Source organism: Streptomyces sp. NPDC020731 (assembly GCF_044334705.1).
GTDB lineage: Bacteria > Actinomycetota > Actinomycetes > Streptomycetales > Streptomycetaceae > Streptomyces.
Genome location: NZ_JBIRTN010000024.1, coordinates 1 through 57,671, shown reverse-complemented (window position 1 = coordinate 57,671; position 57,671 = coordinate 1). Strand labels below are relative to the sequence as shown.

The window sequence follows — 57,671 nt, the reverse complement described above, 5'->3', positions numbered from 1 at the left end:
GACGCCGGCGTGCGCACCGTGTTCGCCGACTCCTCCCGGCCCAAGCGGCTGGCCGAGGTCCTGCGCACCGAACTGGACGGCCGGGTCGAGGTCGTCGAGCTGTACTCCGAGTCGCTCACCGCCAAGGGCGAGGGCGCCGACACCTACCTGCGGATGATGCGTGCCAACACCACCGCCATGACCGACGGCCTGACCGCCGGCTGAACCCGCGCCGTCGTGCCGGGGCCGGCACGGCCGGCCGACCTCCACCCCACACACCGACGCCGCGCCCGCGCGGCCGGAAAGGAACACACACAGTGAACAAGTCGATACGCAGCAGAGTCGTCACCGGTACGGCCCTCGCCCTGGCGATGTCAGCGGTCCTCACCGCCTGCGGGGGAGGGGACGACGCCTCGTCCGACGCGAAGGCGGTGAAGGAGACGCCGGGCGCCAAGCCCGCCACCGAGGTCGAGGACCCGCTGGTCGCCACCTTCGACGGGGGCCTCTACATCCTGGACGGCGAAAGCCTCGAGCTCTCCGGGACGATCGAGCTGCCCGGCTTCAACCGCGTCAACCCCGCCGGGGACGACGACCACGTCATCGTTTCCACCGACAGCGGCTTCCGCGTCCTCGACGCCGCCGAGCAGAAGCTCACCGACATCACCTACGAGGGAGCCAAGCCCGGACACGTCGTACGGCACGCCGGCAAGACGGTCCTGTTCACCGACGGCACCGGCGAGGTCAATGTCCTCGACCCCGCCGACCTCGTCGGCGGCAAGAAGCCCGGAGGGCGCACCTACACCTCCGCCGAGGCGCACCACGGCGTCGCCATCGAGCTGAGCAACGGCGAACTGCTCAGCACCCTCGGCACCGAGGAGAAGCGCACCGGTGCCCTGGTCCTGGACAAGGACGGCAAGGAGATCAAGCGCAACGAGAAGTGCCCCGGCGTCCACGGCGAAGCCGCGGCCAAGGGCGAGGCCGTCGCCGTCGGCTGCGAGGACGGCGTCCTGATCTACAAGGACGGCGAGTTCACCAAGGTCGACGCACCCGACGACTACGGCCGCATCGGCAACCAGGCGGGAAGCGACGCCTCCCCGGTCCTCCTGGGCGACTACAAGACCGATCCGGACGCCGAACTCGAGCGCCCGACCCGTATCTCCCTCATCGACACCGAGACGGCGAAGCTGCGCCTCGTCGACCTCGGCACCAGCTACTCCTTCCGCTCGCTCGGGCGCGGACCCCACGGCGAGGCACTCGTCCTCGGCACGAACGGCGCCCTGCACGTCATCGATCCCGAGACGGGCAGGACCGAGAAGGAGATCCCCGTCGTCGACGCGTGGCAGGAGCCGCTCGACTGGCAGCAGCCCCGGCCCGCCCTCTTCGTCCGCGACCACACCGCGTACGTCTCCGAACCGGGCGAACGCCGGCTCCACGCCGTCGACATCGAGACCGGTGAGAAGCTCACGTCGGTGACCCTGCCGAAGGGCACGAACGAACTCTCCGGTGTCGCCGCCGGCCACTGACACGGCTCGGCACACCACCGCACACCCGGCCCGCTCCGGCGCGGCCGGGTGCCGCGGCCCATCCGGCAGGACCTCGCCGAGGTCTTCCGGCTCCACGCGGCGGGCCGTACGAAGGCCGTCCGGGAGACCCGCCCGCTCACCGCGGTCGACGACTGCGTCGACGAGGTGCCGGGACCCCGGTGCCGTCCGGGCGCCCGGCCCGACCGGCCTGTCGCCACCGGGCGGTGCGGACAGGCGACCGGGGTGTCCTCACCGCCCGGTTCAGCCGGGCGACACCTGCCCCGCCGAGGGCGGCATGTCACCGTGCGCCCGCCGGCGTGACGGTTCCCACACTGCCGCGCGTGGCACCGGACCCGGGGCGGGGTGGCGCGAAGCCTGGTTACGGAACCGTAGGTACGGGTTCCGGCCCCGGCGACCATCCTTGCGAGGAACCATGAGCACACCCCGGACGACCGAGCTGCCCTGGCTGATCCAAGGTGGAATGGGAGTGGGGGTGTCCGGTTGGTGCCTGGCCCGTGCCGTCGCGCGTACCGGGCAGTTGGGTGTCGTCTCCGGCACCGCCCTGGACACCCTGCTGATCCGGACACTGCAGAGCGGTGACCCCGACGGCCACCTGAGGCGGGCGCTGGCCGCCTTCCCCGTCCCCGAGCTCGCCGATTCCGGACGGGAGCGCTACTTCGTCGAGGGCGGGATCGGCGTCGGTGAGCGGTTCGCGGCCACCCCCCGGCTGACCGCTGACGAGGCGTGCCCGGCCCGAGGACTGACGGTCGTGGCCAACTTCTGCGAGGTGTGGCTCGCCAAGGAGGACCACGACGGACCGATCGGCGTCAACTATCTGGAGAAGGTCCAACTCGCCACGGTTCCCGCCATGTTCGGCGCGATCCTGGCCGGCGTGGACTATGTGCTGGTCGGCGCGGGCATTCCCGCGCAGATCCCGGACATCGCGACCCGGCTCGCCCGACTGCGGCTCGTCACCGCACGGCTGGACGTCGAAGGGGACGACCGGCCCGTGCAACTGCGCTTCGACCCGGACTCGGTGCTGCGCGGGGCGCGGCCGGGGCCCCTGCACCGTCCCGACGTCCTGGCCATCGTGTCACTGCCGGCTCTGGCGTCGTACCTGACCCGTTCCGCGCAGACCACACCGGACGGCTTCGTCGTCGAAGGCCACAGCGCCGGGGGGCACAGTGCGCCGCCGCGCGGACCGATGCGGCTGGACGAGCAGGGCGACCCCGTCTACGGCCCCCGGGACACCCCCGACTTCGCGAAGATGGCCGCCCTCGGCCTGCCCTTCTGGATCGCAGGCGGCCAGTGCGGACCGGAACATCTCCGCCGGGCGAGGGCAGCGGGCGCGGCCGGCGTCCAACTCGGCAGTGTCTTCGCGCTCTGCGAGGAGTCGGGCCTCGATCCGCGGTTGCGGCGGGAGCTGGTCGAACGGGAGCTCCGCTCCGAGCTGACCGTGCGCAACGACCCCGCGGCCTCACCGACCGCCTTCCCCTTCAAGGTCGCCGACCTGCCGGGCACGCTGGCCGAACCGGGCGTGAGCGCGGCGCGCCGCCGGGTCTGCGACCTCGGCTATCTGCGCACCCCGTACCGCACCGAGCACGGTGCCGTCGCCTATCGCTGTCCGGCGGAACCTCGCGCGGCCTACGTCCGCAAGGGCGGCACCGCCGAACAGACGGAGGGACGGCAGTGCCTGTGCAACGGACTGCTGGCAGCCGTCGGGCTCGGCCAGCGCCGCCCGCGCGGCGTGGTGGAACCTCCCGTCGTCACCATCGGCCAGGACCTCGGCTTCCTCCGGCGGATCGCTCCCGAAGGCCGCCCCTACAGCGCGGAGTCCGTGGTGCGGTGGCTCTCCGGCGGCCTGGTGGAAGCGTCCGTGTGAGCACCCTTCGGGTGTGTGACCGGGGCGCGGCCCGGCAGCAGCCGGCCGTCGGATCCGCTCATGCCGTGTGTGCGGGCGCGGGGCCCGTGCCGGGGGTGGGCGACGCGGGATCAGGAGAACAGGCCCGTGCTCGGACACCGTTCGCCGGTGTCGGGCAGGACGACGACGATCGGCGCACCCCGGTGCTCCGGCCGACGCGCGATCGTGGCGGCGGCGTGGAGGGCGGCTCCGCCGGAGACGCCGGCGAGGATCCCCTCGGTGCGGGCCGGGCGACGGGCCGCTTCCCGGGCCTGGGGCGGGGAGACGCGGCAGACGGTGTCGTGGACCGTGGTGTCGAGGACGTCGGGGACGGACCCGGCGCCGAGACCCCGGATGCGGTGCGGGCCGTGACATCACCGAGCTGTCACGCGCAGGGTCTCGATGGTGGGGTCGGCGGAGTCGGGGACGAGCATCCCGGCGGCCACGCCGCTCCTCAGATAGTCGACGACTTCCGCGGTGATGACCTCCCCGGGGGCCACGACGGGCACGCCGGGCGGGTAGGGACTGAGCAACTCGGCAGCGACGCGCCCGACGGCCTTGTCCGCAGGGACGTGCTCGGCTTCCGCGAAGAAGGCGTCACGGGGAAGCACGGCCTGTTCCAGCTCCAGCGCATGCGGTTCGGGAAGCCGGACGGGGGGCCGGCCCTCGATGGCGTCGGCTGTGTCGACGAGGCGGTGCAGGGAGTCGACGAGCAGGGTCTCGGTGCGGTCGTTGTCGGCGTGGGTGATCTGCCCGCTGATCCGGCAGGTGTCGGAGGAGCCGACGTCGACGTGGCAGTGGGCGCGCAGCCATTCGGCGGCCTGCATGCCGCTGATGCCCAGCTCCCGTACGTCGATGGTGATCTTCAGCAGGTCCAGCTCCGCCGTCAGGCCCGCTTCGACGACCTCCGGTCCCATCAGACGCAGTCCGGGCATGCCGGCGACAGCCTTGCGGATGCGGGCGACACGGCGCAGCGCCGCGTCCAGCAGGCCGTGTCCCTGCTCGGCCATCTGACGGCGCCACCCGTCGAGGGTGGCGTAGACCAGGGAGGAGGAACTGGTGGTGCCCAGCAGGTCCTCGCGCTGCTTGAGCACTTCGGGGGATACCCGGTCGCCCTGGAGGTGGAAGACGGAACTCTGCTCGACCGCGCCGCCCATCTTGTGGACGCTGGTGACGACCAGATCGGCGCCGGCGTCCATGCCCCAGGACGGCAGATCGGGGTGGAACGGCAGATGCGCGCCCCACGCCTCGTCGACGATCAGCGGAACGTCCCGTTCGTGACAGGCTTCCGCGGCACCACGTACGTCCGCGCAGGAACCCCAGTCCGTCGGCGTGATCAGCAGCATCCCCTTCGCGTCGGGATGTGCCCGCAGCGCCCGCCGGACGTCGTCCGGCTCCGGTGGGTGCGCCAGATGCCGCTCGGCGTCGAACTTCGGATGCACCCACACGGGCTCCACACCGTTGACGATCACCGCGGCGATCACGGACTTGTGGGCGTTGCGCGAGATCAGCAGCTTCTCGCCCGGCCCGGCCACCGCCAGCATCGCGGTCTTCACCGACAGGGAACTGCCGCACGTGGAGAAGAACGCCCGCTCGGCGCCGACCGCGTCGGCCATCAGCTCCTCCGCCTGCGTCAGCACCCCTTGGGACTCACGGCGGTCGTCGAGCCCGTTCAGGGAGAGCACGTCCGAGGCGAAGACCCCCTCGCCGACGATGTCGACGACCCGGGGATCGGCTCCCAGCCCCTGCTTGTGACCGGGAGGGCCGTACACGACGTCACCACGACGCCGGAACTCCTGCAGCGCCTCCAGCACAGGGACACGGGAGTGATCCATTCTCGACCTCCTGTTGGGTGTCTTCCGGGCGGGGCTCCACCCGGGACGACCGGGCTGCCCTCCGTCACCGCCGAGTGGCCCGGACACCGGGGCCGAAACGGCGGGACGACGACCGGCATCGGCGAGGGCGGGGCGAGCACCGACTCGCCCGTGGCCCGGGCAGGACATTCGTCCCGCTTGCCGGGCCGGCTCCCCCTCGTCGGTCACAGGGCTTGAGCGGATCGCCGCTCGATCACCCGGCTCCCCGCCCCTCACGCCCCACAGCCACCATGGAGCCCGTGACGTCCTGACGAGCCCCGTCCGTCCTGGGGACAGGAAGCCGTCCGGTCCCGGATCTCTCCCTCCCGGTCGTCCGGGCAGGGCGGACCCCCCGACCACCCGGCACAATGCGCCGCGGGGGCGACAGGCAGGGGCGTGTTCTTGTCGCGCTCCGATCTCGGGCGACTGCCCCGCACGCATGGAACGCCTGGCGGGTTGCGTGCAGTCGTCCGAGAACGGGTAGACCCCGCAGTGACCGGGTGCCCGGTACGTGCCGGGCGGGAGGGAAACCGTCATGCCGATCGTCCGCCCCACGCTGCCGGGAGGTCTGCCCGGGTGTGAGGCGCCGCCGGGTCGCATGCGCACGGCCCGGGCCGACGGAGGTGAGGAGAATCCACGCCGGAGGCACAAGCCCTCGTTCGTCCTGGGCCTGCCTGTCCCGGACGGTCGCCCCCAGCCGGGTGTCGGCCGTGGTTGACAGGGGTGTGGCGGCGTTGGCTCTGGTACGGCTGATGCAGACCAGTCACATCGCCACGTTCGAGCAACTGCCGGACCTCATCGCCGAATACGCCGCCGGTACCGGGGCGTACGACACGGCCGTCTTCGTGGTCGACATCCGCGAGAGGGTGCTGCGCAGGCTCACGGGCAAGGGCCCGGACGCCGGGGCCGATGGGCAGGAGTTCACCGTCCAGGGAAGCCTGCCCGGTCAGGCGTACCAGCGTGTGGATCTGCTCGCCGAGTCGGCGACGGACAACGCGCCGGACGGCCGGCGACGGTGGTGGGTCGCCGTCACCGACGGCGTGGAGCGCCTGGGCGTGCTGCGGACCGACACCGACACCGATGACGAGGCGACCCGCCAAGCCGTACGCGATCTGGCGTCGATGACGGCCCTGCTCCTGCTCAGCAAGCGGTCCTTCAGCGATTCCTTCGCGCGCCTGGCGCGCACCGAGCCGATGAACGTGGCGGCGGAGATGCAGTGGAATCTCACCCCTCCGCCCGCGTACGCCGGACACGACGCGACGGTCGGCGCGGTCATGGAACCCGCCTATCAGGTCGGCGGCGACGCCTTCGACTACGCCGTGGCCGGCAGCGTGCTCCACGTGAGTGTCTTCGACGCCATGGGCCACGACACCACTGCCGGGATCACGGCGAACGTCGCTGTGGCAGCCTGCCGCAATGCCCGCCGCCACGGCACGGCACTGACCGAGACCAGCGAGTGGGTCGAACGGACGCTGTTGGATCAGTTCGGCGCCAGCCGCTACGTCACCGGCATCCTGGCCGACCTCGACATGGACACCGGGCGGTTGACCTGGGTCAACCGTGGTCACCATCTTCCGATTCTGATCCGCGGGAACCGGTGGACGACCGAGTTGGCCTGCCCGCCGGCCGGCCCCATGGGCACGGGGCTGGGCCTGCCGGTGACCGAGTGCGCCGAGCAGCTGGAGCCCGGCGACCGCCTGCTGCTGTACACCGACGGTGTGGTCGAGGCCCGCGACACCCGGGGCAGGCAGTTCGGCCGGGACCGGTTCGTCGACTTCGTCCGGCGCCATCACTCCGGTCGGCACACCCTGCACGAAACCCTGCGACGGCTGATGGCGGCCGTCATGGATCACCACGGCGGGAAACTCGACGACGACGCCACCGTCGTGCTCACCGAATGGCGCGGCGGACACCAGGACGAGCTGATCCCCTGAACCGCGGCCCGGCAGGACAGGAGCGTTCCGTGGGCACCGACCACCCCCGCCGCCCACGGCCGGCAGATCCACCCGAACGCGTTGTACCGCGCGGACCGACCGGGTGCGATCGGTGCGGGGCGGGGACCGGCGCTCCGGACGGTGCGGTGGGCGGCGATCGGACAGGTGAGTCCCGAGGAGTCCGGGACAGTGACACCGGGCAGGTCCACGAGCACCGTATGACCGGGGGAACCGACCGGCGTCGGCCAAGTCCCCGCCCCTTGCCCCACACCGGACGCCGCCTCGCACCGGCCGGTCCGCGTCACTGCCTTGGGACGCCCACCTGACGGACACGGGCAGTCGGACGGGTCTTCTCCCCCGGGCGGTGGTGCCGAAGCGGGCACGCGGTGTCGGAGGACGCCGTCGTTGGGGTGCGCGAGGTGGCCACGGCGGCCCGCGGGCCCTCCCACGGTGTCCGGGTCGCGATACCGCGCGGTTCGTGGCGGGCCCGCCGGAGCACCTCGGGGCCGGGGACGGTGTTCCGATCCAGGTACTTCCGGACGTCCAGGTACTCCCGGACGAGTCGGCCGGCCCTTCGCGCTCAGGTGCGCTGTGCGTCGTCGGCGCCGGAGCGCCGAGCGGCACGACGGCGCAGGCGCAGCGGCAGCACGTACCAGCAGAGGCCGAACCACAGCATGACCGCGCCGACGAGTATCTCGGCGAGAACACCGGGAACCACGACACGAAGGATCAGCAGGAGCGTGCAGCCGATGGTCAGCGCGAGGAGGACCATGCCGCACATCATCAAGCGGCCGGCGGCCTCCACCACCTCGTCCTTCATGCGCTGGCCGGACAGGAACCGGTGGATGGAGACGGGGGCTATGAGCGATCCCGTGGCTGCCGCGCCGAGCACCACGGTGATGACGTAGACGACGCGGTCGAACGTCTCCAATTCCCGGAACAGTGGGGTGAAGGCCACACTGAGCAGGAACCCGAAGAGGATCTGCACGCCCGTCTGAGTGACCCGTGTCTCCTGCAGGATCTCGTTCCAGCGGCGGTTGACCCGCTCACGTGCCGTTTCGGGCACTTCGGCACCAGGTCCCGGACCGTGGCTGTCGTGGCGCGCGCAGCAGGCGGTGTCCTCCCCCGCCGTTTCGACCGGCTGCTCCGTCATGGTCATGGCATCCTCCGAATCTCAGACAGACCGGTTGCCCCGTTCGAGCCACTTCCATGCAGGTCATGGGTGGGGGAAGGCCGGTCTGGTTACGGCATGAAGGCGCGAACAGCCGCCGAGCAGATTGCTCGACGGGCGCGCTGTGGCGCACTGCGCGAGGAGGTTCGAGCGGCCCTGGACGCTGCTGCCTGCCCGGTCGTGCTCACGGTCGCGCAGCCCGTGGGGGAGCAAGCGGCGACGTCACCACGCCGACGGCAGCAACGGGGCGGAATCCCCGGCGGCTGCGTGGTGCACGAGTGAGGCCGCGATCTCGCGGAGTTTGACATTGGTGCGCTGGGAGATCCTGACCAGGATCTGGAAAGCGTCGTCCGGAGCGCAGCGGCGCTCGGCCTGAACGATACCGATGGCCTGGTCGATCACTGCGCGCGACGTGAGTGCCTGGCGCAGCTGGCCGACCTCGTCCTCCAGGTGTTCCAGCCGGTCGCGCTCCTCGTCGGCGTGGGCGAGGTAGCGGACGAATCGGCTCTGCGCTTCGGCGTCGTGGGCGGTGGGCGTTTCGGTGCGTTCGTAGGCCCGGCGGATCCGCCGCAGCTCCAAGTGGACGTCGGTCACGTCCTCCACGTGGTGCACGACTCCCACGAGGACGCCCTCGGAGTCGAGGAGCGGGCTGTTGACCGGGCTCCAGAACTTCTCCGTGAAGCCGGTGGAAGAAGTTTTCCACGGTATGTCGTACTTCTGGACGCGCATGGTGTCGGGCGCGCGGTCGTGCATGACGCGCCGCAGCGACGCACCGAGTCTCGCCACGCCGTCCGCATGGGGGTCGTGCGGGTTGTCCGGGAAGGCCTCGAACATGTGCCGGCCTGTCAGCTCGTCCCGTTCCCGCCGTGTGGCGTGCGCGTAGGCGTGATTCACGTGCTGGATCCGCAGGTCGGTGTGCAGGATCACCATGGGGGCGGGCGAGCCGAAGAACGCGGCCTCGAAATCAACGGTGGGGGATACGGGCGTCGGCATGGCCCCGCTTGTACCCGATGTCGAGATATCGACACTTGGTGGAACGGGGCGCACCGGCACGGCGGTCCGCTGTGCTCCGGCGACTGCGTACTCGGAACCATGGACCTGCTCACGTCCGGCCGGAGGCGGCGGGGGAGCGCGCGCGGCGGAAGGGGGCCGCTGTGGCCGATGCCGTCCCGGGCCGGCCCGCCTCCGTGCCGCACCCCGGCTCGGTGGGATTGCCGGTGCCCTCCTTGAAGCTCGGCCCTGGCCTTCGCTCAGGGGCAACCGGCGTCCGGGATGTGGCGACCGCCCCGGCCGCCGGGACCCACCACCGACCTCGGGTGGGCCGGAAAGAGGCAGAGCACGCATGCAACGCGACGCCCGCTGTCCTTCTCATCGGCGCCATGGGCCTCGGCTTCGGCACCGTCGTCATTCCCGACACCGAGACCGAAGCCGCAGCCGGTTCCACCGCGGCGGCCCTCTGCGCGACCTGCTGCGTCATGATCACCCGTGCTCGCGAGCGGGGCTGGCCTGGGTCGGCAGGGCAGCCGGTCGCCGCGCCACCTGGCGGGCCGGCAGGTGACAGAAGCCTGACAGGTCGACCTCGAAGCGGAACTGGCGCTATAGCCCACCGCTGCACCGCCGCCTCTCGCGCCGGATCCAGCTCCGGGCGGCACACGGCGCTACATGTCCGTTCGCCGTAGTCATACGAGAACAGGGCCAGCTACCTCGCGGCCAGACCCGCGAAAATCTGTGTTGGCTGGAGTAGACATTGGGCGATGGGCCGGTTATGGTTTCTCTCGTAGTCGAGATCAGGAGAGGCCCGGCAGGGATGAACTGCCGGGCAGTAGTACGAAGTTGCAGTGCGCAGGACGGTGCGGCGGTGGAGTTCCGAAGCCAGGGTTGTTGCAGGACGGCGACGGGGCTGACGGCCGGACCGGGTGGCCCGCAGTGATCAGGGGCCGCCATGAGCAGGACCGCAGTACCCGCAGTGCAGTTTTCGAGTGGTACCCCGGTAAAGGCGTCTGACTGCGGGCGCGCGTACCGGGAGGTTCGGCAGTGGGGTTCTGAGCCAGAGCAGATGCAGGACGGGCGACGGGGCTGGCTGCCGAAGAGTGGCGCTGTTCCAGGCCACCAGCAGTACCGCAGTACCGGTTTGGCAAGTGATGGATCAGAGGGAAGAACGGAGGAGCCGAGCGCCATCAGGATCGCCCGGACGAGTAGCAGGTCCGGGTACCGCAGGACATCGATAGTGAGGTGGTCTCCGGTCACGCATCCGCGATCCTCGCACTCCCGGCAGCCTTCAGGCCGGGCACGCGGAAACAGAAGGCCGGCGCATTACTGGGGCCGGCAGATGGTGTAGCAGTTCCTTCGGGGCCCTGGTGCCGGTACGGCACCAGGGCCCCTCCACGCGTTCCACAGAGAGGTGCAATGACAGCAGACGATTCCTTCGGCCGTCTCGACGACGACGACTACCCCGCCTACACCATGGGCCGGGCCGCCGAGATGCTCGGCACCACCCAGAGCTTCCTCCGCGCCGTCGGCGAAGCCCGCCTCATCACCCCGCTGCGCTCCGCAGGCGGACACCGCCGCTACTCCCGCTACCAGCTGCGCATCGCCGCACGCGCCCGCGAACTCGTGGACCACGGCACTCCCATCGAGGCCGCCTGCCGCATCATCATCCTCGAAGACCAGCTCGAAGAAGCCCAGCGCACCAACGCCGAACACCGCCGCGCCGCCGAAGCGTCCAAAGCACCCGCGGCCTGAGGCAGTGCGTGGTCCTTGCCTCGGGTGACAGGGGTACGGGCGTGCAGCGCCCGCGTCAGCTGTCATGGTTCGGAAGTTCCCCCTTCGCCCGCGTCTTCGGCGCGGGCGTGCTGCTGTGCTGCTGGAACCAGGCGGCCATCTCCGCCTCGCGCATGTTGCGGGAGGCGTACATCGGCTGGACGGCTTGAGACATGACTGCGTCCGGTAGCTGCCGTCGCCCAGGCGGAGGGTGCTGTCGGCCGGACAGTGGGCCCCCTCTCGCGAGTGGGGAGAGGGCCTGCCTTGGACAGGATCGGGTCGCGCGGCCATGGCTGCGCGACCCGAGGTGCAGCTGGGGACGGCGCCGCCTCGGCTGAGAGTTCCTGGATGTCAACGTCGACCGAGAGCGTTCAACCGTCGCCGAGACTGGAAGCGACGACGCTGCGGTCCTGGTCGTCGGCGTGCTGGTCACCGGCGACCAGGGTGTGGCTCGGGACACGGGCACCGGGCCGGAGGAGCATGGATACGAGGCCGGGCTGCGGGCCGCGTGGCGGCTGGGGCGTTGCATGCCCGGTGCGACTGTCGTGCGGTCTGGAGGAGCAGACGTTCAGACGCTCGTCCAGGCTTCGAGGAAGGCTTTCCGTCCAGCAGGATCGTCCGACCTGCGGTCTGCGTGCAGGACGTGCCAGGCGGTGAGTTCGAGATCGCGGAGCCACAGTTCTCCGATGACCTGCGTCTTGAGGTCGGGGAGATAGTCGGACTCGACGAGCGCTTGACCGATCACCTCCCCGGCCGCGATGCGTTGGGGCGGGGTCATCTCATCGACAGCCGAGAGGATCTGGCGGGCCAGGGCGGTTCCTTCGCCTGTCAGGGCTTGCAGCACCTCGGCCTTGATGTTGGCGGGTAGCAGGTAGGCGGTGCCCGAGGACCTCCACAGGTTCGACCAGAAGCGTTCGCCTGCCTCGGTGGGGGCAGGGAGCGCGGCCAGCAGCCCGAGGAGATGGCCGATGGACGCGTAGCCGCCGGAATGGGCAGCTGCGACGACCGCGATGCCGGCGACACGCTCCACATCGAGATGCCGGGCTCCGAGGTCGGAAACGAGGCCCAGTTGGTGTTCCAACTGGTTGGCGAGCGGGGCGGACACGTGGGGGCGGACCTCAGGAAGCATCGGCGATCCTTGCGGGTAGGCGAGCGGAGATGCCCGTTCGGAAGCCCTGATCGTTCCCCAGGATCGGCGGCGCTACTCGGCTTGGGGCGACCCAATTGGCGGGACCTGGGAGCCGCACCGGCGTCCGTCCGCCTGGCTCCTACCCCGCAGGCGGCCTTGGCCCGCGCCGTGTACGCGGTCACCGCCTGGCTGCTGTTCGCAACAAGCGCCATCTACCACCGCGGCACCTGAGGGCCGCTCGGCGAGGCTCTTCTGCGACGTCTCGACCACGCCGACATCTTCCTGATCATCGCCGGCACCTGCACCCCCCTGGGCGTACTCCTCCTGGCGCCGGACCGGCGATCCGTGCTGCTGTGGATCGTGTGGACGGGCGCGTTGGCAGGCATCGCGTTCCGGGTCCTGTGGGTCGGAGCCCCGCGCTGGCTGTACACCCCGTGCTACCTGGCCCCGGGCTGGGCGCCGGTGCGCCACCTGTCCGACTTCCTGCACACCGGCGGAGCGGCCGTGGTCGTCCTGATCGTGGCCGGCGGTCTCCTCTACAGCGCGGGCGCGGTCGTCTACGCCCTCCAGCGCCCCGACCCCTCACCCCGCTGGTTCGGCTTCCACGAGGTGTTCCACGCGTTGACCGTGGCGGCCTTCGCCGCGCACCGCATCGCCATCTCCCTGGCCACCTGCTGACCGTCCCGCCACATCACCGCACGTCTGCCGGGCTGCCTGTCCCACCAGCGGTCCTGATCCGTGGCGAGACCGGCGTACGGGCCGCCGGGGCCCACGCCGGGCAGGAAATTTCCACCGGAATACGCGCTCTTTTGAGCGCTTAACGGCGATCACTGTTCCTGGAACGCTGTGCTTCGGGCGGGTCAATATCTATGGCCGCGAGGTGAGGGTTTGGCACATCGCACGGAAAGTGTTTTTGCCGCAATCGGCAGGGCGGAGCCATTTAGCGTACTCGGCCCGTCATCTCGTGCTACTGTCGATCTCAGTTGCAGTTGTGGTTCCCAGGACTTCAGGCGTCCTCGCCGGTGTTTTCAGCCGTCGGCGGCGTTTTCGTATGGCCGGTCGTTTTCCGGACGGGGCATCATCGCGGCGACCCGGTATCCGTGCACCACGGGTCCCGGCGTACTGCCCAAGAGGAGATATGACATGGCGTCAGGCACTGTGAAGTGGTTCAACGCGGCCAAGGGTTTCGGTTTCATCGAGCAGGACGGCGGGGGCGCCGACGTGTTCGCCCACTTCTCGAACATCGCCGCCCAGGGCTTCCGCGAGCTGCTCGAAGGCCAGAAGGTCACCTTCGACATCGCGGCGGGCCAGAAGGGCCCGACGGCCGAGAACATCGTCCTGGCCTGACGCCGACGCGCACTTCGTAGCTGGGGCCCGCATCCCTCGGGGTGCGGGCCCCAGCTGCGGATATTTCCCGCAGTGGTGCGACCCGCGGGACGAGGAGCGCCCGCAGTTTCTCGGTCAGGGGCGCGCGCCTCGTCCAAGGGGCAGCCGGTAGGCGTCCGGGATTTCACGCCCGTATGGCGTCAGGAATTCCGTCGATGCAGCCCGCACCAGATCTACTGCACTTCAAACTCTTTTTCGCATCCCATTCGGTCCGTTCTTGTGACTACCCGCGCTGCTTCTGCTGCGGGAATTCCTTGATACGTGCCGTATCAAGGAAGGTTTTCAATGAAATCCGCACATGCCAATGACCGTTCCTCCCGCCGCGACCGCAGCGAGGGCCCCGCTTTCGGCGCCGGTTCGAAGCGGAGCAGCCGTTTCGGATCGTCCGCCCCGAACCGTTCAGGGGGGCCGAGCCGTTCGGGCGGCCACGGCCGGCGGCCCGCAGCGGTCCAGGGCGAGTTCGCCCTGCCCAAGACGATCACTCCCGCGCTGGCCGCGGTCGAGGCGTTCGCCGACCTCGACATGCCCCAGCAGCTGCTGGCCGCGCTGACCGCGCAAGGCGTGAGCGTCCCCTTCCCGATCCAGGGCGCGACCCTGCCCAACACCCTCGCGGGCCGCGACGCCCTGGGACGCGGACGCACCGGCTCCGGCAAGACCCTCGCCTTCGGCCTGGCCCTGCTGGCCCGCACCGCCGGACAGCGCGCCGAACCCCGCCAGCCGCTGGCCCTGATCCTCGTGCCGACGCGTGAGCTGGCCCAGCAGGTGACCGACGCGCTCACCCCCTACGCCCGCTCGGTGCAGCTGCGGCTGGCCACGGTCGTGGGAGGGATGTCGATCGGCCGGCAGGCCAACGCGCTGCGCAGCGGCGCCGAGGTCGTCGTCGCGACGCCGGGCCGGCTCAAGGACCTCATCGACCGCGGTGACTGCCGGCTGAACCAGGTCGCGATCACCGTCCTGGACGAGGCGGACCAGATGGCCGACATGGGCTTCATGCCCCAGGTCACCGCGCTCCTGGACCAGGTCCGCCCCGAGGGACAGCGGATGCTGTTCTCCGCCACCCTGGACCGCAACGTCGACCGCCTGGTCCGCCGCTACCTCACCGACCCGGTCGTCCACTCCGTCGACCCCTCCGCCGGTGCGGTCAGCACGATGGAGCACCACGTGCTGCACGTCCACGGCGCGGACAAGCACCGCACGACGACGCAGATCGCGGCGCGCGAGGGCCGGGTGATCATGTTCCTGGACACCAAGCACGCCGTCGACCGGCTGACGCAGGACCTGCTCAACAGCGGAGTACGGGCCGCCGCCCTGCACGGCGGCAAGTCACAGCCGCAGCGCACCCGCACCCTGACCCAGTTCAAGACCGGACACGTCACCGTGCTCGTGGCCACGAACGTCGCCGCCCGCGGCATCCACGTCGACAACCTCGACCTGGTCGTCAACGTCGACCCGCCGACCGACCACAAGGACTACCTGCACCGCGGCGGCCGCACCGCACGCGCCGGCGAGTCCGGCAGGGTCGTCACCCTGGTCACCCCCAACCAGCGCCGCGACATGAGCCGCCTCATGACCGCCGCCGGCATCATGCCCCAGACCACCCAGGTCCGCTCCGGTGAAGAGACACTCAGCCAGATCACCGGCGCCCAGGACCCCTCCGGCATCCCCGTGACGATCACCGCGCCGGCCGCCGAGCGCCGTCGGCGCAGCACCTCGTCCTCACGCGGCCGGCGCAGCCCCGCCTCGGCCGCCCGGCGCAGGACCCGGCAGTCCTCGGTCGACGCGGCGGCGTAAGGACTTCGTGTCCAGGCTCAGGAAACCGGCCCACCTCTGCAGGAGGCACGTAGTGACGATGGTCCAGATGCAGCCCCGCCCGACGGGCACCGCCCCCCTACCCAAGACGGTGGCCGACGCCATGGAAGCCGCCGGACCGCAGGTCTGCGACGACATGACCGTCGAGGTGGCCCTGTCCGTCATGACGAGCGCCCGCACCGCACACCTGCTCGTCTGCGACAACGACGGCGTGTGCACCGGACTCCTCACCCAGACCCAGCTCACCGCGGTCCGCGACAGCCCCCTCTACACGGACCGGGTCCAGCTGCGGGACATCCTCGTCGACCCGGGGCCCTTCGCCTCACCCGTGACCACCATGGCCGAAGCCGCGCACACGATGCGCTACCGCCGCCTCGGTGCCCTGCCCGTGGTCGACGAACACGGCAACGCCCTGGGCGTCCTCTCCCCGGCCCGCTGAACCGCCTCGACCGCGGCAAAACCACCCCCTCGTTCCTCTCCCTGTGAGGCATCATGCGCTGCGTCATCGCCCGCTTCCCCTTCGACCTCACCAAGAGCGGCGTCCTGGAATCGATGAAGGGGGTCAAACCCGAGGAAGTCCTCGGAGCGTCCGTGATCATCGGCCGTCGCACCTACCCCGTCAAACAGGTCGGACAGGTCCTCACACGCCAGGACCGCCGCGACTTCAGCGCCGGCGAAGTCCTGCGGGCCATGGCCCAGCTCGGCTTCACCTGCCGCGACCACTCCCGAGCCACTGCACCCACGCACACACCCAGCCCGCTCCAACAGGCTTCCATGCTGCTCGGGGCCCCCACAACCGTCTGACCCACGAGCAGGCCCGAACCGCCATCGCGGCAGCAGGGAGCATCACCGCCATCACCGCGCACTACAGTGCCGTCCTTCTGGCTGCCGCATGAGGCACATGCGGCAGCGCAGGGCGCCCGGGGCCGCACCTGACCGCACACGGTCCGATAGTGGTGGCGGCCGGGCGGCTGGGTACCCGGGCGCGGGCTGGGACACGCGGTGCCTTATGACTCGTTCGGCGCCGGACTGGGCACCGGCACCCGTGTGTCCGGGACGCGAGTCCTTTGAGCGGCATCGAGTCGAGGAGTGAGGAGGCGCCGTGACCGCATGGGGGTCAGACGGGAATCGTGCGGGCGGGGCGTTGACGCTGGCGGTGGCATTGGAGGCGGCGGAGGCCGCGGCGCCCGTGGAGTCGCTCGATGTGGTCGCCCGCATGCTCAAGGAGCGCCTGGGGGCGGCGTCGGTGTCGTTCCTGATCACCGACTTCAACGGCAGCTCGGTCGTACGGCTGGGCGCCGCGGGCAGTGTCGAGACCGGTGAGCCGGCCCGGCGTATCCCGCTGCGGGGCACCCTGTACGACGAGGTGATCCGTAGCCAGCGGCCGGGTGTTGAGGACAAGGGTGAGGACGCGCTGGTGCGGATCCTCGCTCCGGTGACCAACCGTGGGGACGCCATCGGCGTCCTGGAGCTGTTCTTGCCGACGGCGCCGGATGCGGAGACGATGCGTGAGATCGGTGAGACGGCGCACGCGCTGGCCTACATCGTCATCGCGAACCGGTCCTTCACCGACGTGTACCAGTGGGGCCGGCGCACTGTCCCGCTGAGCCTGGCCGCGGAGATCCAGCACCGGCTGCTCCCGGTGTCGCTGGCGTGCGAGGCGGCGCAGTTCGCGGTGGCCGGGGCGCTGGAGCCGGCCGGCCACGTCGGGGGTGACATCTTCGACTACGTGATCGACCGGGACACCGTGCAGCTCTCCGTCACCGACGCCATGGGCCACGACGTCGCCGCGGCACTGCTGGCCACCTTGGTGGTGGGCGCCCTGCGCCGGGCACGGCGGACGGGCGCCGGGCTTGAGGAGCAAGCCCGCCAGGCCGACCAGGCCATGCGCGAGCACGGCCATGGAGGCTACGTCACCGGTCAGCTGCTGCGGATCAGCCTGCTCGACGGCGAGGCGCACTTCATCAACGCCGGGCACCCCTGGCCGCTGCGGATGCGGGACGGGAAAGTGCAGCAGATCGTTCCCGAGGTCGATCTGCCGTTCGGCTTCCAGCCCCCGCACCCCTACCGCGTGCAGTCGCTGGACCTGCGACCCGGCGACAGGCTGGTGATGCTGACGGACGGCATGCTGGAACGCAACGCCAAGAGCCTGGACCTGTCCGACCTGATCGTGCGCACCCGCGGGCTGCATCCCCGCGAGGCCGCCCGCACCCTCATCGGGGCGATCGTCGACGCCGGCCACGGTCACCTGGAGGACGATGCGACCGTCATGTGCCTGGACTGGCAGGGAGCCGGCCGCTCCCGGCGAGACGCCGCCACCGGCGCCGACCTCACCGACGCCTCACCCCCGTCGAGAACGGGACCAACCGCCGCAGCGCGTTAGATTTTAGGCCGCATGGCGGGTCCCGCACCACCAAGGGCTTCCTGCGAGACCGCAACGCCGGTCGGCGAGGCGAGTATGACCAAGCGATCCTCGACTTGATCTTCCGGTGGTACCGCGCCACGGCAGAGCTGACCGCCCGGCTGATCTCGTCCCCCTCGGGATCGACTGTCGACGTCATGGTCGAATCCGCTGAGCCCGGGATCCAATTCGGCGGCCGCGCCGTACGAGAGCACAGCCGGGTGCCCGGATGCCCTGCGACGACCAGTGCCTCATCCAGGATCAGTACCTGCGCGCGGGCAGGAGCTTCCGCACGATCCGCAGCGTGGCGACAGCCCGGCCGGGCCCGCGGCCCCCGCCTGGCTTCCGCAGGACCCAGCCAGTTGGCCAGCGCGTCCCCGGATCGGGTCCTGTGCGGACCCGCGCCCACACCGGTGGGGTGGGTGGTCACGACGGCCGGAGGAGGGCTGCGCCGAGTTCTTGGCCAGTCCCGGGTGCAGTCACCGCCAGGCTCCACCCACATCGGCGATACCGCCACACCTGTTGCACTTGCTGGTCTCACCCAGACCGGTGCTGAGCTGCATGAAGTGCAATTGGGCAGCCTTCCGCCCCGGACGCCGCCGTGGCCGTAGCCGGGTGGTCCTTCATGGGCGATGCAGAGGAGGCAGCGTCCCATGACGCCGCCGTCAACAGGAGTCACCCGCACCGGCGGCGCGATCGGGCTGCCGGCGCCGGTGACTGGGCTGTACATCCGTACGCCGCCCGGGGATTCTTCCACCTCGGGGATGTCCGCGGGGGAACGGCGGCGGCCGGTGAGCTGTCCGGTGAGGGAGCGGACGCCATCTGCCACGCGGTCCAGGTTTCCGGGGAGGCTGCGGTGCGGACGGTCGCATCGAGGAGCATGCGCAGCTCATGGCCGAGGGCGGCGATCGCTTCCCGCTGGCGCTCCAGCTCTCCGGATGCCAGTTCGCGCGAGGTGGTGTTTGCGGCGGCGAGGGGCGAGTTCATCAGGTGTTTCTGTGTGCGTGGGTGGTCGCGGGCGGCGATGCGGTTGTCAGCGTGCGGACTGAAGCGGGGTGGTGTCGCGGACGAAGACGGGCTTGAGGTGCTTCTCCGGCAGCGCGTCGGGGAGTTGTTCCCAGTCGAGGACGTGGGAGACGACGCGTTCGGGTGCGACGGTGCCGGAGGCGGCGAGGGCAAGGGCGTCGGAGATGTGGGCGCGCACGTTGTCGCGGGCGATGCGCAGGGTGACGCCGGTGAGGTACATGTCGAGCAGGGGCAGTTCGCCGGGGCGGAAGTGGTTGCCGGCCGATTCGCAGATGCCTTCGGGTGCGAGGGATTTGACGGCGAGGGTGAGCTGGTCGACGCGTCCTGTGGCCTCGATGGCGATGTCGAAGCCGTGCCGGATGGGTTCGGTCGCTTCGGCGGTGCGGGCGCCGAAGCTTTCGGCGAGCTTGCGGTGCTCGGGGTCGGGGTCGACGTAGAGGATGTCGGAGGCACCGAGGCCGGGCAGGCCGCACAGCTCGCCACCCTTGTCGTCGCCGCCGTCGAGGGCACGGTGGCCATGTGCCGCGCCAAACGCAGCACCCGACCCCTCGACCACACTGCCGAACAGCTCCAGGCTCTCATTGCCGTCACCGTAGGTGACTGACCGGACCTGAACCATTCATCCGGCCCCCGGCCGGACCCGCCCGCCCCACCGGCGGCACAAGGAGTGTGCAGGGTTACCGCATGGCTGGCGGCGAGGGGGCGATGGTCGCGACGGCGGGACTCATCGAACGCCGGTACGGCGGCCCCGCGTGGCGGAGCACGCCACTGGAGACGGACGCGGATGAGGCTGCCGGGCTGGGCACGGCGGGCGCGGCGGGTCTGGCCGAATAGGTCGTCGCGGGCGCTGGAAAGGCGGCCTTGGGCGTCGTTGTCGCACGGGTGGGCGGAGGCGTCGGCGCGCGCAGGCCGACGGGACCGTGGCCGGGTGGAACGTGCCGGGCTCGTGTATCCACCGAGCCCGATGGGGGATGCACGGGCCTGGGTCACGCGCCGAGTGCCGTCCGGATGGCCTTGACCTTCTCGTCGGTGAACACGCCGCTGTCGAGAAGGGAGAGGACGGACAGTACGCCGCCGCTGGAGCCCCAGCTGCCCTCGTCGATGACACGGAAGTCGACCCACCAGGTCGGCGACGGCTTCGACATGTCGCAGGCGTCGGCCGGCGCGGCCAGGACGCGCTCGATGACCACGGTCCTGACCTCCTGTCGCCAGTCACCGTCCATCACCGCCACAAGGACGGGCTCGACGCCATGGCGCCTGCGCGAGGAGTCGGTATAGGTGCGGGTCTCGTCGGGGGGCGACTGCGGTCCCACGGTCAGGATGACTCCTTGAGGCCGGCCTGAGCCTGATCGCGGCAGCGGTTCGCGCTCTGCTCCGGTCGAATCCCAAACGTCCTTGACGCCCGCCCTGTGTCACAGCCAAGGGCCACCGGACGAGCCGCAGCCATGGTCGTGAGAATCGCCGGTTTGGCCAGCCGGCGATCCGCCGCTATGTTGCCGCGCTGCTTCGGCCACGCGTCCGGGAACCGGAATACGTCCGCGAAAAGGTGGTCATCCCGACCCTCGCCTACGTGAAGAAGGCCCTGACAGCCGTTGACGAACACCTCGCGCTTGAGATCGTCATGACGGTGGGCTGCGGCTTGCGGAACGGGGAAGCCCGGGCAGTGAACGTCAACAACGTTGTGGCGGATGATGTCTGCTGGGTGCATGAGCAGATCCATTCCAACACGCACAGGCCGGCGAAGCCGAAGCATCGCAGGGCGGGGGAGTTCCGGGAGGTTCCTCTGCCGCGCTCGGTGCGGGAGGCGATGGAGCGGTACGAGGAGAAGCGCGGCACCACGAAGGAGGGATATCTGCCGCGCGGTCCGAGCGGCTACTGCACGGAGCCGATGGAACGCCGCCGTGTGCAGAAGCTCTTCAAGGACCTGCCCGCGGAGGACGGTGTCGGCATGTACGGCTTCCGGCACTGCTTCGCCTCGAACGCGCTCGGGAACGGGATACCGATCACCGACGTGGCTGAATGGATGGGCCACAAGTCAATTGAAGAGACGTATCGCACCTACCGGAATCTGATGCCGGGGAGCATCACCAAGGCGGCCCGCATCCTGGACGCCGGCCTGTGGGACGCGGCCTGAGGCCGCAGCGAAGCCTGTCGGGGCTGCCCTCCGGTTTGGGCTGCAGCGGCACCACATGGCACAGGTTGGAAATACCCTCCGTGGGTGTCCAGGTGAGTCCAAGGTGACCGCATAATGCCAGGTCAGAGCATTCTGGCCCGAGAGCGTCGACGCAGTCGGTGACAGGTGTGTGACAGCGGCGTTCGACGAGAAGCCCAGCGGGTGCGGTGCGGCGGGGCTTCTGAGCAGGCGGGTTCGAGTGGCCGTCATGGGCACCGTTGAACTCGGGTTTCCCTCCCTCGAGTACCCGAGGCAAGGATGCGGCGATAACACAACTCTTACGGCCGCAGCGCAGCATGCGACCCGGGAACTGTCCCGGCCGACCAGCGCGCATCCGTCGCTGCCGCAGAGTCCAGTGTCTTTGGAGGTGTCTGCGGCGCTGCCTGCCCCTTCGAGGCTGCGCGGGTCGCGGAAAAACTTCTGTGCTTCGCGCGCATGGCCTGCCCGGCCCACCTCTTCCGGCGGCCACGTACCAGGCCGCCGGCCAGGCAGCCGGTACTGCGCCGGCTCGGTCGGCGTCGGACGTGCTCCGGAGAACGGTCGGCCGCCCCGTGCCCGTGAGAGTGCCCGGCGGTTAGAGTTCCCCCATGAACAGGCAGGTCCCGACGCTCGAGGATGTCGCGAGGGAGGCGGGTGTCTCCCGCGCCACCGTGTCGCGGGTCGTGAACGGCGTGCGCAACGTCGATCCCAGCATCCAGGACCTGGTCCGCAGCGCGATCGAACGGACGGGTTATACGCCGAACCGGGCGGCGAGGGCGTTGGTCACCCGACGCACCGGAGCCGTGGCCCTCATCGTCTCCGGCGCGGGCGACGCCTTCGCCGGCCGCGTGTTCGCCGACCCGTTCTTCGGTCGCGTCGTCAACGGCGTCGTGGGGTATCTCCGGGCACGCACGATGCAGCCGGTGCTGCTGTTCGCCGAGTCGGAGGCGGCCAGGAAGCAGGTGGTCGACTACGTGGGGCAGGGCAGTGCGGACGGTGCGCTGGTGGTCTCCGTGCAACCGGACGACCCTCTGCCGGACATGCTCCTCTCCGCCCGCGTCCCCACGGTGCTGTTCGCACGTCCCGCCCGGACGGCACCGGTCGGTTGCGTCGATCTGGACCACTACGCGGGGGGACGCCTGGCCGCAGAGCATCTTCTGGCTCGCGGCTGCCGCCGTATCGCGATGATCAGCGCTCCGCCGGATCTCAGGGCCGGCCGGGAACGCCTCGCCGGATTCCGCGACGCCCTGGCCCGCACGGGGCAGGACGGCCCTCCCGTGGCCGAGGGCGTCTTCACGCTGGACAGCGGGGCGATGGCCATGGCCGCGCTGCTGCGGGACCACCCCACGGTGGACGGCGTATTCGCGGCCAACGACCTGATGGCCCAGGGAGCCTGCCAAGTCCTGCGGGAACTGGGCAGGCGCATACCGGAGGACGTCGCCGTCGTCGGGTTCGACGACTCGAGCATCGCCGTGACGTGCCGGCCGCCGCTGACCACCGTGCGCCAGCCGGTGGAGGAGATGGCGGCGGCCATGGCCAGGATGCTGGACGAGCAGGTCCAGGGCACCCGTACCGAACCCCGCACCCTCGTCTTCGAACCGGAACTGGTCGTACGCGAGTCCGCCTGATCCGGCGGCAGGGCGCCGGGCGGTCACCACCCGGCGCCCTGCCGCCGGGCGTTTCCTCGCGGCAGCCGGCGACGGGGCACCGGGTATCGGCGCGGTCAGGCGTGGGATTCCCGATGGGCACGGATGATCTCCGCGTAGCGCAGGCCGCTCGTCTTGAGGGTGCGGGTCTGGGTCGCGTAGTCGACGTGGACGAGGCCGAAGCGCTTGTCGTAGCCGTAGGCCCACTCGAAGTTGTCGAGGAGGGACCAGGCGTAGTAGCCGGCCAGCGGCACCCCCTTGCGGACCGCCCGGGCGCAGGCGCTCACGTGCTGCTCCAGGTAGCGGGCCCGGTCGGGGTCGTGGACGGCGCCGTCAGGAGCGACGGTGTCCGGGAAGGCGGAGCCGTTCTCGGTGACGTACAGCTCGCGGACTCCGTAGTCGTCGGTCAGGCGCAGCAGCAGGGCCTCCAGGCCCCCGGCGTCGATCTGCCAGTCCATGCCGGTGCGCGGTACGTCGGGCAGCCGGACCTCACGGGCATACGGGACGGGGCCCCGGGGGTCGTCGGTGACGGTCGCCGGGAAGTAGTAGTTGAGGCCGTGCCAGTCGAGGGGCGCGGCGATGGTGTCCAGGTCGCCGGGGCGCTCGGGCAGGTCCACGCCGTACAGCTCGCGCATGTCGGCGGGGAAGCCGCGGCCGTAGACGGGGTCGAGCCACCAGCGGTTGGTGTGGCCGTCCATGCGGGTGGCCGCCGCGATGTCCTCCGGGCGGGTCGAGGCGGCCTCGACGGTGGAGTGGTTGGTGACCAGGCCGACCTGTGCGCCGGGGGCCGCCGCGCGGATCGCCCGGGTGGCGAGGCCGTGGGCGAGCAGCAGGTGGTACGAGGCGTGCACGGCGGCGGTCAGGTCGGTCAGGCCGGGTGCCATGCGGCCCTCCAGGTGGCCGATCCAGCCGGAGCAGAGGGGTTCGTTGAGGGTGGCCCACCGGGTGACGCGGTCGCCGAGCCTGGCGGCGACGACGGAGGCGTACTCGGCGAGGTGTTCGGCGGTGTCGCGTACGGTCCAGCCGCCGCGGTCCTGGAGGGCCTGGGGAAGATCCCAGTGGTAGAGGGTGATGTTGGGGGTGATGCCTGCCTCGAGGAGGGCGTCGACGAGGCGGTCGTAGAAGTCGAGGCCGGCCGCGTTGACCGGTCCGTCACCGGCGGGCACCACGCGGGGCCAGGCGATGGACATGCGGTAGGCGTCGGTGCCGAGCCGCTTCATCAGGGCGATGTCCTCGGACCACCGGTGGTAGTGGTCGCAGGCCACGTCGCCGTGGTCGTCATTGTCGATCTTGCCCGGGGTGTGGGAGAAGGTGTCCCAGATCGACGGTGCCCGGCCGTCCTCGGTGACGGCGCCCTCGATCTGGTAGGCGGAGGTGGCCGTGCCCCAGGTGAAGTCGGCGGGGAAGGCGGCGAGGTCAAGCGGTTCGGACACAGAAAGCCTCTCTGGGATGGTCGGGTGGAGCGGTGGTGGTGCCCCGGCGGCTACTTGACGGCGCCGGCGGTGAGGCCGGTGACGAGGTAACGCTGGAGGAGCAGGAAGCCGGCGACGACGGGCAGGCTGACGACGAGGGAGGCGGCCATGATCTGGTTCCAGTACACGTCGTTCTGGGTGGAGTAGCCCTGCAGGCCGACGGCGAGGGTGCGGGTGGTGTCGTTGGTCATGACGGAGGCGAAGAGGACCTCGCCCCAGGCGGTCATGAACGCGTAGACGGCGACGGCGACGATGCCGGGGATCGCGGCGGGCACGATGACCCGGAACAGGGCGCCGAGCGGCCCGCAGCCGTCCACCTTGGCGGCCTCGTCGAGGTCTCTGGGCACCGAGTCGAAGTATCCGATCAGCATCCAGATGGAGAAGGGCAGCGAGAAGGTGAGGTAGGTGAGGATCAGGCCGCCACGGGAGCCGAAGAGCGCGATGCCGGTGGTGTTGCCGATGTTGACGTAGATGAGGAACAGGGGCAGCAGGAACAGGATGCCGGGGAACATCTGGGTCGACAGCACCGTCACCGTGAAGAGGCGCTTGCCGCGGAAGGAGTAGCGGCTGACCGCGTAGGCCGCGAACACGGCGATGGTGACGGAGCAGACGGTCGCCGCGCCGGCCACGATCAGCGAGTTCATGAAGTAGTCGGCCAGCGGGACCGTGTCCCAGATGTCGAAGTACGGGCGGACGGTGAGGCCCGAGGGGATCCACGTGAACTTCCCCGACACGTCCTCCAGCGGCTTCAGCGAGCTGGAGATCATCACGTACACCGGCAGCAGCACGAAGACGGTGAGGAGGGTGAGGAAGATCCGGCGGCTCCACAGGAAGGACTGCGGGGCGGCCATCGGGGAGCGGGGCCGGCGGACGGCTGGGCTAGGCATCAGTGGCCTTCCTTCCGCGGGAGGTGAGCCAGAGGTAGACGCCCGTCACCACGAGCAGGAACAGCAGGAGCAGCACCGACATCGCGGAGCCCGTCCCGAAGTTCCAGGTCTGGAACGAGGACTGGTAGATGTGGATGGAGATCAGGTCCGCGGCTTCCGGTGCCGCCTTGCCGAACAGGACGAACGGGGTGTTGAAGTCGTTGAAGGTCCACAGGAACAGCACCAGGACGAGGACCTGGTTGACGGGGCGCAGCGAGGGCAGGGTGATGCGGCGGACCTGCTGCCAGACGCCGGCGCCGTCGAGGGCGGCGGCCTCGTAGATGTCCTTCGGGATGTTCTGGAGCCCGGCCATGATGATGAGGAAGGCGAAGGGCCAGCCCTTCCACACCGAGACGACGAGCAGGGCGATGAAGCTGTTGTCGCCGATCAGCCAGAACGGAGGGCTGTCGGTGAGCCCGAGCTGGTCGTGCAGCACGTGGTTCACCAGGCCGTTGTCCCGCTGGAACATGAACGCCCAGGTGATGACGGCGGCGTAGACGGGCAGCGCGTACGGCACCAGGAAGAGCGTGCGCAGGATGCCCCGGCCGCGGAAGTTCTCCTGCATGAAGATCGCCGCGGCCACTCCGAGCAGCCAGCACAGGCCGACCGAGAGGACGGTGAACAGGCAGGTGGTGAGGAAGGAATCGAGCAGCGCCTCGCCGACGGGTGCGTCGAAGTCGACCGACAGGGAGTAGTTGTCGAAGCCGGCCCAGGGGGCGGTGCCCCAGTCGCGGATGTAGAACTGGGTCAGCTCCTTGAAGCTGACGACGATGCCGATCACCATCGGCACGAGGTGGACCAGTAGTTCGAGCAGCAGAGCGGGGAGCAGCAGCAGGTACGGCAGTCCGATGCGGCGCAGCCGCCCGGGGCGGCGTCTGCGCGGCGCCGCTCCGGGGTCGTTCTTCCGTGCCGTCCGCTCGCCTGTGCTCAGGGCAGCGGTGGTGGTCATGTCGGTGTTCGTGCTCACTTCTTGGGCATCTGCTGCTGGGCCTTCTCGAGCTTGGCCCGCACTGACTCGGTGGTCACCGCACGGCCGGCGGCGGCGTCGGCGAAGAGTTCCTTGACGGCGGTGCCGACGACGGTCTCGAACTGCGACTCCTCGGGGACCTGCGGCAGCGCGGTGGCGCTGTTGGCGAGGGTGTCCCTGAGCACGGCGAGCGCCGGGGCGCTGAAGGCCGGGTCCTGCTGGGCGGCCTTGACCGGCGGGATGGAACCGTACGCCTTGTTCAGGACGACCTGCTCCTCGTCGCTGGTCATGAACTTCACGAACTTCTTGGCGCCGTCGATGTTCTTGGTGTTCTTGAAGACGGCCATGTTGATGCCGGCGACCATCGAGTTGGTGGCCTTGCCCGGGCCGGGCTCGCCGGACTGCACGGGGGCCGGGGCGACGCCCCACTCGTCCTCGTTCATGCCCTGCGCCTTGAAGGTGGCCGACGCGGTCTGCCACAGCACCATGGCCGTCTTGTCCTTGGCGAAGTCGCTCAGGGACTGGTTCTGCGCGTACTCGGCGTTGCCCGGAGCGATGATCTTGTCCTTGGCCATCAGGTCGACGTACTGCTTCACCGCCGCCACGGCACCGTCGGAGGTGAAGTCGGCCTTGCCGTCGGGGGTGAAGAAGTCCGCGCCGTGCTGCTGGGCGAGGACGAAGACCTGGTGGATGTTGTTCGACAGGTTGGAGCCCTCGGCGCCGATGCCCCACTTGCCGTCCTTGGAGAGCCTCTTGCCGGTCTCGGCCAGCTCCTCCCAGGTCGCCGGCGGCTTCTCGATGCCGGCGTCGGCGAACATCTTCTTGTTGTAGTAGAGCGCGTAGGCCATGGAGTACAGCGGCACGGCGGCCGGGTCCTGGCCCTGGACGCCGGTGGAGCCGAGCGCGGACTCCACGAAGCGGTCCCTGCCGCCGACCGCCTCGAAGTTCTTCCCGTCCCAGGGCAGTAGGGCACCGCTGGCCTGCAGCGAGGCACTCCAGGTGTTGCCGATGTTCAAGACGTCCGGGCCCTGACCGGAAGTGGTGGCGGTGAGGATGCGGTTGAGGAGATCCGACCACGGCACCACCTCCAGCTTCACCTCGATGCCCGTCTCCTTCTCGAACTTGTCGAGCTCCGGCTGGAGGACCTTCTTGTCCACCTCCAGGTTCGCGCCCTGGTTGGAGGCCCAGTAGGTGAGGGTCTTCGGCTGCTCGTTGGAACCTTCCGTGCCGGACGACCCCCCGCCGCAGGCCGCCAGGGTGAGGGCGAACGAGAGGGTGACGGCGCCGACGGCTGCGGCTCTGATTCTGCGCATGATTCCAGAGGCCTTCCGGGAAGTGACGGGATCGCCCGTGGAGACGGGACGGGGCAGCGCCCCGCGTCCCCTGAAATCCCCACGGCTTAATTTAGGATGTGAGTTAAGCTTCGAGTGAAGGGCGCGTCAAGGGCTCGGCCCTAGGTAAATCGCGGTGACGACTTCGGAGTGAGGGGACAGGGTGACAGTACGCAGCGGCCGTACAGTGCGTGACCTGCGGCGGGAGAACCGCACCGCGGTATTGCAACGGTTGTATTTCGACGGGCCGCTCAGCCGGTTCTCGCTGGGGCCCGCCACCGGGCTGAGTTCGGGCTCGGTGAGCAACGTGGTCTCCGAGCTGGTCGCCGAAGGGCTGGTGGAGGAGGCCGGCAGTGTCGAATCGGTCGGCGGCCGTCCCCGCACACTGCTGCGCGTCAGCGCACGGAGCGGATACCTGATCGGTGTCGACATCGGCGAGACCCGGGTACGGATCGAACTCTTCGACCTCGCCCTCACCGAGCTGGCCCGGGTCGAGAAACCGCTGGAGGCCGACGGTCCGAGCCGCCTCGACCGCTACGACGTCGGCGTCGTCGTGACACATCTGCGCGAGGGTATCCGCGAGGTGCTGGACGAGGTCGGCATCGCGGCCGAGCGGCTGCTCGGCGTCGGGATCGGGGTGCCGGGCATCGTCGCCAGGACCGCCGAGGACGGCGCCGTCGTGCACGGCCAGACCATCGGCTGGGACGCCGTCCCCCTGGAGCGGCTGCTGCGCGAGTCCCGGCTCCTGCCCGAGAGCGTGCCGTACCACATCGACAACGGCGCCAAGACGCTCGGACAGGCGGAGATGTGGTTCGGCGCCGGCCGGGGAGCGCAGAGCGCGGCGGTGGTGCTCTTCGGCTCCGGCGTCGGCGCCTGCGTCGTCGGCGACGACACGGGGCCGGCCCGGGCCGTGGAGTGGGGGCACCTGACGGTGCGGGTGCGCGGGCGCCGGTGCCGCTGCGGCGCCCAGGGCTGCCTGGAGGCGTACGCGGGCGCGGAGGCACTGCTCCAGCGCTGGGCGGAGGCGGGCGGACGGCCACCCGCGGGTGCGGACGAGGAGACCGCGCTCACCGCGATGCTCGCGGCCGCGTACCCGGATCAGGACGGAACGGGGACCGGCCCGGAGCCCGATGCCACGGCCCTGGCCGTCCTCGAGGAGACCGCCGAGTACCTCGGCGCGGGGTTCTCCGACCTGATCAACCTCTTCCAGCCCGAACGCATCCTGGTCGGCGGCTGGGCCGGACTGCAGCTCGGCCGGCGCTTCCTGGACTCGGTGACGGCCCACGCCACCTCGTACGCCCTGGCCCACCCCGCCGCCCGCGTCCGCGTCGACCTCGGCACCCTGGGACCGGACGCCGTCACCGTGGGCGCCGCGATCCTGCCGCTCGCCGGCTTCTTCGCGCGCGGCGGCCGGCCGGAGGAAGCCGAACCGGTGGAACCGGATCCGGCGTGGCGGACGGCCCTGCGGGAGCGCTCGGTGCGGTGAGCGGAGCCTGCCGCCTGCCGCCCCGGCGGTGTTCTCCGGGGGCAGCCGAAGCCGCCGCGCGCGTACGGCGGTTGCGACGCACGGCGCCGACTTCTCGGACCGGTTCGCGCCGTTCGCCGCAGGGCGACCGGCTGCCGGCGGCGGCCCTGTGGGTGTACTGGGGGTTCGGACTCGGGTCCTCTGTGCCACGGGCCCGGCGCAGCCCTCACCGCGGGCCGGAAGAGGTGACGTCCGGGCACCGGCCGAAGGTGCGGCGCCCGGGAAGTTCCCTACGGCGCCACGCGGGTCCCGGCTCAGCGCTGTGGTCCCGGCTCAGCGCTGTGGTCCCGGCTCAGCGCTGTGGTCCTGGGGAACGTGCTGCCTGGCCCGCCCATCAGGGGCCGCTGACCGTGACCTTTCCCTCCCACCGAATGTCTCCCGCCGATCTGCCCACCACGAGCCGGTAGGGGCCGGGCTCCGTGGCCCAGCCGTAATTCTCCTCCGACCAGTGCCGCAAGGCGCGTGGGCCCACCACCACCTCGGCGCTCGCCGTCCGGCCCGCTTCCGCCCTGACGGTTGCGTACCCGGCGAACCAGCGCACCGGACGCTCCACCGCCGAATCGGGGCGGGCCAGGTAGACCTGTACGACCTCGCGCCCGGCGCGGGTGCCGGTATTGCGCACCGTCACCCGAACCGTGAACGGCTCGCCCGCCGCGACGTGCGCGGGCGCCTCCACGGCCGCGTACTCCCACGTCGTGTAACCGAGTCCGTGGCCGAACCAGTAGGCGGGCTCGCGTCCGGCCCGCAGCCACGCCCGGTGGCCGATGTGCAGGCCCTCGGCGTAGTCGAGCCGGCCGTCGACCGGCCGGGTGCGGGTGACGGGCGCGTCCGCCAGGGACGCCGCCCAGGTGGTGGGGAGCCGGCCACCTGGCTCGGCGAGGCCGAACAGGACGTCGGCCAGCCCCGCGCCGGCCTCCTGTCCCGGGAACCAGGTGAGCAGCACGGCGCCCGCTTCCCGGTGCCAGGGCAGCTCGACCGGGCCGCCGCTGTTGACGACCACGACCGTGCGCGGGTTCGCGGCGGCCACCGCGCGGACCAGCTCGTCCTGGTGCCCCCCGAGCGACAGTCCGGCACGGTCGTACCCCTCGGTCTCGCTGTGCTCGTTGGTGCCGACCACCACGATCGCGGCATCGGCGTCCCGGGCCGCCCGCACCGCGTCCTCCAGCGCGGTCGCCGGGTCCGGTTCCGGCGGCGCCGCGGTGACGACGGTGGCACGTCCGCGGCCGGGCACCAGTTCACGCCGTGCCACCACGCGCACGGGCCGCCTGGTGGTCAGTACCGTCCGCGCCGTGTGCACGGGCGGGGCGACGTGGACGACGGCCGGGTCGTCCGTGTCACCGGGGAACTCCCCGTCCAGGAGCGTGCGGTCGTCGACGGTGAGCGTCATGCGTCCGAAGCCTCCGACACCGAACGTCCACTCTCCCGGACTGCGGGGATGCAGCACCGCGTCGATCTCCACCGTGTGCGCGCCCGGGGGCAGGTCCGGCTCCAGCTGGCGGCCCGAGAGCCGGTGCTGCGCGTACAGTTCCCGCCCCGCCGCGTCCAGCACCCGCAGGAGCACGCCGGGCGCGCCGGACCGCGGGTCGTTGCACCGGTCGGTGCCGAGGGGGACGGGTGGGGAACCCGCTGCGGGGCCGGGCTCGTACACCACCCGGGCCCGCCTCCGCAGCCGGGCCCGGACACCGGCCAGCGGGGTGACCACGTCGGAGCAGAAGACGCCCGCGCTGCCGCCGCCCTGGACGCGAGGGGACGCGGCGTGCACGCCGACGACCGCGACGGTGGACAGCCCGGCGGGGTCGAGCGGCAGGACGGCGCTGTTGCGCAGCAGGACCGCACCGGCGCTGACGGCGCGGCGCAGCAGCGCCCGGGTGTCGCGGGAGGCAGCCGCCGCCACCCGGCGCGGGCGACGCGGTTCCAGCGCGCCCACGCGGCCGGCGAGCCGGAGCAGCCGTCGCACCTTCTCGTCGACCGCCTCCTCGGTGACCAGGCCGTCCTTCACCGCCCGCACCAGCGACGCGCCCCAGGGACTGTCCGGGCCCGGCATCGCCAGGTCGAGGGCGGCGCGGCCGGTTTCCTCGGTGGTGCGCACGGCCGCCCAGTCGGAGACGGCGACCCCGTCGAACCCCCACTCGCCCTTGAGGGGTTCCGCCAGGAGCGGGCTGGCCGTCATGGTCGTGCCGCCGACGGCGTTGTAACCCGCCATGACCAGCCACACCCCGGCCTCGACGGCAGCCTCGAAGGGCGCGAGGTACACCTCTCGCAGAGTCCGTTCGGACATCCGCACATCGACGGTCAGCCGGTCGGTCTCGGAGTCGTTGCCGACGTAGTGCTTGGCGGTGGCCGCCACCCCGAGGGCCTGGACGCCCCGGATCAGCGCGGCCCCGGTGCGGCCGGTCAGTTCCGGGTCCTCGGAGAAGCACTCGAAGTGCCGGCCGCCCAGCGGGCTCCGGTGGAGGTTGAGCGTGGGGGCCAGCACCACGTCGACGCCCTTGCGGGCGGCCTCGCCGGCGAGCAGGCCGCCGAGCCGCTCCACCAGTTCCTCGTCCCACATCGCCCCCAGGGCGGAGGCGGAGGGCAGCAGGACCGAGGTACGCCGCTCGTCCCATGCCTCGCCGCGCACCCCGGCCGGCCCGTCCGAGGTCACCATCTCCCGCAGTCCGATACCGGGCTCACCGGCGGTGCGCCAGGTCATCGCGCCGGTGAGCAGGCGCACCTTCTGCTCGAGACTCAGCCTGCCGATGAGCCGGTCGAGTGTCCCGTCGTCCATTCCCGCCCCACTTTCTGCCCCTCCGCTGTGGGAGAGCGCTCTCCCAACCATTCGACGAGGTCCTCCTCCCCGTCAAGCCCCTCCGGCCGGCGGTGGACGTCAGGCGCGCGGGCAGCGGAAGGAGCCCGACGGCACCCGCGCCGAGCGGGTGCCGTCGGGCCCGTGGGGACCGGCAGGGTCAGGGCAGCCGGTGGTCGGCGTTCAGCACAGCGCCGCGTTCGGGGCGGTACAGGTCGAAGCCCCGGGTGTCGCACTGCAGGCCGCCGTTGATGCAGTGGTCGACCAGGGCCTTGAGGGTCCGTTCCTCCCACGCGTTGAAGAAGTCGTAGTGGAAGGAGTAACCGCGGCCGCTGGCCAGGCGAACCTGGCTCATGTCGCCGTTGACCGGCCACGCCATCTTGAACTCGATCATCGGCAGGGCGACCGGGTGGGAGGCCGGGCACATGTTGTCGTTGGTGCCGGGCTTGACGACCGGGTAGGCCATGTGGCTCTGGTGGTCGGGGGTGTCGAGGTGCAGGCCGTTCCAGCAGCTGGGGGCCTGCATGCGCAGGTTGAGCTGGACGTCCGGCCGGCTCGGGCAGCTCGCCGGGATGTCGGTGTTGAAGAAGCTGTCACCGCACTCCCAGCCCTCGACGAAGCCCTTGTGGGCGCGGAACTGCTGTTCGGTCTGCATGGGGTTGCCGACGACGAACCGCAGTCCCTTGGGGAAGGGCCGCACGCTCCGGTAGTCGGTCACGCCTGCCTTGTAGTAGATGACCTGCGGGCCGACGGGCAGGATCTTCCGGTCGCCCTTGTACAGCGAGGGCATCCAGTAGGCGGAGGCGTCCGCGGGCGCCTTGCAGGTGGTGTCGCCTCCGTAGAGCGAGCCGGTGGTGCTGGCGGCGTCGGTGGAGGTGTTGCCCATGAACGTGTGGTCGTGGGACTTGCCGAACTGGCCCGGGTAGACGATCGGGTCGTCCGGCGCGGTGTGGGTCACGGAGCAGCCGGCCTGGAACTCGTGGTGGTAGGCCGGGGGCGGGGTGGCCGTGGACGGGACGACGCCGGTGACCGGGGGTACGGCCGGTATGTACCCGTCGCCGTCGGGGTCGTCGCCGGACGCCTGGGTCGACACCGCCATCGTGTGCCCGGTGTGAGCGCCGGCCGATGCGGCCGCCGGGGCGCCGCCGGGACCGGCCGCCGTGGCGACGGTGCCGACGCCGAGCACACTTGCGATCAGTGCGCTGCCGAGCAGCAGCGCGGGGAGTTTCGAACGCTTTCTCATGGGGCCTCCTGCCCTCTGAGGTGCTGAGTGGGGTGGTGCGAAGGGCGCCGCCGGGCGCCCTTCGCCGTCGTCAGCTGTAGACGCCGAACTCGTGCAGCGAGTAGCCCCAGCCGGTGCCACGCGCCGTCAGGTGCAGTCGTACGTGCCGCGCGGTCGCCGCGACGTCGATGGTGTCAATGTCGCCGTTGCCGGCGGTCGTGGTGTGGACCGTGCGCCAGGTGGTGCCGTTGTCCGAGACCTGCACCTCGTAGGACTTGGCGTAGGCGGGGTCCCATACGAGCTGGAGCTTGCGGATGGCGGTGGCGGCGCCGAGGTCGACCCGGATCCACTGCGGGTCGCTCCAGTCACTGGCCCAGCGCGTGTCCGCCCTGCCGTCCGTCGCCTTGGCGGGCTCGCACGGGCAGTCGCCGTACGACTGCTGGAAGGAGGACGCGGTGGTGGGCTTGTTCAGCGCCACGTTCGTACCGGTCACCGGCGGGGCGACGACCTTGACCGACTTCGTCTCGATGCCGGCGTTGCCGCGGCCGTCCTCGGCCTGGATGTACACCTTCCACACGCCGAGCTTCTCCGGGGCGGTCACGGCGAAGGTGCCGTTGCCGGTGGACCGCCACTTGGCCTCGACCAGCCGCTTGTCGCCGTTGGCGTAGTTGCCGCTGAGGAGGATCTTGTAGGTGACCGGGTCGCCGTCGGGATCGCGCACGTCGGCGCGGACCGTGAACTCGCCGCCCGCCGGAGCCGACGAGGCGGGGCTGACGGCCATGTTCGTGACGACCGGCGGGGTGTTGTCACCGGTGGTCGATCCGCTGTACGCCTTCTTGACGGCGTAGTAGGACAGCCTCTTCAGCCCGTCGGGCACGAGGTTGAACCAGATGCCGCCGAAGTCGTGCTCGACGCCGTAGTGGAAGAGGGTGGCGCCCAGTGCGACGCCCCGGTGGCCGGTGACGCAGTCCCAGGCCTTGGTGTAGCCCTCGGCCTTCTGCACGTCGGTCGGCTCGTCGGGGACGCCGTTGGCGTCGTCGGGCACCTCCCACTCACCGGCCGGACCGCCCTCGGTGATGATGTACGGCTTGGTGTAGCCACCCTCCTCCCAGTCCTCCTGCACATTGCAGATGTCGCCGTAGGAGTTCATCGAGTACAGGTCCAGGTCGGGCGCGTTGCGCTTGTAGTACGGCCACGCTCCCGTCCAGGCGTCGGTCGAGGTGACGGGGTGGTCGGGGTCGATGCTGTGGATCTTCTTGGCGACGTCGTTGACGAAGCCGGTGTAGGCGTTGCGCTGCGCCTCCAGCTCCGCCCCGCTGTAGCAGTTCTGCAGGCCGAGGACCGATTCGTTGCCGACGTTCCACATGAGGGTCGCGGGGTGGCTCTTGTACGTCTCCACCCACTTGGCGAACTCGGTGAGCATGTTGTTCTTGTACGTGGTGTCGGTGACGTAGTTGACGCAGCCTCCGGAGCCGGGACCGCCACCGGGCTGCAGCCAGAAGCCGTTGACGATCTTGATGCCGTGCGCGGCGGCGCTGTCCAGCAGCGGCTTGGTGCCGCCGTCGGTGCCCCAGGTGCGGATGGTGTTGACGCCCATGGATTTGACGTCGGGCATGTACTTCGGGGCGTCCGCGATGGCGGGTCCCCAGGTCAGGCCCTTGACGGTGTACGGCTGGCCGCCGACGGTCAGTTGCCAGTTCCCCTGTGAGCCGGTGACCTGGACCGCTCCCGTGGCGGGCGGTGTGCCGTCCGTGGTCCCGTACACCTGGAACTCCCAGAGGGAGTAGCCGTAGCCGCCGGAGCGCTCGGTGCCCAGCATGCGGACGTAGCGGCCGGAGCCGGAGACGGCGATCTCGTCCGTGCCGCCGTCACCGCCGGTCACGGTCTTCAGGGTCCGCCAGTCGGTGCCGTTGTCGGAGGCCTGGATCTGGTAGCCCTTGCCGTACGCGCCCTCCCAGGTCAGCACCACGCGGCTGAGGTCGGACCGCTGTCCGAGGTCGACCTGGAACCACTGCGGGTCGCTCCACCGGCTGGCCCAACGGGTGCCGGTGAGGTTGCCGTCGACGGCCGCCGAGGGGGCGTATCCGGCGCCTTCCTGGGACGAGGCGGTGGCGGGCTTTCCCTGGGAGAGCAGGGTCTCCGCCGCCTGGGCGGGCGGGGCGGCGAGGGCGAGCGACGACGCCACCAGTGCGCCGAGGGTGAGCAGGGGGACGGCGCGGCGGCCGGCTGGTCTGCGGTAGTAGGGGGCTGTGGTCACATCTGCTCCAGACGGGTTGGGGAGAGCCGACGGTGCGGGGCTGTGGGAGCACCGCGTGGTGGCCCCTCCGGGCCGGAGCGAGGGGACGTCATCCGGCCCGGAGAGGAGTCGTGGCCGACGGGTGGTTCGGTCAGGGGTAGGACACGACGGTGGACGGCACGGTCGAGGTGCCGGCGGGCACCGTGGAGGCGCCGGTGTCGTTGATGACGTGGTTGTAGTGGCCCATGCCGCCGAGGGAGACCACGAGGAGGCTGTGGAACTTCACTCCCGGTTTGACGGGGGTCTTGAAGCCGTGGTCCTGGCGGATGCCCGGGGCGACGTTGTAGTTGCAGTAGCTGCCCAGGCCCCACGCCTCGTGGGTGTCCACCGAGTCGTCGACCCGGTAGGCGGCGTACCCCTTCGTCGAACCGTTCTGGATGGCGGCCTGGTTGGGGGCGTCGTACGCCTTCTCGTTCTGGTAGAAGATCGTGCGGCCGCGTTCGCCGTACCACTCGACGTCGTACTTGTTGAAGTGTTCGACGAACAGTCCGGTGGCCAGGACGTCGTCGCCGTTGACGCGGACGCCGTAGTCGGCCCGGTTGGTCTCCCAGCCGACGCCCTCGCCGTGGTCGGCCCGCCACACCCAGGTGTGGTCGATGATCGTGTCGTGGCTGTTGACCACCATGCTGGTGGTGGCCTTGCCCGCGCCCGCGCCGCCGATGCGGATGTAGACGTCCTGGACGGTGGTGGGGTTGGCCGCGTGGTCGGTGGACGCGCCCTGCGGGCCGATCTCCAGCAGGGTGGGGGAGTTGACCGGTCCGGCGTCGATGAGGAAGCCGGCGAGCCGCACGCCGTCGACGTCGGCGATCTTCATGGCGGTCACCCCGTTGTCCGGGATGATGGTGGCGAGGCCGAGGCCCAGCACGATGGTGTTCGCCCGGTTGACCTCGATCGTCCGGTCGACGTGGTAGACGCCCGGGGTGAACAGCAGGTGCAGGCCCTGGGCGAGGGCGGCGTTGATGGTGGCGGCGGTGGCGCCGGGCTTGACGACGTAGAACTTGCTCAGCGGGATCGACTCGCCCTGCGGGGTGCCATTGGCCCAGGTGGTGCCGCGGGCGTTGGTGCGCTTGGCGGGGGTGAAGACCTTGTACTCGTTGCCGTCCAGGTAGAGGAAGGGCTTCTCGCGGGAGATCGGCGTCGTGTCGAGCGTGGTGTAACGGGGCTCGGGGAAGCCGGTGGCGGGAGCGCCCTCGACACCCGAGAAGACCTGGTTCCACACGCTGTTGGACCAGCCGCCGATGGAGCTGTCGCGGGTGTACCACTGCTGCTGCGAGTAGTTGCCGACCTGGCCGTCGATCTTGCTGTCGGCGATGTAGCCGCCGCTGGCCCAGCCGTAGCCGTTGGGCGCGAGGTTGAGGCCGCCCTTGACGTGCATCCGGCGGAACGAGGCGGCCTGCGAGACCGCCCACCGGTTGGTGCCGTTGACCGGATTCACGGCGAGGTTCTCCGCGCCGCGCCAGAAGTTCTGGGTGGCGTTGCCGTTGAACCAGCCGGCGTCGACGGTGACGTCACCGTCGATCGTCGTGTCGTCGGGGCGCAGGCCGAGACCGGCGATCTGGGTGTAGAAGCCGATCTGGGCGTTGAGGCCGTTGTAGGTGCCCGGCTTGAGGAGGAAGGCGTGCCGGCCGGAGCCGAACTGCGCCGACTCCTGCTCCTTGAAGACCTGGTCCAGCTTGGCCTGGATGCCGGGCGTGGACGGGTCGAGGACGTGCACGTTCGGACCCAGGTCGCCACCGCCCGGGATGACCGGACCGGGGTCGTCGCCGGTGGTGCCGTACACCTTGAACTCCCAGAGGGAGTAGCCGTATCCGGTGGCGCGGGCGGTGCCGAGCATGCGGACGTACCGGGCGGTGCCGGAGACGTTCACGGTCTCCGTGCCGCCGGCGCCGGTGGTGGTGGAGTAGGCCGTCGACCAGTCCGTGCCGTTCTGGGACGTCTCGATGCGGTAGGACTTGGCGTAGGCGGCCTCCCAGCGAAGCTCGACTCGGCTGAGGGAGGCGGGGGCGCCGAGGTCGACGCGGATCCACTGCGGATCGGCGGCGGCGCTGGACCAGCGGGTGCCGTTGTCGCCGTCGACGGCCGCGGTCGCCGGGGTGCCGTAGTGCTCCTGGCTGGAGGCGGTGACCGGCTTGCCCTGCGACAGCAGCACGGGAGCGGCCTGGGCCTGCGCGGCGGGGACGACGGCGAGAAGGGCGGCGGCCAGTGCGGTGACCAGTGCGCCGACGAGGCCGCGGCGGCCGGGTCTGCGCGACACCGATGTCGCCGGGGGTATGCCGACAGTGGGCATGGAAGGGCTCCTTGACACGGAACAGTTGGGAGAGCGCTCTCCGGAACCTTGCCCGTCGGGTCGGTCACGGTCAAGGTTTCGGACACGTCTTTTCTTTTGGCTTGCATTAAGTGTGGGGGCAGGTTCCCGGCCTTCGTCGGTTCCGACCTGCTCGTGGGGCGGTGTGCGGCCGGCGTCGGCTTCACGGGCCGGCTCTTCCGGTCACGCTCGCCTACGCCACAGCACGGTTCCTGATCGTCGACGTGCTTGCGAGACCGCGCGATGGGGAACGCACGAGCTCGGACCATGAGCCCTCTGCCCGCGGCGCGTGCACTCCCTTCCGGTCGACGCCAGGGCCAGTGCTTCGTGCGGGTACGCGGTCGCGCTCACGTGCCGGCAGCTGGAAGCACCGACTGTCCCGCTGCCTGCCGGCGCAGCACATGAGGTGCTCGACGTGAACCGGCCCGACCGTACGGCCCGTCGCAGGAACGGGAAGTCGGACCCGGTCGATGGTCAGGAAACGGCGCGGGCGGTGTCGAGCGGTCGGGCCCGCGTACGGGCGAAGGCCCGTGACGGGCCGGTGCGGAGTGCGCGGATGTTCAAGCCGGCGAAGGATCCCGCGGTCAAGGCGCACGCAGGTGATCAACCAGCTCAAGGCCGCGCCGGTCACCGCAGACCCGGTACCGCGGGAGGAGTTGGCGTGCTGGGCGGCACCGCGCTGTTCCGCACCTGCGCGGACTTCGGCGGCGTGGAGCGGGATGACGTTGAGGGGGAGGGCGTATTTGGGTCCACCCGCATCACCCTGCCCATGCCGGCCCAGCGCATCGAACAGCTGACCGTGCGGATCCGCATCCTCGGCCGGCGCCCGGCCCGGCCCATGGAGCGTCACTTCCCGCAGTTGCCTGCATCGGCGGTCAGAAGGAAGCCTGCTCTTCTCCGCGGGCTCCCGCCCACGGCCAGCACGAGTACTCCGAGGACCGATCACACCAGCCCTTCGACCTGGGACTCAAGTCGGAGGCGACCCGCTGTGCGCGGGACACGGAACGGTCAGCGGCGCTCGGTTGGATCCTCGGCGGCCCGGAGGCTGGTGTTGTGCTCGTGGATCAGCCGCAGCGCCGCGTCGCGGTCCCGTCGGTCGAGAGTGTCGACCAGGTCGCGGTGCAGTTCGTGCCGGTGGGCGATGTACTCGCCCAGGGGCTGGTCGCTGGTGGGCAGGACCGTCAGCGTGTGGCTCCGTTGGCCGTACCCGCGCCCTTGGCGTCCAGGCACTTGCCCAGCGCCCGCAGCGTGCCGTCCGCCGGGGCGGTCCACCGCTGCGCGTCGGTGTCGTTGGAGGACCACGACTGGACGGCGGTGCCGTTGTCGGACCTGCCGCCGTCGACGTCCATGCACTTGCCGGCGATCGCGGATCTCACCTGACCGCCGATGGGGACGGGTTCGCCGATCCAGCCGGCGGTTTCGGCGGCCAGGATGCCGTCGTAGAAGGCGGCGGCCATCTTCCGGTAGCCGGCGTCATTGGGGTGCAGGCCGTCGGCCAGGTCCCCCGTGTTCAGGCCGCCCATGTCGCCATGTCGACATAGCGCACGTGCTTGCCCGCGGCCTGTTTCGCCTGGACCATCCCCGGGATCCGTTGGTCGAACGCGCCTCTGTTCGCCTCGACCGAGGAGTTCGTGGAGACGGTCAGCGACGCGACCAGCACGGTCGCGTCCGGTGCACCCGCCACCACCTGGTCGATGAGCGCGTTGAGCCGGTCCGCCGCGGTGGGCACCTGGTAGTTCTGGCCCAGGTCGTTGGTGCCGATCATCAGGGTCACGACGTTGGGCCGGTAACGGGAGAGCGAGGCGTCCGCGATCGAGGCGATCTGGTCGATCCGCCAGCCGGAGTGGCCTTCGTTGTCGGGGGTCCGCCATGGAGCCCGCCCGGGACGTCCCCACGAAGTCCAGTGCGTACCCTCTGGCACTCAACCCGTCCCAGAGCGGGCCCCTGTAGCCGTTTCCGGTGCTGCTCCCGATCCCGTCGGTGATCGAGTCGCCCAGCGGCATGACGCGCAGGGCGGACACCGCCGGCGCCTGCTCGGCCGCGGCGACGGGCAGCGTGCCCCCCAGAGCACGCCTGCGGCTGTGGCTGACGCCACGGAAAGAGTTGCGATGAGCCTCTTCATCGGTCAGTCCTCAAAGTGGAGTCGGTTCGGTTCAGGTCGCTGCCCGACGCTTCCGGAATCGGCGCCGGGTCGTCCACGGCCGGTACTGTCAGCGGCTGACGGGTCTGTCCTCGGCTCCCTCACCCCGTGGCGGCGTTGAGGAGGTCGAGCACGCTCTGCTGGCAGCCGTAGCCGGTGGTCGTGCTGCCGCCGCTCCAGTGCGGGCCGTACTGGTCGAGTGCGTTGCGGTCGCGGTCGTAGGCGCTGTTCGCCCAGCGGGTGAGGGCAGCGGTGTAGGGATGGTCCGGCAGCTCGCGGTTGAGGGTGCCGAGTCCGCGGACGTAGGCGCCCTTGAAGCTCGGGCCGTCCCCCGTGCAACCGTCACCCTCGCCGGGCTCTCGCAGGACGCCGTCCGTCTGGAGCCGGACGGTGGAGGCGTCGGCCAGGCCGCGCGCGGTCGTCAGGAGGCTGGGGTCGCCGGTGGCCCGGTGGAACTCGGTCAAGGCGCCCAGGATGACGCCCTGGTTGTAGGTCCAGGTGGGTTGGCCGTTGTTGGCGCAGTCGTCGCCGAGACCGTCGTTGATCAGGCGGTCACCGTTGATCATGCCGCTGTTCCGGAACCAGTTCCATTCCCTCTTCGCCCGGTCCAGATAGGTGGTGTCACCGGGGATCCGGTTGTGCAGGGCCGAAGTCAGCTGGAGGAAGAGCTCGTTGGTGATGGCGTTCTTGTAGTCGCCGTTCGTGTTCCAGCGGACCCCGCCACCACAGGTGTCGTTCCAGTTGGCGTACATGTGGTCCGCGTCGGCCCGCGCGGTGTCGAGGTACCGCCGGTCGCCGGTCAGGTCGTAGGCGGCGATCCAGGCCAGACCCCACCACCCCGTGTCATCGAGGTACTCGTTGCGGAACTGCCCTCCCTGCGCGTTGATGTTCTTCTCGTACGTGTCGGCGATGGCGTAGGAATAGCTGCCCATGCCGCTGGTCCGGATGTTGTCGATGATCGCGGTCAGGGCGTTGGCACTGGTCCACCAGCCGTTGCCGCCGAAGAGTTCGCTGTCCCGGTCGTACGACATCATCAGGGCGGTGGCCGCCGCGGTACTCCTGCTGCCCGCGTTCCAGGTGGTGCGCGCCCATGGGGTGCACGCGATGGTGCCTCCGGCCGGCTGTCCGCAGGCTCGAAGGGCCCCGACGCCCTGGGTGTTCCAGTCGTCGACGTTGTACATCAGGGTCCGCCAGCCCTGCCCTCCGGAAGGCACCGCGGTGTCGCCGAGACGGCTTCCCGACTCCCAGGTCCGGCCGCCGTCCATGGATCGGTCCAGCCAGACCCGGTCGCCGGGACCACCGTTGTCGATGGACGCCCACCCCATCGCGTCGGCGTCGTCGAAGTGCAGCGCGATCGAGCGCGAGGAGACCCTGGTGGTGACGGGAGTACGGTCCCCCGTACCCAGTGCCGGGTCCCGCGCGTCGCAGTACTTGTTGCACACGACCGTCGGCGCCGCCGTGGCGGGGGGTGTCGACACTTCGCCGACGACCAGTGCGGATAACGATGTCAGAGTGCTCGCGAGGGCGGCCGAAACAGAACTCAGTGGCTTCATGGAGGAGGCTCCTGAAACGTCTGGTCACAGTGGGGGGCGCTCTGTCGACCGGCCGAGAGCGCTCTCTGAAGTTAGCCACGCCGCATGGCCACGTCAACGCATCGACCGTGTCGGCACATTGAGGCCATCTTGTTGACAGACCTTCGTGACAGCGGTCTCATGTGGTTGCTCTCTTGGCCCTCGGCACCGGTGATGGCGGCCCCGTGACCGTCCGCGGCGTCCCGTGCCTGAAGAGCGCGGGCGTCCTCACGGACTCCACCGGTGAGGTCTGTCCGGACGGTAGGTGCGCACGGTTCACGGCCGTCACCGGCCAGGAGGACGAGACCGGAACGAACGGCAGCGTCGCCTTCGGGGCCCTCGTCGGCGAGAAGAATATCTGCACAACCGACGACCTCGACGCCGTCGCAGTGGGGACGGACGTCACCGGCACCGAACGGCTAACCCTCCGGGTCAGGGGCGCCGACGACGGCAACGCCCTCGACCACGCGAGCCGGGCCAGGCGACCGGGCACTGCGGCACCCGGTCCGGTGCGGGGCCTCGACCCCGCCGACGACGGGGACCTACGGACGCGTGCGACCCTCGCAGGCACTGCCACCCTCCCAGACCTCCTCCGGGCCGGGCTGGCTTTCGTGCGCGGCTACAAATCACCGGCAACCAGACCTACCTCAACCAGGCGCGATACGCCTTCGACCGCCTCTACAACCGGGGCTGGGACGGTGTCCTCGGCGGCGGCATCTGGTGGGACATCCGCAAGCGCGACAAGAACGCCCTCAGCAACAGCCCGGCGGCCGTTCTCGGCTGCCTGATCTACGAGTCCAACGGTGACCGCGGATACCTGGACAAGGCACGAGCGATCTTCGACTGGGTGTGGGAGAGGCTGCTCGACCGCTCGACCGGCAGCCGACCTGAGCCGCGTGCTGCCGAACCTGCGATCACCGTCGCCTCGAACTCCTCCGACCCGAGCCGCCTTTCATGCAGCCGCCATGACCGAGACAGCAGCCGTTCCCGCGTCGCCACCGATCAGTGACGCCGACCCGTTCGCCGCCGAGTACCTGGCACACCCCGAGCCACTGCACCGGCGGTTGCGCGAAGCCGGCCCCGTCGTCCGCCTGTCCCGTTACGACGTACACGTCCTGGCCCGTCACCAGGAAGTGCACGCCGCCCTCGTCGACTGGCAGACCTTCCAGTCCGGTGCCGGAGTCGGACTGGCCAGTTTCCGCCACGACGACCCCGTGATCACCACCGGCCGCAAGGCCACCCGGAACCACCGACTCACCGATGCCGAGAAGGAAGCGAACCGGCTGATCAGCCGCGAACGCGCCGCCGGCGAGCACGGGTTCGCCCACCTCAAGTCCTGGCGCATCCTGACCAAGGTCCGCATGAACGCCCGCCACGCGACCACCCTCCTGCGGGCCCTCCTCGTCCTCGCGAACACCGGTCCAGAGGTGACCGACGATCACCCCCGCAGTGATCATGATGCTGACCGGCAGGAGTCCGTCACTCCCGGACCACACCAGCCCCCCCAGCCCCGCGAGCCGCGGAATCAGGATGAAACGATCCCACTGGTCGTTCGCGGCGTTCGCCGTACCTATCCAGCACCTCGGCGGCGAGCGTCGTCCAGGACGTCACGCAGTGCCCAGTAGGCGGGTTTCACCTCGTACGTCGCGTCCCAGGGAAGAGCGTTTCCCGGACTCGGGGGATAGTGTCGCAGGTCAGCCGTGGAGCCGTACTTGTCGGTGAAACCCCAGGTCGAGAACGAGGTGCAGTTGGGTTCTTCGCCGCAGACTGCGAGTTTCCCCGCCAACTGGCGGGCCTGGATGTCCTCTTCGTCCTCGTCGACGAGGACGTCCGCCTCCGAGACCCGGGCCTTCAGGCCGAGCCCGGCCAAAGCCCTGACCTTGCGTCGGAAGACCTCGGGGTCGGTACGGTCGCCGACGGCGTATTCGTGGTCCTGGAAACCGACGCCATCGATCGGAACGCCCCGCTCCTTCAACCGGATCAGCAGCGCGTAGAGGGCATCCCAGCGTGGACCGTCCTCCTCCACCCCGTACTCGTTGAGGTACAGCACCGCGTGCGGGTCGGCCTCGCGGGCAGCATGGAAGGCGATGTCGATGTACTGCTCACCCATCGCTTCGAACCACAACTGTGGCCGCACGCCCCGGTTGCCGTTGAAGTAGTCCTCATCCTCGTCGGACATGGGCTCGTTCACCACGTCCCATTCCGCCACCTTCCCCCGGAAGTGGCCCGCTACCGCGCGTATGTGCTCCACCATGACGCGCCTGCGTTGCTCGTGCGTCATCTCGGCGCGCATCCATGCGGGCAGGGCTTCGAACCAGACGAGGGTGTGGCCATGCACCTTCATCCTGTTGGCCTCGGCGAAGTCCACCAAGGTATCGCCTTCCGCGAACGCGAACACGCCGCGTCGAGGCTGGACGAACTGCGGCTTGAAGTCGTTCTCCGGCGTAAGCATGGAGAACTCCTCACCCGCCGTCCGGCGGTAGGCGCTGTCAGTCAGCAAGGGGCCCGCGGCCAGGGCGGTTCCCATACGGATCGGGCGTGGGAGAACCGCCGCCAGATCACGCATCGCATCGCTGGACCGGGGCACTCGCAGGCCAGGCGCGTCCACGACGGACATCCGGCCCCGTCCCAGTGACCGCGCGTGGAGATCGCTGAGGGTCCAGCCCTTCCCGCGGGCTCCCGCATCCGCGCCGAACCAGATGCGGCCACTGCCGAAGACGTCCCGCGCGGGAACGGTTCCCACGACCCTGCCGTCGGCCTCCAGCACAAGCCTGTTTGCGCGGACTTCGACGGCGAGGCGGACTTCGAGCCCCAGGCCGCTCCCGAAGGTCCGGGTCATCGCAGGTCTGTCGGAGTCCCCGTCCCAGCGGTCGATCCGGAGCCTCCCACCGACCACGCCGATGCGCACGCCGCGCCGTTCGTAGCGCCATTCGTCGTAGATGACCGGCGTCTCACCGTACAGATGCAGGTAGGCATCCGTGTCATCCGTGCGCCGCAGGCCGGCTTCGATCCGGACATCCCCTCGGAACACCATGTGGGGACCGCGCAGGTTCACCGGTGGGTTCGGCTGTCCGCCGGTACCGTCCTGGCGTGTGATGCGCCGGTCGAGGGGTGTGACCCGTACCCCTGTGTGCGTGGGCTTCCCGCCGGCGAAGTGAGCCCAGTCCCTGCCGTTCAGGAGGTCCTCCACAGGTCCCCCTGCGGGCGCGGAGGTGTCGGCACGGTCCCCCGAGGCACCAGCGACCAAGGCACACACAACCGCGATGACAGCGCTCTTTCGAAACCGCATGAACAGCAGTACTCCGTATCCTCAGCCCGTCTTCCGACGGCATCGCCGCCCTCAGCCACACCGTCGCCGAGCACCGTCCTCCCCAGCCGAGGCAAGAACGGTGCGCAACCGATCGCGCCGCCCCGCTGTGACTGATCGCCATTGTTTCAGGTGCGAGTGAGGGACCGTCGGCCGAGGACCGTTCGGGAACGACGGCCGGAGAGCGGTCGGTACGGTCGGCGGTGGGCCGGTACGGTCGGCAATGGGATCGTTTCATCCTGATTCCGCAGCTCGCGGGGCTGGGGGGCTGGTGTGGTCCGGGAGTGACGGACTCCTGCCGGTCAGCATCATGATCACTGCGGGGGTGATCGCGGTCACCTCTGGACCGGTGTTCGCGAGGACGAGGAGGGCCCGCAGGAGGGTGGTCGCGTGGCGGGCGTTCATGCGGACCTTGGTCAGGATGCGCCAGGACTTGAGGTGGGCGAACCCGTGCTCGCCGGCGGCGCGTTCGCGGCTGATCAGCCGGTTCGCTTCCTTCTCGGCATCGGTGAGTCGGTGGTTCCGGGTGGCCTTGCGGCCGGTGGTGATCACGGGGTCGTCGTCGGGCTGGTCGTCCAGGCCGACGAAGCCGAGGTCGGCCAGGGTGCCGAGGCCGGCCTCGCGGAGATGCGCGGTGATCTTGTCGTGGCGGGCGGCGGTGATCTCGCTGGACCGGCCGGGCCGGGCGGAGGAGATACCGGCCGGCTCCGTGCGCAACAGCTCCGCACGTTCCTCCAGCTCAAGCCGCTGCTGTACCGTCCACGTCAGCACATCCGTCATGCCGCGGAACCTACGCGGCCAGCCGCCGGGCCCGCCTCAGAACGCCCGACCTCACCCGTGACAGACGATCACGTGCTGACGATCTCGCCCCCGACCAGCCGGAGCCCACCAGCCACGACCCACACCAGGGCACATGACCTGCGATTTTCAGGATGGAACGCGCTCAATGGGAGATGCCCGAGGGAGGAGTGTGCGGCGCCCGACTCGTACGTACGACAGGGGAGCCCCGTATCCGCCATGCCGCCGCCTCCCGGCAGCGATACCGGACGCATGGACACGACGCCCACCGCTCCCCGCGCCGAGGTGCTGCGGGACCGCTGCCGCAGCCGGCTGCCCGAGCGATTGCAGGAGCTGGCCGGCCCTGTCGAGGGCGACGTGGACCTGCCGCTCCACATCGTCTGGTCCGGGCGGACGAGCTACAGCCTGGACCGTCCGAAGTCCCGCATGACGCTCTACCGGACCGTCCTCGCCGAAGGACTGCGCGAGGACCTGGCGGCCCTCCTGCACCACCGGCTGCTCGCCGAGCAGTGGCCCGTGCTGCGGCGCTTGATCAGTCCCTACATCCGCGAGGTCTGGGAGGACGCCTTCCCCGAGCTGCTCCGCGCCGCTCCGGCCGACACGACCGCCGCATGAAGCTCACTCCGCTCCACGAGCGTCTCCTCGCCGACGTCCTCGACCTCGGCTCCCCCTACCCTCTGGTCCTCACCGGCGGATACGCCGCGCAGGCCCACGGCCCGGTCGAACGCTTCAGCCGTGACCTCGACGCCGCCACCGAGAACCCTGCTCCGATGCGGGAGATCGTCGCCTCACTCACCGCAGGCCCCAGCGTGCGCGGAGGGCGGACCACGCACGTCCGGACCGATCCGCTCAGCGGCCGTTTCCTCGTCACCGATCCGGACACCGGCGAGGAGTGCGAGGCCGACGTCTTCAAGGAGGCGTTCTGGGCTCCGTCCGCCCAGACCCCCTACGGCCCCGTTCTTTCCCTCGACGACGTGATCGGCACCAAGGTCCGTGCCCTCGCCGGCCGCGGCACCGTCCGCGACCTCATCGACGTCCGGGCCGCCTCCCGCCACCGCTCCACCGCCGACCTCGAATCCCTGGGCCGCCGTCGCGCCCACGACGAGTTCAGCCTCGAAGACCTTCGGGACCGGCTCATCGGCGCGGACTGGTACGAGGATGAGGACTACACCGCGTACGGGCTCACCTCCCGGCAGATCGAAGAACTCAAGGTGTGGGCGCTGGAGTGGGCGGAGGATCTGGGTGCGCGGATCCATGACGAGAACGCCTGGGGCGAGGGCGAGGGTGAGGGCGCGGAAACAGGAACGGTCTGGGTCAGCGGGCGTTGCTCCAGCCGCCTGTGCCGGCGGAGTACGAGTCGAGCAGGTCCACCACGAAGACCAGGGTCGAGCCCGCCGGGATCAACGGCGAGGGCGACTGGTTGCCGTAGCCGAGACGCGGGGGAACGACGATCTCACGCCGACCGCCGACCTTCATCCCCCTCAACCCCCGGTCCCAGCCCTTGATGACCCTGCCGCTGCCCAGTGCGAACTTGAAGGGCTGGTCACGGTCCCAGGAGGAGTCGAACTCCTTCCCGGTCTCGAAGGTCACCCCGACGTAGTGGACCCTGACCACCATGCCCGGCTTCACCTCGGCCCCGTCCCCGACGACCAGGTCCCGGACGGTCAGTTCGGCAGGCGCAGCACCCTCCGGGACGTCGACCTCGGGCTTCGTCAGTTCACTCATCGCAGTTCCGTCACTCTCCGTCGCAGACCCTCGTGCGGGCCGACCCGGCCCATGGACACTCCATGCGGCAGAGGATCACGCTAACGCGCATGCCGGTTTCCGGAGCGCACCGGATCAGTGGCCGCGCATGGCGGTCCGTCGCACGGCCGGCGCACGAGCCCTCGCGCGCTCGGGCGGGACGCGGTGGCTCGGGTTGCACGGCAGCCGCCCGGGCGGGAAGCGGCGCAGAGGGTCAGGGCCGACGCGCGCCTTTCAGTCGACTGCGTCGAGTCGCGCCGCCGCCCGCAGGTCCCTGAACGACGAGATGACCTCGGCCAAGCCGTACCGCAGGGGCATCTCCGACTGCCCGCCGGGCCAGGGTCTTTGAGAAGTGATCGGGCCTTGCCCCCGGGGAGTGGACACCTGTTCGTGTTGTTATGCGGCAAGTGCCAGGGTAGCTGACCGCTGTTCGTAGGCGATCGGTGCCTGGTGTCCGTTCGCCGAGTGTCGTCGGCGGGTGTTGTAGCGGGTGGTCGCTGTGCAGGGCGTCGAAGGTGACCACGGTGCCGGCCAGATCGAGTGGTTCCAGCAGCGGTCGGAAGGCGGCCGTCTCGTTGGTCGTGGCCCCCACCTCCCGCTGGGCCAGGGTGACGGTGGGGGAGTGGGTGACGGCGGACAGCAGGTGCCGGTGGCGCTGCTGTTGGTGCGCGGAGCCGGACAGCGCCTTGCCGTCCACCGCGATCGCCGCCCTGGGCGCCGGGCCGGTGGTGGCGACGTCGGTGTGGTCGCGTTCGGCCAGGTAGGCGCCGATCACGGCGTCCAGCACATCGCCGTCGAGGGCGGCCAGGAGCCGGGTGAGGGTGGCATGGGACGGGGCGCGGCGGCGTCCGGGCAGGTGGCGGCGGATGCCGGGCTGTTCCAGCACTGTGGTGGTGGCGTGCTGGCCCCACTCGGTGATCTCGGTGATGGTCCGGGCGCCGGAGACGACTGCGCAGGCGCAGACCAGCAGCAGGCCGCCCTGTTCGCCTGGGCCAGGGCAGAGTTGAGCTGCTTTTGCCGTCCGGCCGAGGGGTTATTACGATCGTCACGTGCGCAGATAATTGAGGGGAGGGCGATGAGGAGGCATCAATGCTTTTTCCCGACCCCTTGCCAGATCTTTTGACGCCAGACCTGGGGATGAGTGCGGCGCTGACAGCAGCACAGGCGCAGACGGGCCTTACGTTTCCCGCCTTGGGTGTACACCTGAAATGCCCCATCTCGGTGGTGGCGGTCCGGAACCCGACCAGCACCTCCCCGTCCTTCGCTTATGCCGGTTTCCGTGACAGGGAGATGCATTTCTCGGGCAGCCTGCTGAAGGTCGCGGCCATGCTCGCCGCCTTCGAGTTGCGGCAGAGCGCTTCCGATTTTGCCGTCACCGAAGGCGACTGCTCGGCGAACGTGGTGTTCAACGACTTGAAGTCGGCTTTCAACGCAAACATCCAGACAGCCGCCCCGCGTTTCCTGAGCGAACCGGGCATCACCGAGCAGATGCGCGTGCCCAAGTACCCCAGGATCTTCGATTCCCCGCAGGGCCTCGCGAGTGGCGGATGCCTGGTGTCGTTCAGCCCCGATTTTGCGGCACACGTGCGAAGCATGATCGTACCCAGCAACAACGACGAAGCCGCTGCCACGATCAAAGCGCTCGGGTACAGCTGGATCAATGGGCTGTTGGCAAATGCCGGCCTCTTCGACCAGACCGCGAATCGGGGCATCTGGCTGGCCGGGACGTTCAAGCCCGGTCCTCCCGATCCCTTCCCTGCCGTGCGGGTGCCCTCGATGAATGACGGCGACTCAGCGCAGGCGACCACGACCATCGATATGGCGCGGTTCCTCGCACTGCTCATCGAAGGCGCAACACTGGACTCGCGCAGCGTTGACGGTATTGCCTCCGAAATGCGTGACCTCCTGGCCGACGCACAGTCCGTCGGTGACCGCTCTTTCATGACCACGGGAGCCCGGCCGGGCCTCAACGGCCTCGGCGCAGGTTTCACGATCACGCATTCGAAGATTGGACTGGGGCCCCTCAGTTCCGGGGGAGTAGTCGCCTCCGAGGCGACCATCCTCTCCCACAACGACACCGGCCAGCAATTCCTCGTCGTTTGGCAGAACCTGCTGAACCTGAACGACCGCCACAACGCGATGTCGTTCATGGTGCGCCGAACCCTCCTCAATTTCCTTGGCATTCCTTGACCCGTAGCGGAAGCTCCGGTATCGGGAGCTGCCCGTTCCGCCCCCAGTGGCGGGAGTCCGTCACCGGAGTGAGCATGGAAGAGAGGTGGAGGTGCCTACGGCGCACCTCGCTCCTCGCGTGACCCTTCACCAGTTTCATGAGCTCGGGTGAGGCGTTCCTCATGTCTTTCCGTATCCGGCGTCCTGTTTCTCTGAGGCTCGGGGAAGAGCTGTGCAACCATCCCGGTGATGGCCAGCACGATGACCACGGCGACCGGGTCGGCCGCGAAGGGTTCGGCGGCGGGCGATTCGGCGGCCGGCCGCACGGCCGGCCTCATGGTCCTGGTCCGCATCCAGGCCCGGGGTCATTTCCCGGCCCCGACCGGCCCCCGGAGCCTGAGCCGCCGCACGAGGTGGACGTTGCGGAGGGGCCGTTCCGGGTGGTGCGGCCGGCGGACATGCTCGTCGTCGACATCGCCCTGGTCAACTTGCGCTTCGACGGCCGCCGCCTGGTGCGCAAGGACCGGGCGCAGCCCTCGTTCGTCCTCGCGGGGCTGCCGCCGCAGCATGTGCTGGAAGAGGTCCCCCTGAATCTGAAGGTCACTGCTTCCATGAAGGCAGTCACCGCCGGCTCGACCCGTCTGGCTTTCTTGGTGCCGGACAACATCGACAGTTTGGACCTGTCGCTGGACGCGCTGCTCGGCTGGGCGCGCCTGGTGCCCATGACGGTGCCCGTCGTTGGCCCACAGAGCCCGGACACGCCGGGAACGACGGTCTTCCAGGGCCTTCCCCGAAGCGTCATCGAGTTCCCCACCCGGCTGTTCCTCTCCTACGACGACCCCGTGGACTGGGTCGGCCACCCCCAATCCCAACAGGCCGACGGCCGGAACGCGTTGTGGCACGCCCGGTTGCAGTTGCACGGTGAACGGGACGGCGACGTGCGGCTGCGGGCCTTTGCGACGGCCGGGGACCGGGGGGCACCGCCGGGGAACAGTCCGATCACTGCCGACAACATGGCGGACCTCGTCACCCTCAGCAGCCGGGTCGAGTTGGTCCCGCCTGGCGACGTGCCGATCGATGTACCCAGCGCGCCGTTGCATGCCGAGCAGTTCATCGTGACGCCTCAGGGCTCCTCGGTCCACCTGCACGGCCTATGGGGCAGTCCGCCGAATACCCCCGAGGAGCGGGAACGGTACAGGAAGGTCGGACGTCACTTCCCCAATGTGGTGGCGTACGACCACATCACGGGACTGGGGCGTGACCAGTACGTCCGCGTCGTGATACACGGCAGCTTGTCGACCGGCCACGAGTCCCTCCTCGTGACGGAAACCAGGCGGTGGTTCATCGCGGGCGCGGACGACGGAATCGTCGCCTACCTGCACAAGGAGCAGCACATCGTCGTCAAGCAGCCGGAGGTCGAGTACGGAGCTCATACCGGCTTCCAGCACGCAGGACGCGAAATGCCGTTCCGCACGCTGCGCATCACGGACCGGGTCACCCCACTGATCCAGACTCGGACGGACAACCCGCAAAACGTGGCTTTCTGGGTGAACCTCGAGGACTCCGGTAAGGACTTCGATTTCACCCTGATCGGCACAGACGCGGAGGGGCGCAAGGTCAGCTTCACCATGCCTCTGGTGTTCGTGCCCGACGGACTGACCGATGAACAGGAGCAGTTGACGAGGCTGTACAACCCGGCGACGCCAACAGAAGAAACGAAGGCAATGATGGAGAAGCGCCTGAGGCGGGAGATGCATGGTCAAGTGATGGCCATGGCGGAGCCGCCCGCCGGCGCTTTCGGCAGCACCAGCCATGCGGTCGGGACCCTCACCTTCGGGCTCGGCACCTTCACGCTCGACACCCGAGATGGCACCCCTGTGGTGGGCCAGCCCTACGTTTCCGCCGCAGCGGTACGCGTCCCCGCCGTCGAGCAGTTCACCCCGAACGCCGGGGATCTCGAGGTCAAGTTCAACGCCACCTATCTGCAGCAGACGATGCAGGGACACCCGGCGGGTGCGTACCTGGATCTGCAAAGGCCGCTCAGCCTCACCTTCGGAGCCGAGCAAGCCGGTGGACTCTCCAGCCCGAATTCCGCGGTGAAGACGATCACCAGCCGGGCAGGCGTCATCCCGGACGTCATCAAGACGGACCCCACCACCGGCGCAGTCCTCGATGCGGCACCCATCAAAACCATCAGGGATGCCTTCGGCGGGGCCCAGCTGCTCGGTATCGACCTCAGCACATACCTGAAGGGCCTCGTCAAGGATCAACTCGGCGCACTGCAGCAGCTCGACGACAACCAGATCAAGGACATTCTGGACAACCCTCGAAGGCAGCTGCCCGCGCCCGTGCTGCGTATACGCGACCTGATGGACGGACAACAGGGCAAGGAACTGCGGTACGTGTGGAAGCCGCCGCTGGAACGGCCGACGACGGCAGGTGGTGGGGTGGACCCGACCGCCCTCCTCGACGTGTCCAAGGCCTCGCTGATCCTGGATGCCCGGACCGTCCGCTCGACGGACGCCGTCGGGAAGTCCACGGTGCAGGGCAGCCTGAGCCACTTCGCGCTGGACTTCTCTGACATCGCCCGAGTGGAATTCGACGAGCTGAAGTTCCAGACCAGCCCAGGGCAGAAGCCCGAGGTGACGGCCTCCGGTGTGGAGCTGAAGTTCAGCGGTGCGCTGGAGTTCATCAATTCCCTCCGCAGCGCGCTGCCCGCTGATGCCTTCGGTTCCGGCGCGTTCATAGACGTCCAGACCACCGGCCTCCGTGCCGGCTACAAATTCGCCCTTCCGGCCATCGGCCTCGGCGTCTTCACCCTGTCGAACGTCACCCTGTCGGCCGAGCTGGTGATCCCTTTCGACGGCAAGCCGGTCGCGTTCCGTTTCTCGGTCTCCGAGCGGGTGCACCCCTTCAACGTCACGGTCTCCCTGTTCGGTGGCGGTGGCTACTTCTCCATGCTGGTGGACGCCAGCGGTGTACAGGAGATCGAGGGATCCATCGAGTTCGGTGGCGCAGCGGCGCTGGATCTCGGCGTCGCCGGCGGCGGGGTGTCGATCATGGCGGGCATCCGCTTCCAGCTCGACAAAAACGCGGTCTCCCTCAGCGGCTACCTGCGGTGCAACGGCTTCCTTACGGTGCTGGGTATCGTGACGGTGTCCGTCGAGTTCTATCTGGAGCTCACCTACGAGAAGAACAAAGAGACCCACCAGTCGGTGGTCCGCGGCAGGGGCACCCTCACGGTCAGCGTACGGATCGCCTTCTTCAGCAAGTCCGTCCAACTCGAAATGGAGCGGAGTTTCGCCGGCGCACCGGGCGACCCGACGTTCGCCCAATGCTTCTCGAAGGATCAGGCCTGGCCGGAGTACTGCGCGGCGTACGCCGCGTGAGCGAGCCGCGTGGAGACCACCATGGACTTCGAACAGCAGATCAACTGGACCGTTCTCCCGGCCGGACTGTCGGACGACGGCAGGCATGTCAAGGTGTCGGTGTTCATCGCTCCGCGGCTGATGGGGCCGACCCCGTCCGACGACCAGACGAAGCGCGCCACGCTGGCCCCCCACTTCCCCGATTTCGTCCACTGGCCAGACAAGATCACGCCCGCCACTTTTGATTTTGCCACCGCAGAGGGCACCTCCGAGCCCCCCACGACCGACGAAGTCTCCGAGATCTCCGACACGCCTGCCCCTTCGACGCCCTTCGTCATCGGGCTGAAGCCGCAAGACCCGCTCCCTGATGTGAACTTGTGGAAGAGCCTCTTCAGTGGGGAGACGCCGCTCGATCCTTACGTCTTCGAACGGCATACGGACCAGGCGTGCGAGACCTACTCCACTCAGCGGGTCAGCGGCTTCACCAAGGGCAAGTACGCCGAAGCGGCCATGAATTCACCCGAGACACCGCCCCCCACCAGGCACCTGATGCGCCCATCGAGCGACGGCTCGACCGGTGATCCCGGAACGAGCGATGCCCTAAGAGCCACCGGGAGCACGGGGCCCGGGGACGTGCCCCCGGCGTCCCCGGAGGGCGAAATGCCGATGCCTCCGGAGCTCGCGGATCTGCACAGCTTCCATACGATCGAGCTCAACAGGCCGCCCACCGTCGCCGGTGAAGAACCGCCCCCGCCGCCGCCACCGAGGAAGCACGATCCCGACTTCCACGAGATGCTCACCTGGCTCGGCGATCACCCCACGCTGCTGCGGCGACTCGGACTCGTTCTGGACTTCCTCCTGCCGGCCGACCTGCTCCCCGTCTCTTCGGGCGAGCGGTTCCTGAAGGTGACCCCCCACTGGACGCCGGAACTCGGCAAGGGCACGAAGGGGTCGCACAACGTGTCCCCCCGCACGCGCTATGTCTTCCTCCCGGACCTCCGCGCCTTCGTCTCCCGGGCCTCGGCCGTCACCAACGGCCCGCTGACGTCACCGTCCCGCGGCCTGGTGGAGCTGAAGGGAAAATTCACCGTTGAGCCGGCTGACATCGACGCCGCCGCAGGCAAGATGATCGCGCCCGCCGAGGACGCCACCGGACTCGCCCCGGTACGGACCCATGGGCTCTGCCTGGTCAGGAACGACCGGCTGGGCACCCTCAAGCAGGATTTCGCGCGGGCAGCCGAGCACGACGTGGCGTTCACCCGCGTGGTCGATCAGCAGAGAGCACAAGGTTCGACGCCCGACCCGCAGAGTCCGGGAGCCGCCGCCCCGCACGCCGCGGAGGATGAGGTACCCGCCCCTGAGATGTTCGCCCAGAACCTGATCCGGGGCCACCGGCTCGACATCTGGGACGAGACACGACGTCAGTGGTTCTCGCTGCACGAGCGCGAGGTGGAGTACCGGCAGGCGCGCGGCGGACCGGTCCTGCTCACGGCCTCGGACGAGGGTTTCTTCCAGGCCCACCTGGCCACACCACCCCGCGACGCCGTGAATCCCGACCACCTCTACGTACCCGAGCAGCTGATCACCTGGGAGGGATGGTCGCTCTCCGCGCCCCGGCCGGGGCTGGTGCTGGACACCGACGACGGTTCGGCCGAGGACGGCCGCCCCCCCAACAAGCCGGTGCCGCTCAAGAACCAGGCGGAGACGAAACTGCCCCTGGAAATCACGCCCAAGGTGCGGCCCGGCAGCCTGCCCAAGCTACGGTTCGGCCACGAGTACCGGGTACGGCTGCGCACCGTGGACCTCGCGGGAAACGGCCTGGACGTGACGGAGGCCGACGCCCTGGTCGACCTGGCGGGCAGAGGCACGGATGGAGCGGCCCCCGATGGCCTGAAGGACAGGGAAGCCCTGATGCTCCCCGACGAAGCCGGGCTGCTGACCTTCCAGAGGTTCGAGCCCGTCCTGGCGCCCGTTGTGGTGCCCAGATTCCCGTTCGGGGAAGGCGCCTCGCCCTTCCGGATGGTCATCCGGAGCAGCCCGGGGGCCGGCCCACCCCCGGCCGGAGCCGGAACACAAGTCACGGTCCACCTGGCCAATGTCCAGTTCGGCAAGACCAACGACGAGGTGCGCATCGTCCAGCAGGCCCTCCTGGACAACGGCCGCTCCCTCCCCCACGGCGCGGACGGAATCTTCGGCAACGAGACCAGGACCGCCTACGCGGAGGAGCAGCGCGCCCAGGGCTTCACGGGCAGCGGTGCTGACGGCATCCCTGGCTGCACATCCCTCACCAAACTCGGCCGCAACAGAGGCTTCGCCGTGGACTGCGGCACCGGTACCGGGACCGTGGCGAGTACCGGAGCCGGCCGGACGGCTGAGCAGTACGCCGCGGACTTCAACCGATCGTCACTGGTCACCGCGGAAGGACACCTCCCGTACCGGGGCACGGACGAACGCCATGTGGTGGCACCGAAGGCGTCACTGCGGTGCATCGAGTGGCATGGCCTGCTGGACGATGCCATCGGCTCCACGGACCGCAACGTCCAGAACGCGGTCTACGACCTGGCCGTACGGGAGAGCGGTTCGCTGAGCGACACCTCCCCGTCCCAGCCGGACATCCAGGTTGAGACGATCAAGTCGCCGGCGGCGGACCCCAAGAACCCGGCGAACACCGTTCTGCACACGGGCGAGCAGGTCGAACTACCTTACCTCCCCGATCCGTTGTCCACGGGAGCCGTGTTCCTGGACCTGCCGGGGATGCCCGCCGGGGAGCCCTTCCCGGTCCCCTGGGACGGCGATGTCTGGCACCGGCCGCAATCCCTGAGGCTGCGGCTGGCCGAAGGTACCGCGCCGCCGCGCTTCGACGAGGCATCCCGGGTGCTGGCCGTCTCCCTGCCGAAGGGCGCCGTGGCGACCGTCCGGGTGTGCTCCAGGATCGACTTCGACGAGAAAATCATGGGCATGGCCGGGTGGTGCCGTCAACAGCAGGAGTCGGTACCGAGGCTCGCGTCGGAGACGGAGGGGGACGCGGCTGCAAGAAGGGCGACGGAGGCACGGAGAACCGACGACAAGCTGGCGCTGGCCGCAGCCAGCCGGCACTGGATGTTCACCCCCTGGCAGGAACTGAGACTCGTCCACGCGGTCCAACAGCCACTGAAATCACCGGTGTTGACGCTGGCGACCCCGGCGACCCCGCGTGCACACGGGGCGACCGCCGAGCATCTCGCCGGTTCCGTCGCGCTGGACGAGGACAGTACGGACCGGATCGACCTGATCGCCGAGTGGACCGAGGTGACGGACGGCGCCGGGGGCCGCGAGAGCCGTGAGATGACCGCCCCGGTCTTCGACCTGCTGACGGCGAGGGCGAGCCTGAACGGCGTCCCGGGGACCGAACCCTACCTCCTCCGGAACGGCGTCCTGAGCTTCAGCACCCAGGCGGCCGAGGACAAGGCGAAAGCGGAGGCCGCGGCCGCGGCGGCACACCCGGACAACCCCCCGACCCCGGACAACCCTCAGGGCAACCAGGGCAACAAGCCACACCCGCTCCCGCCCGTCCCCGCGAAACACGAGTTCGGCGACACCAAACACCGGACGGTGCGTTACCACCCGGTGGCCGGCAGCAAGTTCGCCGACTACTTCCCACCACAGTTCGCCACGCCCGGCAAGAACGTGCTGACCGTGGAGGGAGAGGCGCAGGAATACTCGGTGCCGAGCAGCGAGTCCCCGATGGCTCCGCGACTGCTGTACTGCGTGCCCACGCTCACCCTGGAGCACGTCGGCGGGCCGCCCGGTCCCATCGTCCACCAGCGGCGCGGTCGCGGAATCCGGGTGTACGTGGACCGCCCCTGGTTCTCGTCCGGAGACGGCGAACTGCTCGGCGTCGTCATCGGCGAACCGCCGGGAGGCGACCCCAAGTCCGCGCGGGACTCCCTGGTCACCCTGATGGGCCGCGACCCCATCCACCGTTCCGCGCCGGTCTTCGCGCCGACCCCGGAGATGTTCACCAACGCGGTGCGACGGTCCGGCCCGCTCCTCCTCCCCACGCCGTCGGGAACCACCCTCCCGGTCACGGTCGTCGGCTTCAGCCCGCAGTTCGAAGCCGGCACGCCGAAGCCCGGCGAGGACGAGAACAAGGCCGGCCGCTGGTTCTTCGACCTGGACCTGGATACCGGGGACGCATGCCTGCCCTTCGTCCGGCTCGCTCTGGTCCGCTACCAGCCGGATTCCATCCCCGGAGCGGAGATCTCCAAGGAGGTCGTGCTCGCCGACCTGGTGCGCACCCTGCCCGACCGCCAACTGAGGGTCACGCCCGGCGATCCGCTGTCGGTCAGTGTCACCGGGCCCTCCTGGGACCCCTCCGACTCCCCGCCGCCGCGGATCACCGCCACGCTGCAACGCCGGAACAGCCTGGTCGACGACGATGACCTCGGCTGGGTGACCCTCGAAGACACCACCGTCCAACTCACCTCCGTCGACGCGGAGTCCTCCCGAACCCCCTTCTTCACGGGCCAGCTCCCGATACCGCGCGGGCGTCGCGGCCCGTTGCGCCTGATGGTCCTCGAAACCGAGGGCATCCCTCCCGACAGCCCCACCCCACCCACCACACCCGGGCCGGTGATCTACTGCGACACGGTCACCTTCACACGGAGGCCGGGCGGCCCGGGCGGCGGCCATGACGGGGATGGCGACCACGACCACGGCCACGACCACGGCCACGACCACGACGGCCACGACCACCATGGGCCGGGCCACCACGGTGGCGGGTTCGGCGGGTTCCCTCACGCTGACCCGCGCTGACATGCCAAATCCCGGTTGGCGGATCCAGGACCGGCGCTGGTACTCCCGGACATGAGCAGAATCGCTGAAGTCATCGTGCTGGCGGTCCGCCCGGGTCAGGCCATGCCGCCGTCTGCGGGTGATGCCGCTGATGCCGTGCTCGCGCATGAGCCGCTCGACGCGTTTGTGGTTGACCCGATGCCCTCTCCTGAACCGTTCCGGGTTCGGTAGGGACTCGATCATTTGAGAGGATCGAGTCATGGCACGTCCTTCCCAGTACCCGCTTGAGCTGCGCCGTCGTGCG

General features: G+C 69.9%; 43 protein-coding genes and 7 pseudogenes (1 of these 50 running past the window's edge). 25 read left to right on the top strand and 25 right to left on the bottom strand.

Annotated elements, in window-relative coordinates; all coding sequences use genetic code 11:
• The 4 genes and pseudogenes from aztC to ACH4VX_RS30935 all read left to right on the top strand — a co-directional run.
• On the top strand, positions 1–204 hold the end of the coding sequence (gene aztC / locus ACH4VX_RS30950; protein WP_398372015.1) for a zinc ABC transporter substrate-binding protein AztC. Its footprint begins 756 nt before the window's first position; the window shows 204 of its 960 coding nt (coding positions 757–960); its start codon lies off the left edge, out of view; its stop codon occupies positions 202–204.
• 92 nt (positions 205–296) lie between these two features.
• The gene (aztD, locus tag ACH4VX_RS30945; protein WP_398372013.1) at positions 297–1,502 is read left to right on the top strand and encodes a zinc metallochaperone AztD; all 1,206 of its coding nucleotides are present in this window, start codon (positions 297–299) and stop codon (positions 1,500–1,502) included.
• A gap of 63 nt (positions 1,503–1,565) precedes the next feature.
• Positions 1,566–1,670, top strand: a pseudogene (locus ACH4VX_RS30940) (zinc-dependent alcohol dehydrogenase); the annotation flags it as partial.
• Positions 1,671–1,935: 265 nt separating this feature from the next.
• A complete protein-coding gene (locus ACH4VX_RS30935; RefSeq protein WP_398372011.1) occupies positions 1,936–3,384 on the top strand; it encodes a nitronate monooxygenase in 1,449 nt (482 codons plus the stop codon).
• Positions 3,385–3,494: 110 nt separating this feature from the next.
• Here ACH4VX_RS30935 and ACH4VX_RS30930 read toward each other — a convergent pair whose 3' ends face one another.
• Both ACH4VX_RS30930 and ACH4VX_RS30925 read right to left on the bottom strand, forming a co-directional pair.
• Positions 3,495–3,758 carry a pyridoxal-phosphate dependent enzyme gene (locus ACH4VX_RS30930; RefSeq protein WP_398372103.1) on the bottom strand — a complete coding sequence of 88 codons (264 nt, stop codon included), beginning with the start codon at positions 3,756–3,758 and terminating at the stop codon, positions 3,495–3,497.
• An 18-nt stretch (positions 3,759–3,776) separates the two neighbouring features.
• Positions 3,777–5,237, bottom strand: a complete 1,461-nt coding sequence (locus tag ACH4VX_RS30925) for an aminotransferase class I/II-fold pyridoxal phosphate-dependent enzyme (RefSeq protein WP_398372009.1) — start codon at positions 5,235–5,237, stop codon at positions 3,777–3,779.
• Between the two features lie 770 nt (positions 5,238–6,007).
• Between ACH4VX_RS30925 and ACH4VX_RS30920 the strand changes: the two genes are divergently transcribed.
• The gene (locus ACH4VX_RS30920) at positions 6,008–7,189 is read left to right on the top strand and encodes a PP2C family protein-serine/threonine phosphatase (protein ID WP_398372102.1); all 1,182 of its coding nucleotides are present in this window, start codon (positions 6,008–6,010) and stop codon (positions 7,187–7,189) included.
• 580 nt (positions 7,190–7,769) lie between these two features.
• Here the strand turns inward: ACH4VX_RS30920 and ACH4VX_RS30915 are convergent.
• A complete protein-coding gene (locus tag ACH4VX_RS30915) occupies positions 7,770–8,348 on the bottom strand; it encodes a DUF6328 family protein (protein WP_398372007.1) in 579 nt (192 codons plus the stop codon).
• A 234-nt stretch (positions 8,349–8,582) separates the two neighbouring features.
• Positions 8,583–9,353 carry an ANTAR domain-containing protein gene (locus tag ACH4VX_RS30910; RefSeq protein WP_398372006.1) on the bottom strand — a complete coding sequence of 257 codons (771 nt, stop codon included), beginning with the start codon at positions 9,351–9,353 and terminating at the stop codon, positions 8,583–8,585.
• 1,413 nt (positions 9,354–10,766) lie between these two features.
• On the opposite strand from ACH4VX_RS30910, the gene ACH4VX_RS30905 reads away from it, so the two are divergent.
• A complete protein-coding gene (locus ACH4VX_RS30905; RefSeq protein WP_398372004.1) occupies positions 10,767–11,102 on the top strand; it encodes a MerR family transcriptional regulator in 336 nt (111 codons plus the stop codon).
• 55 nt (positions 11,103–11,157) lie between these two features.
• Here the strand turns inward: ACH4VX_RS30905 and ACH4VX_RS30900 are convergent, their stop codons facing one another.
• Both ACH4VX_RS30900 and ACH4VX_RS30895 read right to left on the bottom strand, forming a co-directional pair.
• Positions 11,158–11,295: a hypothetical protein gene (locus tag ACH4VX_RS30900; protein WP_398372002.1), complete on the bottom strand. Its 138-nt coding sequence runs from the start codon at positions 11,293–11,295 to the stop codon at positions 11,158–11,160.
• Between the two features lie 393 nt (positions 11,296–11,688).
• Complete coding sequence (locus ACH4VX_RS30895; protein ID WP_398372001.1) at positions 11,689–12,249, bottom strand: hypothetical protein; 561 nt, start codon at positions 12,247–12,249, stop codon at positions 11,689–11,691.
• A gap of 81 nt (positions 12,250–12,330) precedes the next feature.
• On the opposite strand from ACH4VX_RS30895, the pseudogene ACH4VX_RS30890 reads away from it, so the two are divergent.
• The 6 genes and pseudogenes from ACH4VX_RS30890 (at position 12,331) to ACH4VX_RS30865 (ending at position 17,827) form a co-directional block, all read left to right on the top strand.
• Positions 12,331–12,927: pseudogene (locus tag ACH4VX_RS30890) on the top strand (hemolysin III family protein).
• Between the two features lie 465 nt (positions 12,928–13,392).
• A complete protein-coding gene (locus tag ACH4VX_RS30885) occupies positions 13,393–13,596 on the top strand; it encodes a cold-shock protein (protein ID WP_007387007.1) in 204 nt (67 codons plus the stop codon).
• A 324-nt stretch (positions 13,597–13,920) separates the two neighbouring features.
• A complete protein-coding gene (locus ACH4VX_RS30880) occupies positions 13,921–15,426 on the top strand; it encodes a DEAD/DEAH box helicase (protein ID WP_398371999.1) in 1,506 nt (501 codons plus the stop codon).
• Positions 15,427–15,478: 52 nt separating this feature from the next.
• Positions 15,479–15,883, top strand: coding sequence for a CBS domain-containing protein (locus tag ACH4VX_RS30875; RefSeq protein WP_398371997.1), 405 nt, complete (start codon positions 15,479–15,481; stop codon positions 15,881–15,883).
• Positions 15,884–15,936: 53 nt separating this feature from the next.
• On the top strand, positions 15,937–16,248 hold the full coding sequence (locus ACH4VX_RS30870; protein WP_398371995.1) for an SCO5918 family protein: 312 nt from the start codon (positions 15,937–15,939) through the stop codon (positions 16,246–16,248).
• A gap of 340 nt (positions 16,249–16,588) precedes the next feature.
• Positions 16,589–17,827, top strand: a complete 1,239-nt coding sequence (locus ACH4VX_RS30865; RefSeq protein WP_398372100.1) for a PP2C family protein-serine/threonine phosphatase — start codon at positions 16,589–16,591, stop codon at positions 17,825–17,827.
• 1,051 nt (positions 17,828–18,878) lie between these two features.
• Here the strand turns inward: ACH4VX_RS30865 and ACH4VX_RS30860 are convergent.
• Positions 18,879–19,328: pseudogene (locus ACH4VX_RS30860) on the bottom strand (dehydrogenase); the annotation flags it as partial.
• On the opposite strand from ACH4VX_RS30860, the gene ACH4VX_RS30855 reads away from it, so the two are divergent.
• Entirely contained in the window at positions 19,224–19,475 is a 252-nt protein-coding gene (locus ACH4VX_RS30855) for a hypothetical protein (RefSeq protein ID WP_398372099.1), read from the top strand. The pseudogene ACH4VX_RS30860 and the gene ACH4VX_RS30855 sit on opposite strands and share 105 nt — an antisense overlap.
• An 80-nt stretch (positions 19,476–19,555) precedes the next feature.
• Entirely contained in the window at positions 19,556–19,705 is a 150-nt protein-coding gene (locus ACH4VX_RS30850) for a hypothetical protein (protein ID WP_398371993.1), read from the top strand.
• Between the two features lie 152 nt (positions 19,706–19,857).
• Here the strand turns inward: ACH4VX_RS30850 and ACH4VX_RS30845 are convergent, their stop codons facing one another.
• Positions 19,858–20,184, bottom strand: a complete 327-nt coding sequence (locus tag ACH4VX_RS30845; protein ID WP_398371991.1) for a hypothetical protein — start codon at positions 20,182–20,184, stop codon at positions 19,858–19,860.
• Between the two features lie 257 nt (positions 20,185–20,441).
• On the opposite strand from ACH4VX_RS30845, the gene ACH4VX_RS30840 reads away from it, so the two are divergent.
• Both ACH4VX_RS30840 and ACH4VX_RS30835 read left to right on the top strand, forming a co-directional pair.
• The gene (locus ACH4VX_RS30840; protein WP_398371989.1) at positions 20,442–21,005 is read left to right on the top strand and encodes a tyrosine-type recombinase/integrase; all 564 of its coding nucleotides are present in this window, start codon (positions 20,442–20,444) and stop codon (positions 21,003–21,005) included.
• 626 nt (positions 21,006–21,631) lie between these two features.
• Positions 21,632–22,651: a LacI family DNA-binding transcriptional regulator gene (locus ACH4VX_RS30835; RefSeq protein WP_398371987.1), complete on the top strand. Its 1,020-nt coding sequence runs from the start codon at positions 21,632–21,634 to the stop codon at positions 22,649–22,651.
• 95 nt (positions 22,652–22,746) lie between these two features.
• On the opposite strand, the gene ACH4VX_RS30830 is transcribed toward ACH4VX_RS30835, so the two are convergent.
• Genes ACH4VX_RS30830 through ACH4VX_RS30815 form a run of 4 tightly spaced genes read right to left on the bottom strand, consistent with a single transcriptional unit; the run spans position 22,747 to position 27,347 of the window.
• Positions 22,747–24,102, bottom strand: coding sequence for a GH1 family beta-glucosidase (locus tag ACH4VX_RS30830; protein ID WP_398371986.1), 1,356 nt, complete (start codon positions 24,100–24,102; stop codon positions 22,747–22,749).
• A 50-nt stretch (positions 24,103–24,152) separates the two neighbouring features.
• The gene (locus ACH4VX_RS30825; protein WP_398372097.1) at positions 24,153–24,992 is read right to left on the bottom strand and encodes a carbohydrate ABC transporter permease; all 840 of its coding nucleotides are present in this window, start codon (positions 24,990–24,992) and stop codon (positions 24,153–24,155) included.
• Between the two features lie 28 nt (positions 24,993–25,020).
• Positions 25,021–26,016, bottom strand: coding sequence for a carbohydrate ABC transporter permease (locus ACH4VX_RS30820; protein WP_398371984.1), 996 nt, complete (start codon positions 26,014–26,016; stop codon positions 25,021–25,023).
• Between the two features lie 14 nt (positions 26,017–26,030).
• Positions 26,031–27,347: an ABC transporter substrate-binding protein gene (locus tag ACH4VX_RS30815; protein WP_398371983.1), complete on the bottom strand. Its 1,317-nt coding sequence runs from the start codon at positions 27,345–27,347 to the stop codon at positions 26,031–26,033.
• 181 nt (positions 27,348–27,528) lie between these two features.
• Here ACH4VX_RS30815 and ACH4VX_RS30810 point away from each other — a divergent pair, with 181 nt between their 5' ends.
• A complete protein-coding gene (locus tag ACH4VX_RS30810; protein ID WP_398371982.1) occupies positions 27,529–28,851 on the top strand; it encodes an ROK family protein in 1,323 nt (440 codons plus the stop codon).
• A 373-nt stretch (positions 28,852–29,224) separates the two neighbouring features.
• On the opposite strand, the gene ACH4VX_RS30805 is transcribed toward ACH4VX_RS30810, so the two are convergent.
• The 8 genes from ACH4VX_RS30805 to ACH4VX_RS30770 form a co-directional block, all read right to left on the bottom strand.
• The gene (locus ACH4VX_RS30805; RefSeq protein WP_398371980.1) at positions 29,225–31,657 is read right to left on the bottom strand and encodes a beta-glucosidase; all 2,433 of its coding nucleotides are present in this window, start codon (positions 31,655–31,657) and stop codon (positions 29,225–29,227) included.
• Between the two features lie 178 nt (positions 31,658–31,835).
• Positions 31,836–32,918: a DUF1996 domain-containing protein gene (locus ACH4VX_RS30800; RefSeq protein WP_398371979.1), complete on the bottom strand. Its 1,083-nt coding sequence runs from the start codon at positions 32,916–32,918 to the stop codon at positions 31,836–31,838.
• 70 nt (positions 32,919–32,988) lie between these two features.
• Entirely contained in the window at positions 32,989–35,154 is a 2,166-nt protein-coding gene (locus ACH4VX_RS30795; RefSeq protein ID WP_398371978.1) for a discoidin domain-containing protein, read from the bottom strand.
• Positions 35,155–35,284: 130 nt separating this feature from the next.
• On the bottom strand, positions 35,285–37,480 hold the full coding sequence (locus tag ACH4VX_RS30790) for a discoidin domain-containing protein (protein WP_398371976.1): 2,196 nt from the start codon (positions 37,478–37,480) through the stop codon (positions 35,285–35,287).
• 1,026 nt (positions 37,481–38,506) lie between these two features.
• Positions 38,507–38,728: a hypothetical protein gene (locus tag ACH4VX_RS30785; RefSeq protein ID WP_398371974.1), complete on the bottom strand. Its 222-nt coding sequence runs from the start codon at positions 38,726–38,728 to the stop codon at positions 38,507–38,509.
• Positions 38,680–39,021 carry an RICIN domain-containing protein gene (locus ACH4VX_RS30780; RefSeq protein ID WP_398371973.1) on the bottom strand — a complete coding sequence of 114 codons (342 nt, stop codon included), beginning with the start codon at positions 39,019–39,021 and terminating at the stop codon, positions 38,680–38,682. Before ACH4VX_RS30780 ends, ACH4VX_RS30785 begins: the two co-directional genes overlap by 49 nt.
• Positions 39,009–39,419: an SGNH/GDSL hydrolase family protein gene (locus ACH4VX_RS30775; protein ID WP_398371971.1), complete on the bottom strand. Its 411-nt coding sequence runs from the start codon at positions 39,417–39,419 to the stop codon at positions 39,009–39,011. The genes ACH4VX_RS30780 and ACH4VX_RS30775 overlap by 13 nt, the downstream gene beginning before the upstream one ends.
• Before the next feature lie 320 nt (positions 39,420–39,739).
• On the bottom strand, positions 39,740–41,191 hold the full coding sequence (locus ACH4VX_RS30770) for a glycoside hydrolase family 76 protein (protein WP_398371969.1): 1,452 nt from the start codon (positions 41,189–41,191) through the stop codon (positions 39,740–39,742).
• 161 nt (positions 41,192–41,352) lie between these two features.
• Between ACH4VX_RS30770 and ACH4VX_RS30765 the strand changes: the two are divergent.
• The 3 genes and pseudogenes from ACH4VX_RS30765 to ACH4VX_RS30755 all read left to right on the top strand — a co-directional run.
• A pseudogene (locus tag ACH4VX_RS30765) lies at positions 41,353–41,670 on the top strand (NPCBM/NEW2 domain-containing protein); the annotation flags it as partial.
• Positions 41,568–42,218 (top strand): glycoside hydrolase family 76 protein, encoded by a 651-nt coding sequence (locus tag ACH4VX_RS30760; RefSeq protein WP_398372095.1) that lies wholly within the window; start codon positions 41,568–41,570, stop codon positions 42,216–42,218. The pseudogene ACH4VX_RS30765 and the gene ACH4VX_RS30760, both read left to right, overlap by 103 nt.
• Positions 42,175–42,834 carry a transposase family protein gene (locus tag ACH4VX_RS30755; RefSeq protein ID WP_398371967.1) on the top strand — a complete coding sequence of 220 codons (660 nt, stop codon included), beginning with the start codon at positions 42,175–42,177 and terminating at the stop codon, positions 42,832–42,834. The genes ACH4VX_RS30760 and ACH4VX_RS30755 overlap by 44 nt, the downstream gene beginning before the upstream one ends.
• Here ACH4VX_RS30755 and ACH4VX_RS30750 read toward each other — a convergent pair.
• Both ACH4VX_RS30750 and ACH4VX_RS30745 read right to left on the bottom strand, forming a co-directional pair.
• A complete protein-coding gene (locus ACH4VX_RS30750) occupies positions 42,780–44,399 on the bottom strand; it encodes an endo-1,4-beta-xylanase (RefSeq protein ID WP_398371965.1) in 1,620 nt (539 codons plus the stop codon). The two genes, ACH4VX_RS30755 and ACH4VX_RS30750, sit on opposite strands and share 55 nt — an antisense overlap.
• A gap of 351 nt (positions 44,400–44,750) precedes the next feature.
• On the bottom strand, positions 44,751–45,296 hold the full coding sequence (locus tag ACH4VX_RS30745; RefSeq protein ID WP_398371964.1) for a transposase family protein: 546 nt from the start codon (positions 45,294–45,296) through the stop codon (positions 44,751–44,753).
• A 270-nt stretch (positions 45,297–45,566) separates the two neighbouring features.
• Between ACH4VX_RS30745 and ACH4VX_RS30740 the strand changes: the two genes are divergently transcribed.
• Together ACH4VX_RS30740 and ACH4VX_RS30735 are read left to right on the top strand one after the other, a co-directional pair.
• Complete coding sequence (locus ACH4VX_RS30740; protein ID WP_398371962.1) at positions 45,567–45,929, top strand: hypothetical protein; 363 nt, start codon at positions 45,567–45,569, stop codon at positions 45,927–45,929.
• Positions 45,926–46,579, top strand: a pseudogene (locus tag ACH4VX_RS30735) (nucleotidyl transferase AbiEii/AbiGii toxin family protein); the annotation flags it as partial. The gene ACH4VX_RS30740 and the pseudogene ACH4VX_RS30735, both read left to right, overlap by 4 nt.
• 49 nt (positions 46,580–46,628) lie before the next feature.
• Here ACH4VX_RS30735 and ACH4VX_RS30730 read toward each other — a convergent pair.
• Together ACH4VX_RS30730 and ACH4VX_RS30725 are read right to left on the bottom strand one after the other, a co-directional pair.
• Positions 46,629–47,039, bottom strand: coding sequence for an FKBP-type peptidyl-prolyl cis-trans isomerase (locus ACH4VX_RS30730; RefSeq protein WP_398371960.1), 411 nt, complete (start codon positions 47,037–47,039; stop codon positions 46,629–46,631).
• Positions 47,040–47,562: 523 nt separating this feature from the next.
• Positions 47,563–48,024: pseudogene (locus tag ACH4VX_RS30725) on the bottom strand (ISAs1 family transposase); the annotation flags it as partial.
• Between the two features lie 122 nt (positions 48,025–48,146).
• On the opposite strand from ACH4VX_RS30725, the gene ACH4VX_RS30720 reads away from it, so the two are divergent.
• From ACH4VX_RS30720 to ACH4VX_RS30710, 3 genes are all read left to right on the top strand, one after another.
• A complete protein-coding gene (locus tag ACH4VX_RS30720) occupies positions 48,147–49,247 on the top strand; it encodes a hypothetical protein (RefSeq protein WP_398371959.1) in 1,101 nt (366 codons plus the stop codon).
• 137 nt (positions 49,248–49,384) lie between these two features.
• Positions 49,385–52,615, top strand: a complete 3,231-nt coding sequence (locus ACH4VX_RS30715; RefSeq protein ID WP_398371957.1) for a hypothetical protein — start codon at positions 49,385–49,387, stop codon at positions 52,613–52,615.
• Between the two features lie 21 nt (positions 52,616–52,636).
• Positions 52,637–57,388: a hypothetical protein gene (locus ACH4VX_RS30710; RefSeq protein ID WP_398371956.1), complete on the top strand. Its 4,752-nt coding sequence runs from the start codon at positions 52,637–52,639 to the stop codon at positions 57,386–57,388.
• A gap of 144 nt (positions 57,389–57,532) precedes the next feature.
• Here ACH4VX_RS30710 and ACH4VX_RS30705 read toward each other — a convergent pair.
• Positions 57,533–57,610, bottom strand: a pseudogene (locus ACH4VX_RS30705) (hypothetical protein); the annotation flags it as partial.
• Between the last annotated feature and the right edge of the window lie 61 nt (positions 57,611–57,671).

Excerpts from the sequence above, each read along its gene's own strand:
- ACH4VX_RS30910 (WP_398372006.1), bottom strand. The coding sequence starts at position 9,353 with ATGCCGACGCCCGTATCCCCCACCGTTGATTTCGAGGCCGCGTTCTTC.
- ACH4VX_RS30730 (WP_398371960.1), bottom strand. The coding sequence starts at position 47,039 with ATGAGTGAACTGACGAAGCCCGAGGTCGACGTCCCGGAGGGTGCTGCG.
- ACH4VX_RS30885 (WP_007387007.1), top strand. The coding sequence starts at position 13,393 with ATGGCGTCAGGCACTGTGAAGTGGTTCAACGCGGCCAAGGGTTTCGGT.
- ACH4VX_RS30780 (WP_398371973.1), bottom strand. The coding sequence starts at position 39,021 with ATGGGCGGCCTGAACACGGGGGACCTGGCCGACGGCCTGCACCCCAAT.
- ACH4VX_RS30920 (WP_398372102.1), top strand. The coding sequence starts at position 6,008 with ATGCAGACCAGTCACATCGCCACGTTCGAGCAACTGCCGGACCTCATC.
- ACH4VX_RS30745 (WP_398371964.1), bottom strand. The coding sequence starts at position 45,296 with ATGACGGATGTGCTGACGTGGACGGTACAGCAGCGGCTTGAGCTGGAG.
- ACH4VX_RS30935 (WP_398372011.1), top strand. The coding sequence starts at position 1,936 with ATGAGCACACCCCGGACGACCGAGCTGCCCTGGCTGATCCAAGGTGGA.
- ACH4VX_RS30720 (WP_398371959.1), top strand. The coding sequence starts at position 48,147 with ATGCTTTTTCCCGACCCCTTGCCAGATCTTTTGACGCCAGACCTGGGG.
- ACH4VX_RS30820 (WP_398371984.1), bottom strand. The coding sequence starts at position 26,016 with ATGACCACCACCGCTGCCCTGAGCACAGGCGAGCGGACGGCACGGAAG.
- ACH4VX_RS30900 (WP_398372002.1), bottom strand. The coding sequence starts at position 11,295 with ATGTCTCAAGCCGTCCAGCCGATGTACGCCTCCCGCAACATGCGCGAG.
- ACH4VX_RS30835 (WP_398371987.1), top strand. The coding sequence starts at position 21,632 with ATGAACAGGCAGGTCCCGACGCTCGAGGATGTCGCGAGGGAGGCGGGT.
- ACH4VX_RS30715 (WP_398371957.1), top strand. The coding sequence starts at position 49,385 with ATGAGCTCGGGTGAGGCGTTCCTCATGTCTTTCCGTATCCGGCGTCCT.
- ACH4VX_RS30790 (WP_398371976.1), bottom strand. The coding sequence starts at position 37,480 with ATGCCCACTGTCGGCATACCCCCGGCGACATCGGTGTCGCGCAGACCC.
- ACH4VX_RS30880 (WP_398371999.1), top strand. The coding sequence starts at position 13,921 with ATGAAATCCGCACATGCCAATGACCGTTCCTCCCGCCGCGACCGCAGC.
- ACH4VX_RS30850 (WP_398371993.1), top strand. The coding sequence starts at position 19,556 with ATGGCTGGCGGCGAGGGGGCGATGGTCGCGACGGCGGGACTCATCGAA.
- ACH4VX_RS30805 (WP_398371980.1), bottom strand. The coding sequence starts at position 31,657 with ATGGACGACGGGACACTCGACCGGCTCATCGGCAGGCTGAGTCTCGAG.
- ACH4VX_RS30800 (WP_398371979.1), bottom strand. The coding sequence starts at position 32,918 with ATGAGAAAGCGTTCGAAACTCCCCGCGCTGCTGCTCGGCAGCGCACTG.
- ACH4VX_RS30915 (WP_398372007.1), bottom strand. The coding sequence starts at position 8,348 with ATGACCATGACGGAGCAGCCGGTCGAAACGGCGGGGGAGGACACCGCC.
- ACH4VX_RS30905 (WP_398372004.1), top strand. The coding sequence starts at position 10,767 with ATGACAGCAGACGATTCCTTCGGCCGTCTCGACGACGACGACTACCCC.
- ACH4VX_RS30870 (WP_398371995.1), top strand. The coding sequence starts at position 15,937 with ATGCGCTGCGTCATCGCCCGCTTCCCCTTCGACCTCACCAAGAGCGGC.
- ACH4VX_RS30925 (WP_398372009.1), bottom strand. The coding sequence starts at position 5,237 with ATGGATCACTCCCGTGTCCCTGTGCTGGAGGCGCTGCAGGAGTTCCGG.
- ACH4VX_RS30770 (WP_398371969.1), bottom strand. The coding sequence starts at position 41,191 with ATGAAGCCACTGAGTTCTGTTTCGGCCGCCCTCGCGAGCACTCTGACA.
- ACH4VX_RS30740 (WP_398371962.1), top strand. The coding sequence starts at position 45,567 with ATGGACACGACGCCCACCGCTCCCCGCGCCGAGGTGCTGCGGGACCGC.
- ACH4VX_RS30825 (WP_398372097.1), bottom strand. The coding sequence starts at position 24,992 with ATGGCCGCCCCGCAGTCCTTCCTGTGGAGCCGCCGGATCTTCCTCACC.
- ACH4VX_RS30815 (WP_398371983.1), bottom strand. The coding sequence starts at position 27,347 with ATGCGCAGAATCAGAGCCGCAGCCGTCGGCGCCGTCACCCTCTCGTTC.
- ACH4VX_RS30710 (WP_398371956.1), top strand. The coding sequence starts at position 52,637 with ATGGACTTCGAACAGCAGATCAACTGGACCGTTCTCCCGGCCGGACTG.
- ACH4VX_RS30895 (WP_398372001.1), bottom strand. The coding sequence starts at position 12,249 with ATGCTTCCTGAGGTCCGCCCCCACGTGTCCGCCCCGCTCGCCAACCAG.
- ACH4VX_RS30755 (WP_398371967.1), top strand. The coding sequence starts at position 42,175 with ATGACCGAGACAGCAGCCGTTCCCGCGTCGCCACCGATCAGTGACGCC.